Annotated in this window: 53 protein-coding genes, 1 other RNA gene and 1 riboswitch (1 of these 55 cut by a window edge); of the genes, 19 read left to right on the forward strand and 35 right to left on the reverse strand. The window is 57.7% G+C overall.

Features of this window, described 5'->3' with window-relative positions; all coding sequences use genetic code 11:
- The 4 genes from ACR0LF_RS21055 to rpsL form a co-directional block, all read right to left on the reverse strand.
- Nucleotides 1–91: GTP-binding protein (locus tag ACR0LF_RS21055; RefSeq protein WP_215675807.1), on the reverse strand; the 91-nt coding region annotated here is incomplete at its 3' end.
- 60 nt (nucleotides 92–151) lie between these two features.
- Nucleotides 152–2,269: an elongation factor G gene (fusA, locus tag ACR0LF_RS21060; RefSeq protein ID WP_170328783.1), complete on the reverse strand. Its 2,118-nt coding sequence runs from the start codon at nucleotides 2,267–2,269 to the stop codon at nucleotides 152–154.
- 18 nt (nucleotides 2,270–2,287) lie between these two features.
- Nucleotides 2,288–2,758, reverse strand: coding sequence for a 30S ribosomal protein S7 (gene rpsG, locus ACR0LF_RS21065; protein ID WP_010441203.1), 471 nt, complete (start codon nucleotides 2,756–2,758; stop codon nucleotides 2,288–2,290).
- A 15-nt stretch (nucleotides 2,759–2,773) separates the two neighbouring features.
- On the reverse strand, nucleotides 2,774–3,145 hold the full coding sequence (gene rpsL / locus ACR0LF_RS21070; protein ID WP_005621086.1) for a 30S ribosomal protein S12: 372 nt from the start codon (nucleotides 3,143–3,145) through the stop codon (nucleotides 2,774–2,776).
- 387 nt (nucleotides 3,146–3,532) lie between these two features.
- On the opposite strand from rpsL, the gene ACR0LF_RS21075 reads away from it, so the two are divergent.
- Entirely contained in the window at nucleotides 3,533–4,339 is an 807-nt protein-coding gene (locus ACR0LF_RS21075) for a putative rhamnosyl transferase (RefSeq protein ID WP_480583174.1), read from the forward strand.
- A gap of 4 nt (nucleotides 4,340–4,343) precedes the next feature.
- A complete protein-coding gene (locus ACR0LF_RS21080) occupies nucleotides 4,344–5,150 on the forward strand; it encodes a putative rhamnosyl transferase (protein WP_480583317.1) in 807 nt (268 codons plus the stop codon).
- Here ACR0LF_RS21080 and ACR0LF_RS21085 read toward each other — a convergent pair.
- Complete coding sequence (locus ACR0LF_RS21085; RefSeq protein WP_480583177.1) at nucleotides 5,135–6,004, reverse strand: DMT family transporter; 870 nt, start codon at nucleotides 6,002–6,004, stop codon at nucleotides 5,135–5,137. The genes ACR0LF_RS21080 and ACR0LF_RS21085 overlap by 16 nt on opposite strands.
- Nucleotides 6,005–6,094: 90 nt before the next feature.
- Nucleotides 6,095–6,577 (reverse strand): hypothetical protein, encoded by a 483-nt coding sequence (locus ACR0LF_RS21090; protein WP_480583180.1) that lies wholly within the window; start codon nucleotides 6,575–6,577, stop codon nucleotides 6,095–6,097.
- A gap of 300 nt (nucleotides 6,578–6,877) precedes the next feature.
- Here ACR0LF_RS21090 and ACR0LF_RS21095 point away from each other — a divergent pair, with 300 nt between their 5' ends.
- Entirely contained in the window at nucleotides 6,878–7,234 is a 357-nt protein-coding gene (locus tag ACR0LF_RS21095; protein ID WP_480583183.1) for a GFA family protein, read from the forward strand.
- A 99-nt stretch (nucleotides 7,235–7,333) separates the two neighbouring features.
- On the opposite strand, the gene rpoC is transcribed toward ACR0LF_RS21095, so the two are convergent.
- The 4 genes from rpoC to rplJ form a co-directional block, all read right to left on the reverse strand.
- A complete protein-coding gene (gene rpoC / locus ACR0LF_RS21100; RefSeq protein ID WP_480583185.1) occupies nucleotides 7,334–11,575 on the reverse strand; it encodes a DNA-directed RNA polymerase subunit beta' in 4,242 nt (1,413 codons plus the stop codon).
- Nucleotides 11,576–11,625: 50 nt separating this feature from the next.
- Nucleotides 11,626–15,762: a DNA-directed RNA polymerase subunit beta gene (rpoB, locus tag ACR0LF_RS21105; protein ID WP_480583188.1), complete on the reverse strand. Its 4,137-nt coding sequence runs from the start codon at nucleotides 15,760–15,762 to the stop codon at nucleotides 11,626–11,628.
- Between the two features lie 250 nt (nucleotides 15,763–16,012).
- Entirely contained in the window at nucleotides 16,013–16,387 is a 375-nt protein-coding gene (rplL, locus tag ACR0LF_RS21110; protein WP_480583190.1) for a 50S ribosomal protein L7/L12, read from the reverse strand.
- A gap of 79 nt (nucleotides 16,388–16,466) precedes the next feature.
- A complete protein-coding gene (gene rplJ, locus ACR0LF_RS21115; protein WP_480583193.1) occupies nucleotides 16,467–16,985 on the reverse strand; it encodes a 50S ribosomal protein L10 in 519 nt (172 codons plus the stop codon).
- A gap of 440 nt (nucleotides 16,986–17,425) precedes the next feature.
- Here rplJ and ACR0LF_RS21120 point away from each other — a divergent pair, with 440 nt between their 5' ends.
- Nucleotides 17,426–18,355: a phosphotransferase gene (locus ACR0LF_RS21120; protein ID WP_480856464.1), complete on the forward strand. Its 930-nt coding sequence runs from the start codon at nucleotides 17,426–17,428 to the stop codon at nucleotides 18,353–18,355.
- Between the two features lie 67 nt (nucleotides 18,356–18,422).
- Here the strand turns inward: ACR0LF_RS21120 and rplA are convergent, their stop codons facing one another.
- Both rplA and rplK read right to left on the reverse strand, forming a co-directional pair.
- The gene (gene rplA / locus ACR0LF_RS21125) at nucleotides 18,423–19,121 is read right to left on the reverse strand and encodes a 50S ribosomal protein L1 (protein ID WP_480583200.1); all 699 of its coding nucleotides are present in this window, start codon (nucleotides 19,119–19,121) and stop codon (nucleotides 18,423–18,425) included.
- A 1-nt stretch (nucleotide 19,122) separates the two neighbouring features.
- Nucleotides 19,123–19,572 (reverse strand): 50S ribosomal protein L11, encoded by a 450-nt coding sequence (gene rplK / locus ACR0LF_RS21130; protein ID WP_480583202.1) that lies wholly within the window; start codon nucleotides 19,570–19,572, stop codon nucleotides 19,123–19,125.
- A gap of 381 nt (nucleotides 19,573–19,953) precedes the next feature.
- On the opposite strand from rplK, the gene ACR0LF_RS21135 reads away from it, so the two are divergent.
- From ACR0LF_RS21135 to ACR0LF_RS21145, 3 genes are all read left to right on the forward strand, one after another.
- Nucleotides 19,954–21,183 (forward strand): peptidoglycan-binding domain-containing protein, encoded by a 1,230-nt coding sequence (locus ACR0LF_RS21135; protein WP_480583205.1) that lies wholly within the window; start codon nucleotides 19,954–19,956, stop codon nucleotides 21,181–21,183.
- A gap of 444 nt (nucleotides 21,184–21,627) precedes the next feature.
- Nucleotides 21,628–22,395: a hypothetical protein gene (locus ACR0LF_RS21140; RefSeq protein WP_480583208.1), complete on the forward strand. Its 768-nt coding sequence runs from the start codon at nucleotides 21,628–21,630 to the stop codon at nucleotides 22,393–22,395.
- A complete protein-coding gene (locus ACR0LF_RS21145) occupies nucleotides 22,392–23,156 on the forward strand; it encodes a hypothetical protein (RefSeq protein ID WP_480583211.1) in 765 nt (254 codons plus the stop codon). Before ACR0LF_RS21140 ends, ACR0LF_RS21145 begins: the two co-directional genes overlap by 4 nt.
- A gap of 110 nt (nucleotides 23,157–23,266) precedes the next feature.
- On the opposite strand, the gene nusG is transcribed toward ACR0LF_RS21145, so the two are convergent.
- The 10 genes from nusG to ccoN form a co-directional block, all read right to left on the reverse strand.
- On the reverse strand, nucleotides 23,267–23,800 hold the full coding sequence (gene nusG, locus ACR0LF_RS21150; RefSeq protein ID WP_039539910.1) for a transcription termination/antitermination protein NusG: 534 nt from the start codon (nucleotides 23,798–23,800) through the stop codon (nucleotides 23,267–23,269).
- A gap of 198 nt (nucleotides 23,801–23,998) precedes the next feature.
- The gene (secE, locus tag ACR0LF_RS21155; RefSeq protein ID WP_050605011.1) at nucleotides 23,999–24,196 is read right to left on the reverse strand and encodes a preprotein translocase subunit SecE; all 198 of its coding nucleotides are present in this window, start codon (nucleotides 24,194–24,196) and stop codon (nucleotides 23,999–24,001) included.
- Nucleotides 24,197–24,295: 99 nt separating this feature from the next.
- Nucleotides 24,296–24,454 (reverse strand): cbb3-type cytochrome oxidase assembly protein CcoS, encoded by a 159-nt coding sequence (gene ccoS / locus ACR0LF_RS21160; RefSeq protein ID WP_170455067.1) that lies wholly within the window; start codon nucleotides 24,452–24,454, stop codon nucleotides 24,296–24,298.
- Nucleotides 24,455–24,459: 5 nt separating this feature from the next.
- Nucleotides 24,460–26,637 carry a heavy metal translocating P-type ATPase gene (locus ACR0LF_RS21165; protein ID WP_480583215.1) on the reverse strand — a complete coding sequence of 726 codons (2,178 nt, stop codon included), beginning with the start codon at nucleotides 26,635–26,637 and terminating at the stop codon, nucleotides 24,460–24,462.
- 3 nt (nucleotides 26,638–26,640) lie between these two features.
- The gene (locus tag ACR0LF_RS21170) at nucleotides 26,641–27,099 is read right to left on the reverse strand and encodes a FixH family protein (protein WP_480583219.1); all 459 of its coding nucleotides are present in this window, start codon (nucleotides 27,097–27,099) and stop codon (nucleotides 26,641–26,643) included.
- Between the two features lie 2 nt (nucleotides 27,100–27,101).
- Nucleotides 27,102–28,529, reverse strand: a complete 1,428-nt coding sequence (gene ccoG / locus ACR0LF_RS21175) for a cytochrome c oxidase accessory protein CcoG (RefSeq protein WP_480583222.1) — start codon at nucleotides 28,527–28,529, stop codon at nucleotides 27,102–27,104.
- Nucleotides 28,530–28,946: 417 nt separating this feature from the next.
- Nucleotides 28,947–29,810, reverse strand: coding sequence for a cytochrome-c oxidase, cbb3-type subunit III (ccoP, locus tag ACR0LF_RS21180; protein WP_480583225.1), 864 nt, complete (start codon nucleotides 29,808–29,810; stop codon nucleotides 28,947–28,949).
- Entirely contained in the window at nucleotides 29,807–30,025 is a 219-nt protein-coding gene (locus ACR0LF_RS21185; RefSeq protein WP_480583228.1) for a cbb3-type cytochrome c oxidase subunit 3, read from the reverse strand. The genes ccoP and ACR0LF_RS21185 overlap by 4 nt, the downstream gene beginning before the upstream one ends.
- Nucleotides 30,026–30,035: 10 nt before the next feature.
- The gene (gene ccoO, locus ACR0LF_RS21190; protein WP_480583231.1) at nucleotides 30,036–30,764 is read right to left on the reverse strand and encodes a cytochrome-c oxidase, cbb3-type subunit II; all 729 of its coding nucleotides are present in this window, start codon (nucleotides 30,762–30,764) and stop codon (nucleotides 30,036–30,038) included.
- A gap of 16 nt (nucleotides 30,765–30,780) precedes the next feature.
- Nucleotides 30,781–32,388, reverse strand: a complete 1,608-nt coding sequence (gene ccoN, locus ACR0LF_RS21195; RefSeq protein ID WP_480583235.1) for a cytochrome-c oxidase, cbb3-type subunit I — start codon at nucleotides 32,386–32,388, stop codon at nucleotides 30,781–30,783.
- Between the two features lie 201 nt (nucleotides 32,389–32,589).
- On the opposite strand from ccoN, the gene ACR0LF_RS21200 reads away from it, so the two are divergent.
- A complete protein-coding gene (locus tag ACR0LF_RS21200; RefSeq protein ID WP_480583238.1) occupies nucleotides 32,590–33,429 on the forward strand; it encodes a universal stress protein in 840 nt (279 codons plus the stop codon).
- A gap of 43 nt (nucleotides 33,430–33,472) precedes the next feature.
- On the opposite strand, the gene ACR0LF_RS21205 is transcribed toward ACR0LF_RS21200, so the two are convergent.
- Both ACR0LF_RS21205 and fnrL read right to left on the reverse strand, forming a co-directional pair.
- Complete coding sequence (locus tag ACR0LF_RS21205) at nucleotides 33,473–33,727, reverse strand: GlsB/YeaQ/YmgE family stress response membrane protein (protein WP_480583242.1); 255 nt, start codon at nucleotides 33,725–33,727, stop codon at nucleotides 33,473–33,475.
- Between the two features lie 67 nt (nucleotides 33,728–33,794).
- Complete coding sequence (gene fnrL / locus ACR0LF_RS21210) at nucleotides 33,795–34,538, reverse strand: transcriptional regulator FnrL (RefSeq protein ID WP_480583244.1); 744 nt, start codon at nucleotides 34,536–34,538, stop codon at nucleotides 33,795–33,797.
- A 61-nt stretch (nucleotides 34,539–34,599) separates the two neighbouring features.
- Between fnrL and hemN the strand changes: the two genes are divergently transcribed.
- Both hemN and ACR0LF_RS21220 read left to right on the forward strand, forming a co-directional pair.
- Nucleotides 34,600–35,955 carry an oxygen-independent coproporphyrinogen III oxidase gene (gene hemN / locus ACR0LF_RS21215; RefSeq protein WP_480583247.1) on the forward strand — a complete coding sequence of 452 codons (1,356 nt, stop codon included), beginning with the start codon at nucleotides 34,600–34,602 and terminating at the stop codon, nucleotides 35,953–35,955.
- Nucleotides 35,956–36,166: 211 nt separating this feature from the next.
- Nucleotides 36,167–38,095, forward strand: coding sequence for an elongation factor G (locus ACR0LF_RS21220; RefSeq protein ID WP_480583250.1), 1,929 nt, complete (start codon nucleotides 36,167–36,169; stop codon nucleotides 38,093–38,095).
- A 24-nt stretch (nucleotides 38,096–38,119) separates the two neighbouring features.
- Here ACR0LF_RS21220 and ACR0LF_RS21225 read toward each other — a convergent pair whose 3' ends face one another.
- The 5 genes from ACR0LF_RS21225 to ACR0LF_RS21245 form a co-directional block, all read right to left on the reverse strand.
- Nucleotides 38,120–39,697, reverse strand: a complete 1,578-nt coding sequence (locus ACR0LF_RS21225) for an ABC transporter ATP-binding protein (protein WP_480583253.1) — start codon at nucleotides 39,695–39,697, stop codon at nucleotides 38,120–38,122.
- Nucleotides 39,694–40,800: an ABC transporter permease gene (locus ACR0LF_RS21230; protein WP_480583256.1), complete on the reverse strand. Its 1,107-nt coding sequence runs from the start codon at nucleotides 40,798–40,800 to the stop codon at nucleotides 39,694–39,696. The genes ACR0LF_RS21225 and ACR0LF_RS21230 overlap by 4 nt, the downstream gene beginning before the upstream one ends.
- Nucleotides 40,801–41,895, reverse strand: coding sequence for a microcin C ABC transporter permease YejB (locus ACR0LF_RS21235; RefSeq protein ID WP_480583259.1), 1,095 nt, complete (start codon nucleotides 41,893–41,895; stop codon nucleotides 40,801–40,803). It abuts the gene before it with no gap.
- Nucleotide 41,896: 1 nt separating this feature from the next.
- Nucleotides 41,897–43,789, reverse strand: coding sequence for an extracellular solute-binding protein (locus ACR0LF_RS21240; RefSeq protein ID WP_480856465.1), 1,893 nt, complete (start codon nucleotides 43,787–43,789; stop codon nucleotides 41,897–41,899).
- A 182-nt stretch (nucleotides 43,790–43,971) separates the two neighbouring features.
- Nucleotides 43,972–44,484, reverse strand: coding sequence for a c-type cytochrome (locus ACR0LF_RS21245; RefSeq protein ID WP_480583320.1), 513 nt, complete (start codon nucleotides 44,482–44,484; stop codon nucleotides 43,972–43,974).
- Between the two features lie 120 nt (nucleotides 44,485–44,604).
- Here ACR0LF_RS21245 and ACR0LF_RS21250 point away from each other — a divergent pair, with 120 nt between their 5' ends.
- Nucleotides 44,605–45,438 (forward strand): prephenate dehydratase, encoded by an 834-nt coding sequence (locus tag ACR0LF_RS21250; protein ID WP_480583266.1) that lies wholly within the window; start codon nucleotides 44,605–44,607, stop codon nucleotides 45,436–45,438.
- A gap of 4 nt (nucleotides 45,439–45,442) precedes the next feature.
- Here the strand turns inward: ACR0LF_RS21250 and ACR0LF_RS21255 are convergent, their stop codons facing one another.
- The 3 genes from ACR0LF_RS21255 to nudC are packed head-to-tail and all read right to left on the reverse strand — an operon-like array spanning nucleotide 45,443 to nucleotide 47,523.
- Nucleotides 45,443–45,985 (reverse strand): chloramphenicol phosphotransferase CPT family protein, encoded by a 543-nt coding sequence (locus ACR0LF_RS21255; protein WP_480583269.1) that lies wholly within the window; start codon nucleotides 45,983–45,985, stop codon nucleotides 45,443–45,445.
- Nucleotides 45,986–46,034: 49 nt separating this feature from the next.
- The gene (locus ACR0LF_RS21260) at nucleotides 46,035–46,502 is read right to left on the reverse strand and encodes an SRPBCC family protein (RefSeq protein ID WP_480583272.1); all 468 of its coding nucleotides are present in this window, start codon (nucleotides 46,500–46,502) and stop codon (nucleotides 46,035–46,037) included.
- A gap of 37 nt (nucleotides 46,503–46,539) precedes the next feature.
- Nucleotides 46,540–47,523, reverse strand: a complete 984-nt coding sequence (nudC, locus tag ACR0LF_RS21265) for an NAD(+) diphosphatase (RefSeq protein ID WP_480583275.1) — start codon at nucleotides 47,521–47,523, stop codon at nucleotides 46,540–46,542.
- A 181-nt stretch (nucleotides 47,524–47,704) separates the two neighbouring features.
- Here nudC and ACR0LF_RS21270 point away from each other — a divergent pair, with 181 nt between their 5' ends.
- The gene (locus tag ACR0LF_RS21270) at nucleotides 47,705–49,573 is read left to right on the forward strand and encodes a bifunctional 2',3'-cyclic-nucleotide 2'-phosphodiesterase/3'-nucleotidase (RefSeq protein ID WP_480583278.1); all 1,869 of its coding nucleotides are present in this window, start codon (nucleotides 47,705–47,707) and stop codon (nucleotides 49,571–49,573) included.
- 39 nt (nucleotides 49,574–49,612) lie between these two features.
- An RNA gene (gene ffs / locus ACR0LF_RS21275) (signal recognition particle sRNA small type) lies at nucleotides 49,613–49,711 on the forward strand.
- Between the two features lie 70 nt (nucleotides 49,712–49,781).
- Here ffs and ACR0LF_RS21280 read toward each other — a convergent pair.
- On the reverse strand, nucleotides 49,782–50,642 hold the full coding sequence (locus ACR0LF_RS21280) for an alpha/beta hydrolase family protein (RefSeq protein ID WP_480583281.1): 861 nt from the start codon (nucleotides 50,640–50,642) through the stop codon (nucleotides 49,782–49,784).
- Nucleotides 50,643–50,773: 131 nt separating this feature from the next.
- A riboswitch (cobalamin riboswitch) is annotated at nucleotides 50,774–50,994 on the forward strand.
- A 91-nt stretch (nucleotides 50,995–51,085) separates the two neighbouring features.
- Here ACR0LF_RS21280 and ACR0LF_RS21285 point away from each other — a divergent pair.
- Nucleotides 51,086–51,493, forward strand: coding sequence for a hypothetical protein (locus ACR0LF_RS21285; RefSeq protein ID WP_480583284.1), 408 nt, complete (start codon nucleotides 51,086–51,088; stop codon nucleotides 51,491–51,493).
- A 2-nt stretch (nucleotides 51,494–51,495) separates the two neighbouring features.
- On the opposite strand, the gene ACR0LF_RS21290 is transcribed toward ACR0LF_RS21285, so the two are convergent.
- Entirely contained in the window at nucleotides 51,496–51,996 is a 501-nt protein-coding gene (locus ACR0LF_RS21290; RefSeq protein WP_480583287.1) for a protein-tyrosine phosphatase family protein, read from the reverse strand.
- A gap of 171 nt (nucleotides 51,997–52,167) precedes the next feature.
- On the opposite strand from ACR0LF_RS21290, the gene ACR0LF_RS21295 reads away from it, so the two are divergent.
- The 4 genes from ACR0LF_RS21295 to recR all read left to right on the forward strand — a co-directional run bounded on the left by ACR0LF_RS21295 (nucleotide 52,168) and on the right by recR (nucleotide 56,013).
- The gene (locus ACR0LF_RS21295) at nucleotides 52,168–53,931 is read left to right on the forward strand and encodes a DNA polymerase III subunit gamma/tau (protein WP_480583291.1); all 1,764 of its coding nucleotides are present in this window, start codon (nucleotides 52,168–52,170) and stop codon (nucleotides 53,929–53,931) included.
- A gap of 87 nt (nucleotides 53,932–54,018) precedes the next feature.
- Complete coding sequence (locus ACR0LF_RS21300) at nucleotides 54,019–54,888, forward strand: TauD/TfdA dioxygenase family protein (protein ID WP_480583294.1); 870 nt, start codon at nucleotides 54,019–54,021, stop codon at nucleotides 54,886–54,888.
- A gap of 116 nt (nucleotides 54,889–55,004) precedes the next feature.
- Nucleotides 55,005–55,358, forward strand: a complete 354-nt coding sequence (locus ACR0LF_RS21305) for a YbaB/EbfC family nucleoid-associated protein (protein WP_480583296.1) — start codon at nucleotides 55,005–55,007, stop codon at nucleotides 55,356–55,358.
- Nucleotides 55,359–55,419: 61 nt separating this feature from the next.
- The gene (recR, locus tag ACR0LF_RS21310; protein WP_480583298.1) at nucleotides 55,420–56,013 is read left to right on the forward strand and encodes a recombination mediator RecR; all 594 of its coding nucleotides are present in this window, start codon (nucleotides 55,420–55,422) and stop codon (nucleotides 56,011–56,013) included.
- A 109-nt stretch (nucleotides 56,014–56,122) separates the two neighbouring features.
- Here recR and ACR0LF_RS21315 read toward each other — a convergent pair whose 3' ends face one another.
- Nucleotides 56,123–56,581, reverse strand: coding sequence for a hypothetical protein (locus ACR0LF_RS21315; protein ID WP_480583301.1), 459 nt, complete (start codon nucleotides 56,579–56,581; stop codon nucleotides 56,123–56,125).
- Between the two features lie 191 nt (nucleotides 56,582–56,772).
- On the opposite strand from ACR0LF_RS21315, the gene ACR0LF_RS21320 reads away from it, so the two are divergent.
- Nucleotides 56,773–57,118, forward strand: partial view of a hypothetical protein gene (locus ACR0LF_RS21320; RefSeq protein WP_480583303.1) — the 5' portion only. It continues 143 nt past the right edge of the window; the window shows 346 of its 489 coding nt (coding positions 1–346); it begins with the start codon at nucleotides 56,773–56,775; its stop codon lies off the right edge, out of view.

Consider the following 57,118-nt stretch of genomic DNA (forward strand, 5'->3'; position numbering starts at 1 on the left):
CTGCGGTCAGCGTCGTTTTACCATGGTCAACGTGGCCAATCGTGCCGATGTTGACGTGCGGTTTTGTACGCTCAAACTTTTCCTTTGCCATGATGGCCTCCTTTTTCGGTAATGAAGGGAGCCCCTGACCGGAGCTCCCTCAAATCTTCGCTTATGCGTATTTCGCCTGAATCTCGTCCGAGATGTTCTGCGGAACCGGATCGTAGTGGTCGAACTGCATGGTGAACTGGGCACGGCCCGACGACATCGAACGCAGAGTGTTGATGTAGCCGAACATGTTCGCCAGCGGAACAAACGCGTCGATCGCGATCGCGTTGCCGCGCGGTTCCTGACCAGACACCTGGCCACGACGCGAGGTCAGGTCGCCGATGATACCGCCGGTGTATTCTTCCGGGGTGATCACTTCGACCTTCATGATCGGTTCCAGCAGTTTCGCGCCAGCTTTGCGCATGCCTTCACGCATACACATCCGCGATGCGATTTCGAACGCCAGAACGCTCGAGTCAACGTCGTGGAACTTACCGTCCAGCAGGGCAACCTTGAAGTCGATCACGGGGAAGCCAGCCAGCGGGCCGCTGTCCATGACCGAGTTGATGCCTTTTTCAACACCGGGGATGTATTCCTTCGGAACGGCACCACCAACGATGCGGCTTTCGAACGAATAGCCTTCGCCCGCTTCGGTCGGCTGGATCTCCAGCTTGACTTCCGCGAACTGACCCGAACCACCCGACTGTTTCTTGTGGGTGTAGGTGTGCTCGACCGGCATCGAGATGGTTTCACGATAGGCCACCTGCGGCGCACCGATGTTCGCCTCAACCTTGAACTCACGCTTCAGACGGTCAACCAGGATGTCCAGGTGAAGTTCGCCCATGCCCTTCATGATGGTCTGACCCGATTCCAAGTCGGTTTCCACACGGAAGGACGGGTCTTCGGCGGCCAGACGGGCCAGACCCTGGGACATCTTCTCTTGGTCGCCCTTGGTTTTGGGCTCAACCGCGATCTCGATCACCGGATCGGGGAAGGTCATGGTTTCGAGAACCACCGGATCCTTCGCATCACACAGGGTGTCACCGGTGGTGGTGTCTTTCAGACCCGCCAGCGCGATGATGTCGCCTGCAAACGCTTCTTCGATTTCTTCCCGGTTGTTCGAGTGCATCATCATCATACGACCGATGCGCTCTTTCTTACCTTTGGTCGAGTTCAGGATCGAGTCACCCTTGTTCATGGTGCCCGAGTAGATCCGGGTGAAGGTCAGCGAGCCAACGAAGGGGTCGTTCATGATTTTGAACGCCAGACCCGAGAAGGCCATGTCGTCGTCTGCACGACGGGCGATGTCACGAACTTCTTCCTCGTCGCCGGGTTTGAAGCCCATGTAATCAACAACGTCCAGCGGGCTGGGCAGATAGTCGATCACAGCGTTGAGCAGCGGCTGAACGCCTTTGTTCTTGAACGCCGAACCACCCAGAACCGGAACGAACGCGATTTCCAGGGTACCTTTGCGCAGCAGGGCGCGCAGGGTCGGAACGTCAGGCTCATTGCCTTCCAGGTATTCCATCATCGCGTCGTCGTCCATTTCGACGGCCGCTTCGATCATCTTGCCGCGCCATTCGTCAGCCATGTCTTTCAGGCTGTCGCGGATCGGAGCTTTGATCCAGCTTGCGCCCAGATCTTCGCCCTGCCACAGCCACTCTTCCATGGTGACCAGGTCGATCAGGCCTTCCAGCTCGGACTCGGCGCCGATCGGAATACCAACCGGAACAGCGCGTGCGCCGGTGCGGTCTTCGATCATGTTGACGCAGTTGAAGAAGTCAGCGCCGATCTTGTCCATCTTGTTGACGAAAACCATACGCGGAACCTTGTAGCGGTCAGCCTGACGCCACACGGTTTCGGTCTGGGGCTCAACACCGGCGTTTGCGTCCAGAACGCAGACGGCACCGTCGAGAACCGCCAGCGAGCGTTCGACTTCGATGGTGAAGTCAACGTGGCCGGGGGTGTCGATGATGTTCAGGCGGTGCTTTGGAGTTTCTGCGGTCTGACCGTCCTCGGTGCGTTCCCAGAAAGTGGTGGTCGCAGCCGAAGTGATGGTGATGCCGCGTTCCTGCTCCTGCTCCATCCAGTCCATGGTGGCTGCACCATCGTGCACCTCACCGATGTTGTGGGATTTACCAGTGTAATACAGGATACGCTCCGAGCAGGTGGTCTTACCTGCGTCGATGTGCGCCATGATACCGAAGTTACGGTACAGTTCGAGCGGATATTCGCGTGCCATTGGTCTAAGCCTCTCGGATTACCAACGATAATGGCTGAAGGCTTTGTTCGCCTCGGCCATCTTGTGGGTGTCTTCGCGTTTCTTGACGGCAGTACCGCGGGACTGAACGGCGTCCAGCAGCTCGCCTGCAAGGCGCTCTTCCATGGTGTTTTCGTTACGGCCACGCGCAGCAGTAATCAGCCAGCGGATGGCCAGTGCTTCGCGGCGCTCGGGGCGCACTTCGACCGGAACCTGATAGGTTGCACCACCAACCCGACGCGAGCGAACCTCGACCGACGGTTTGATGTTGTCGAGCGCTTCGTGGAACACTTCGACAGGTGCGCGCTTTACCTTGTTCTCAACGCGGTCAAACGCGTTGTAAACGATGCGCTCTGCGACCGACTTCTTGCCGTCGATCATCAGGTTGTTCATGAATTTCGTCAGTACCTTGTCGCCAAATTTGGCGTCAGGCAGGACTTCGCGTTTTTCGGCGGCGTGACGACGTGACATATCAGCCTCTCCTTCTTACTTGGGACGCTTCGCGCCGTATTTCGAACGACGTTGCTTACGGTCTTTGACGCCCTGAGTATCCAGAACACCGCGCAGGATGTGGTAACGCACACCGGGAAGGTCTTTTACACGGCCGCCACGGATCAGAACAACCGAGTGTTCCTGCAGGTTGTGGCTTTCACCGGGGATGTACGAGATGACCTCGAACCCGTTGGTCAGGCGCACCTTGGCAACCTTACGCATAGCCGAGTTCGGCTTTTTCGGTGTGGTGGTGTACACGCGGGTGCAGACGCCGCGCTTCTGCGGGCACTGCTCCAGGTGCATGGACTTCGAGCGTTTTACTTTGGGCTGCCGCGGCTTGCGGATCAGCTGTTGAATAGTTGGCATTCCGGTTTCTTCCCCGTTTTGCAACACACATGACATGCACGCGCGCTGCGTGCGGTTAAACTTGCTGCACTTATGCGTCCACAAGCGCAAAACCCGCGAACGTTCCCATTCCGAGGTGAACGTCGCGGTTGGTTTTCAGAGGGCGCGAACTGCAAAATTGTCCGGGCCTTGACCAGCTCATTACTGGAATCGGTTACGGGGCGGCCCCCGATACCGAGATGTCGCGCGTAATAGGGGGAGTCGGCCCAAGTGTCAACAGCACTATACCGGGGGCCCTCGGCCTGAGCGGTTCGAGGCGTAGCAGATAGCCTCGCAACCCACCATCCCCGTTGCGACCAAAACGCGGCGGAGGCATAGTTGCGCTGAATACCTGCCTATGGACATCAAATGCAAGTGATTGGCCTGTGCCGCTTTTCCTATCCCGCGCTTGGCGGCTTTCGGCTGAACCACGAGACCATCGATGATCAGAGGCGATTTCTGTATTCCGCTGACCGGATGGAAAAACGCTTTCGCCTGTTCGAAGCCATCACCCTGCCCGGCTTTCGCGCCCAGACGGATGAGGCCTTTGAGATGTTGGTGTTAACAGGAACGTGCCTGCCCCAGACTTACGTGGATCGGTTAAGGGATTTGACCGCCGGGATCAAACAGGTCCGTATCATCGAAAGAAACCCTGCAAATCATAAACGAGTAATGCGAGAGGTTCTGAATTCTGCCCGCATGGACCCGGACAAACCCTGCCTGCAGTTTCGGCATGACGACGACGATGCCATATCGGTCGACTTCATAGAAAACCTGCGCTCTGCAGTTCATGAAAACGCGGGGCTGGCGCATCAAAGCGAAGCACTCGGAATAGATTTCAATCATGGCTACATTGCCCGATGCGATGCGCTTGGGCTTCAGGCGGCACCGGTTTACCGATCGCTGCTGGGGGTTGGGTTAGGAATCTATGTTCAGGGTGGCAGCAAGCGGACAATCTTTGACCGGATACACAACAGGCTGGCGCGGTTCATGCCCGTCGTCAGCTATCCGGACGCGCCGATGTGGGTTCGAATGCTGCATGGGTTCAACGACTCGGGCCACGCACGTAAGGACACCAGTGAATTATCGACACCTACGCCAGAACAGGAAACGGAATTGCTGACGCGGTTCGCCATCGACCCGGACACGGTCAAAACGATGTATGCAGAGGGATGAAAAGATGCAGGTCATCGGTCTTTGCCGGTTTTCTTACCCTGCCATCGGCGGCTTTCAGACCATGCATGCCTCTGTCGAAGAGCGTCGGCAATTCCTTTATCAGCCTGACAGGTTGGAAGAACGGTTTCGCTTGTTTGAATCCATCGCCCTGCCCGGCTTGAGAAAACAATCCGACGAAGATTTCCACCTGTTGATCGTGGTTGGCGATTGTCTGCCCAAACCTGCATTTGAACGTCTAAACGATCTGACCGCTGACCTGAAGCAGGTGCGCATTGTCGCAAAGGCGCCGCAACGACACCGAAAGGTCATGCAAGAGGTCCTGAATTCGGCGCGAACCGATCCGGATCAACCCTGCCTGCAGTTTCGCCATGACGACGATGACGCCGTGGCCGTGGATTTTGTCGAACGGTTACGCAGATGTGTCAGGGAAAGCGGTGGTTTGTTTCAAGCTCGTTCCATGGTCGCTGTTGATTTCAACTGCGGCTATCTGGCCCGTGCCAATACCGAGGGTATTCAGGCCACACGCGTACATCGCCCTTTGATGACAGCCGGGCTTGGAGTTTATGTGCAGGGTGGCAACCGGAAAACGGTCATGAACTTCACCCATAACCGGATCAATCGTGCCATGCCGGTCATAACCCGACCGGATGCGCCGATGTGGGTACGGGGGATGAACCGGTTCAATGACTCAACCCGAACCAGAAACATGAATGTCGACCTTGTCTCTTTGACCTCACAACAGGAGAGCGAGTTTCAGTCTCGTTTCGCTATTGACCAAGACACCGTCAGACGGGTTCACGCAACGCCCTGACGCGCGCGCTCCCGGAACAATGTAAACAATCCGGCACCCACGATCAGGACCACACCCAGCGTCGTCAGAGTGTCCGGCCATTCGTCGAATACTGCCCAGCCAAGTCCAAGTGCCCAGACGAGGCTGGAATATCGAAACGGGGCGATAAATCCGACATCCCCCTGGCGCATGACCATGACACTGAACAAATAGCCCAAAAGTACAAACACTGCCGCCGCGGTGACCAAAGAACCGGTCGCCGCCGAGACCGGAACCCATCCTTCAAATACCGAGACGATCGCTGCCGCCCCGGCGATGGATACCGACGTCGCCAGCGTAACAACCAATGACGGGACATCTGCAGACATGCGTCGGGTGACAAGATCGCGAACCGTAATCGAAGCCACTGCAATCAGGGCATAGATGGAATACAGGCTGAACCCGTCCGGTCCGGGTCTGACGATCAGCAACATCCCGACGAAACCGACGGCAATGGCAACAGCACGTCGCCAGCCAACCTGCTCTGAAAAGACCAAAACCGCGCCCAATGTCACCGTCAGAGGGAGTGCCTGTAAGACAGCCGTGACATTGGCAAGCGGCATATTCTTGAGCGCCGTGAGAAAAAAGAACGTTGCTGACAATTCGGCAAAGCATCGCAGAACAATCAGCCATCTATCATGGCTTGAAAAATTCAGATGCAACGTTCCCAAGGACCGGGCCAGGACATACACCAGAACAACTGCCAAAAACCCTCGCATGGCCACCAGCTGAAACAGGGGCAGGTCCTGCAAGGCGACCTTTACCAGCGTGTCATTCAGGGTAAATGCCGCCATGCTGCCCATCATCAGCAAAGCACCTTTGGTGTTTGGGGTCATACTGCGTTGGGCTCCGGGGTTAGAAAACACCCCGCATTGGCCAAGGAGAGGTGGTGGATGTCAATATCGCATTGACCGATACCCTGACCATCAGCCGAACGGGAGGATAGTGCCGAACAGATTCAGGCTGGAGGGTTCGGTCGTGTCTTTGACGAAATCCACCCAGTCTTTTCCGTACGCATGTTCGAAAAATACCGGGTATTTCCAGACGAGATTATGAAAGGTGAAAGTCGTCAGCAACGCTCCGACGGTAAGGGCACCTGCAAACTCTCGCAGCTTTCCTTTCAGAAAAAGCATCACCATCACACAGGCTCCGCCTGCAAGGCCAAGGCTGACAAAGTCCTGTGTGTCCACCTGCCTGGCCACCGGAATACCGACCGATTGATATTGGATAAAGCGGGTCAGAAAGACGGCAAAAATCCCTAATACAAAAGCACCGAGAAACGCGGCAGGATAACCCAGACGTTGCCAGACACTCTCGGTTCTGGGCGGAGGAGCCTTGCCTGCATTTTCTTCCGAGCGCTGTTTGATCCGCGCTACGCGGTCTTCGAAGGAATTGTTTTCAGTGCCCATAGGTCAGCCCAAAGTCATTTGAAAATCACCGAAAGAGCTAAACAACAGATAGAAGAACTGCAAGCATTTGACACCCAAGACGCCCACAGCTCGTCCGGGGTGCCGATTGTGGGATGTGGTCAGGTAAACTGATCGTAAAAAGGCGCGTGAATGACATAGTTGGGCCGTCAATCCGACGTTGCAATACCTCTGTTGGTATAGGACGGTTTTGACCAAAGCCGAGTTATGCATGTCGCGCCCGTTGCAGTGGCAAATCCGAAACACCAATACTCTGCAAGTGAGCAAATGATAGGTGTACAGATGATCAGACACGCAGGAAGCTGCCATTGCGGTGCTGTGCGGTTTACATTCTCAGCCCCTGAGATCAAGGAAGCCATGCGATGCGACTGTTCCATCTGCGCCCGCAAAGGCATTTCGATGTCGACCACTGTGATACCCCCGGAAGACATTGAGATTTTGGCGGGAGAAGGTTTTCTTTCAACATACCAATTCGGTTCGCTGACGGCCCGGCATCACTTCTGCAGCATATGTGGCATTCACACTTTCGTCGAAACCCGCCTGAATCCAGGCCACTATCGCATTAACCTTGGCTGCGTCGAAGGTCTCAATGCTCTGCGCCTTCCTGAGATCATCTACGATGGGCAGTCGCTCGACTGAGAACAATCGAAGCTAGCACTTTTCGCCCTTGACAGAAGTGCACATAAAAAAAAGGCCCCGCGAAATCGCAGGGCCTTTTTCAATTCCTAAAGACGAGGCTTATTCGCGGCTTTCCGGTGTTTCCACCAGAACGTCCAGCTCGTCTCCGACCAGATCGTCTTCCATGATCGGCGCGGCCAGGGCAGCGGCCGCTTCGGCCTCTTCCCGGCGGGCTTCGATCACCACGTTGTCACGCGACTGCGCGATGTGGCGGACGGCCTGAGTTGCACCACCGGTACCGGCGGGGATCAGACGACCGACGATGACGTTCTCTTTCAGGCCAACCAGCTTGTCTTTCTTGCCCTGAACCGAAGCTTCGGTCAGCACGCGGGTGGTTTCCTGGAACGACGCCGCCGAGATAAACGAACGCGTCTGCAGCGAGGCTTTGGTGATCCCCAAGAGGATCGGTTCGCCCTGAGCCGGACGGCCACCGCGGGCGATGGTCTTCTCGTTGGCCGCGTCGAACTCCTGCTTGTCGACATGCTCGCCTTTCAGCAGGGTGGTGTCGCCTGAATCCAGGATCTCCCACTTCTGCAGCATCTGGCGCACGATGACCTCGATGTGCTTGTCGTTGATCTTCACGCCCTGCAGGCGATAGACGTCCTGCACCTCGTCGATCATGTAATCCGCCAGCGCTTCGACACCCATGATGGACAGGATGTCATGCGGAGCCGGGTTGCCGTCCATCAGGTATTCACCCTTCTGGATGAAGTCCCCTTCGGCGACCGGGATGTGCTTGCCCTTGGGCACCATGTATTCGATGGTCTCCATGGACTCGTCAGCCGGTTCGATGCTGATGCGGCGCTTGTTCTTGTAGTCGCGGCCAAAGCGCACGTAACCATCGGCTTCTGCGATGATCGCGTGATCTTTCGGACGGCGGGCTTCGAACAGTTCGGCCACACGTGGCAGACCACCGGTGATGTCCTTGGTCTTGGCACCTTCGCGCGGGATACGTGCGACAACGTCACCGGCTTCGATGGTCTGGCCATCTTCGACCGACAGGATCGCATCCACCGACATCGGATAGTGAACCGGGTTGCCCGCATCGTTGCGGACCGGCTCGCCATCTTCGCCGACCAGAATGATCTCGGGCTTGAGGTCGCTGCCTTTCGGGGCCGCGCGCCAGTCGATCACGATCTTCTGGGTCATGCCGGTTGCTTCGTCGGTCTCGTCGCGGACAGCAAGGCCCGAAACAAGGTCGACGTATTTCGCGGTACCGGCTTTCTCGGCGATGATCGGCAGGGTGTAGGGGTCCCACTCGAACAGCTTGTCGCCACGGGCCACCTTGGTGCCATCCTTGACGAACAGCTTGGAGCCGTAGCCCAGCTTGTGGCTGGCACGCTCTTCGCCGTGTTCGTCCTTGATCACCAGCTTCATGTTCCGGCCCATGACCAGGCTTTCGCCTGCGGCATTGACCAGAATCTGCGGGTTCTCGAAGGAAACGACACCGTCCTGGCTGGCTTCCTGGAACGACTGCTGACCACCTTGCGCAACGCCACCAATGTGGAATGTACGCATCGTCAGCTGCGTACCGGGTTCACCGATGGACTGGGCGGCGATGATGCCGACAGCTTCACCTGTGTTCACCATGGTACCGCGTGCAAGGTCACGACCGTAGCAGGTGGCACAGACGCCTTCCTCGGATTCACAGGTCAGAGGCGAACGGATGCGCATCGACGCAACACCGGCTTCATCGATGGTGTCGGCCATACGCTCGTCGATCAGCTGACCAGCGGCAACGATCACCTCATCCGTGCCCGGACGCAGAACATCGTCAGCTGCCACGCGACCCAGCACACGTTCGGCCAGCGAGGCTACAACCTCACCGTCGTTCACGGCGGCTTCGGCAGTAATCGCACGCTCGGTGCCGCAGTCGATCTCGCGAACGATGCAGTCCTGCGCCACGTCCACCAGACGACGGGTCAGGTAACCCGAGTTCGCCGTCTTCAGAGCGGTATCCGACAGACCCTTACGGGCACCGTGGGTCGAGTTGAAGTACTCGAGAACGGTCAGACCTTCTTTAAAGTTCGAGATGATCGGCGTCTCGATGATGTCGCCGTTCGGCTTGGCCATAAGGCCACGCATCCCGCCCAGCTGTTTCATCTGAGTAACCGAGCCACGCGCGCCCGAGTGGGCCATCATGTAGACCGAGTTCGGTTCCTGCTCGGAGCCGTCCTCTGCCCGATCCGAAGATGAGATCGTGCTCATCATCGCTTCGGTCACGCGGTCGTTACACTTCGACCAGGCATCGACAACCTTGTTGTACTTTTCGCCCTGAGTGATCAGGCCGTCCATGTACTGCTGTTCAAAGTCCTTCACCTGACCGCGGGTGTCATCGACGATGCCCCACTTGTCATCCGGGATAACCATGTCGTCCTTGCCGAACGAGATGCCCGCCTTGAACGCTTCTTTGAAGCCCATCGACATGATCTGGTCACAGAAGATGACCGACTCTTTCTGACCGCAATAACGGTAGACGGTGTCGATCACCTGCTGCACTTCTTTCTTCCGCAGCAGGCGGTTGACCAGCTCGAACGGGGCTTTGTTGTTCATTGGCAGCAAGGCACCCAGACGCAGACGGCCCGGAGTAGTCTCGTAACGCTTCTGAACTTCGTTGCCTTCGTCGTCGATCTGCGTGATCCGCGCGGTGATCTTGGTGTGCAGGTGCACTTCGCCGGAATCCAGCGCGTGCTGAACTTCGTCGATCGAACCAAACACCTTGCCTTCGCCCGGCATGCCTTCGCGTTCCAGGGTCACGTAGTACAGACCCAGGATCATATCCTGCGACGGAACGATGATCGGCGCGCCGTTTGCAGGCGACAGAACGTTGTTCGTCGACATCATCAGAACACGGGCTTCCAGCTGCGCCTCAAGGCTCAGCGGGACGTGAACGGCCATCTGGTCACCGTCGAAGTCGGCGTTAAAGGCCGAACAGACGAGCGGGTGCAGCTGGATTGCTTTACCTTCGATCAGGACCGGCTCGAACGCCTGAATGCCAAGACGGTGCAGCGTCGGCGCACGGTTCAGCATGACAGGGTGTTCGCGGATCACCTCGTCGAGAATATCCCACACTTCGGGGCGCTCTTTCTCGACCAGTTTCTTCGCCTGTTTGACGGTCGAAGACAGACCCTTGGCTTCAAGGCGCGAGTAGATGAACGGCTTGAACAGCTCCAGCGCCATCTTCTTGGGCAGACCACACTGGTGCAGCTTGAGTTCCGGACCGGTCACGATGACCGAACGGCCCGAGAAGTCGACGCGCTTACCCAGAAGGTTCTGACGGAAGCGGCCCTGCTTGCCTTTCAGCATATCCGACAGCGATTTCAGCGGACGCTTGTTGGCGCCGGTGATCACGCGGCCACGACGGCCGTTGTCGAACAGAGCGTCCACGGATTCCTGCAGCATCCGCTTTTCGTTGCGGACGATGATGTCAGGTGCACGCAGCTCGATCAGACGCTTCAGACGGTTGTTCCGGTTGATGACGCGGCGATACAGATCGTTCAGATCCGAAGTCGCAAAACGGCCGCCATCCAGCGGAACCAGCGGACGCAGTTCCGGCGGAATGACCGGGATCACGGTCATCACCATCCATTCCGGCCGGTTGCCCGACTCAAGGAAGGATTCAACAACCTTCAGACGCTTGATGATCTTCTTAGGCTTCAGTTCGCCGGTCGCTTCGGCCAGATCAGCGCGCAGCTGCTCAGCTTCGGCTTCCAGATCGATCTGGGCCAGCATCTCACGGATAGCTTCGGCACCAATGTTCGCGGTGAACGCGTCCATGCCATAGGCATCCTGCGCGTCCATGTACTCTTCTTCGGTCAGCATCTGGCCGTAGGTCAGGTCGGTCAGACCGGGCTCGATGACGACATAGTTTTCAAAGTACAGAACGCGTTCCAGATCGCGCAGCGTCATGTCCAGCATCAGACCGATGCGGGACGGCAGCGATTTCAGGAACCAGATATGCGCAACGGGCGCGGCCAGTTCGATGTGGCCCATACGCTCACGGCGGACTTTCTGCAGGGTGACTTCCACACCGCATTTCTCGCAGACAACGCCGCGATATTTCATCCGCTTATATTTGCCGCACAGACATTCGTAATCTTTGATCGGGCCAAAGATACGCGCACAGAACAGACCGTCACGCTCGGGCTTGAACGTCCGGTAGTTGATGGTTTCGGGTTTCTTGATCTCACCATAGGACCAAGACAGAATCCGTTCGGGCGACGCCAGCGAGACCTTGATCTCGTCGAAAACCTTCGGGGGCGTCAGCGGGTTGAACGGGTTGTTGGTGATTTCCTGGTTCATTTGTTACCTCAAATCTTGCGGAAGGGGGGACGGGAGAAAGGGCAGCGCCCTTACTCCTCAACCTCCGCATCCAGGAGTTCCATATTCAGGCCGAGGCCACGGACTTCTTTAACCAGAACGTTGAACGATTCCGGTACGCCCGCTTCAAAGTTATCCTCGCCCTTGACGATCGACTCATAGACCTTGGTACGGCCGGCGACGTCATCCGATTTCACGGTGAGCATCTCCTGCAGGGTGTAGGCGGCGCCGTAAGCTTCCAGAGCCCAGACCTCCATCTCACCAAAGCGCTGACCACCGAACTGCGCCTTACCACCCAGCGGCTGCTGGGTAACCAGGCTGTACGGCCCGGTCGAACGCGCGTGGATCTTGTCGTCCACAAGGTGGTGCAGTTTCAGCAGGTACTTGATGCCCACGGTCACCGGACGTGCGAATTGCTCACCGGTACGACCGTCGAACAGAACCGACTGACCGCTTTCCGAGAAGCCCGCACGCACCAGCGCGTCGTTGACGTCAGCCTCTTTGGCACCGTCGAAGACCGGGGTTGCGATCGGAACACCGCGGGTCACGTTGCCCGCAGCCTCGATCAGGCCATCCTCGTCCAGACCAGTGATGCCTTCTTCGTAGACATTCTCGCCATAGGCCAGCTTCATCGCTTCGCGCACCGGGGTCAGGTCGCCGGAACGGCGGTATTCACCCAGAGCCTCATCGATGTTCAGACCCAGACCGCGCGCGGCCCAACCCATGTGGGTTTCAAGGATCTGACCAACGTTCATACGCGAAGGCACGCCCAGCGGGTTAAGACAGAAGTCAACCGGAGTACCATCGGCCAGGAACGGCATGTCTTCCATCGGAACAACCTTGGAGATCACACCTTTGTTCCCGTGACGACCGGCCATCTTGTCGCCCGGCTGCAGCTTACGCTTCACAGCGATGAAGACTTTGACCATCTTCATCACACCCGGCGGCAGGTCGTCGCCACGGCGGACCTTCTCGACCTTGTCCTCGAAACGAGCGTCCAGAGCGCGCTTCTGCACTTCGTACTGCTCGTTCAGAGCCTCTACGATCTGTGCGTCCTGCTCACCTTCCAGCGCCAGCTGCCACCACTGACCACGGGTCAGGGTTTCCAGCAGTTCCTCGGTGATCACCGAGCCAGGCTTTACGCCTTTCGGGCCTTTGACTGCGGTTTTACCAAGGATCAGGCCCTGCAGACGCGCATAGATGTTGCGGTCAAGGATCGCCAGCTCGTCGTCCCGGTCACGGGCCAGACGTTCGACTTCCTCACGCTCGATCTGCAGCGCACGCTCGTCTTTCTCGACGCCGTGACGGTTGAAGACGCGGACCTCAACGACCGTGCCGTAATCACCCGGCTTCACGCGCAGCGAGGTGTCGCGCACGTCAGATGCTTTTTCACCAAAGATGGCGCGCAGCAGCTTTTCTTCCGGGGTCATCGGGCTTTCGCCCTTCGGAGTGATCTTGCCGACCAGAATATCGCCCGGCTCAACATCCGCGCCGATGTAAACGATGCCCGCCTCGTCGAGGTTGCGCAGCGCTTCTTCACCGACGTTCGGGATGTCGCGGGTGATCTCTTCCGGGCCCAGCTTGGTGTCACGGGCGGCGACTTCGAATTCCTCGATATGGACCGAGGTAAAGACGTCATCACGCGCGATACGTTCCGAGATCAGGATCGAGTCTTCGTAGTTGTAACCATTCCACGGCATGAACGCGACGACCACGTTCTTACCAAGGGCCAGTTCACCCATATCGGTCGACGGACCGTCGGCAATGACTTCGCCCTTCTGGACGGTGTCACCCACCTTGATCAGCGGACGCTGGTTGATGCAGGTGTTCTGGTTCGAACGCTGGAACTTGCGCAGACGATAGATGTCAACGCCAGCGTCGCCCAGTTCCAGATCCTCGGTGGCGCGGATAACGATACGCTGGGCATCGACCTGGTCGATGATACCGGCGCGTTTCGCCTGAATCGCAGCGCCTGAGTCGATCGCAACCTTTTCTTCGATCCCGGTACCGACCAGCGGCGCTTCGGCGCGCAGCAGCGGAACCGCCTGACGTTGCATGTTCGAGCCCATCAGAGCGCGGTTGGCGTCGTCATTTTCAAGGAACGGGATCAGCGATGCAGCGACCGAGACCAACTGTTTCGGCGACACGTCGATCAGGTCCACATTCTCGCGCGGAGCCAGAGTGTAGTCACCGGCCTGACGGGTCGACACCAGATCGTTGATGAACTTGCCATCAGCGTCCAGAGTCGCGTTCGCCTGCGCCACAGTGTGACGCATTTCCTCGGTCGCGGACATGTAGTGAACCTCATCGGTCACCTCGGCGTCTTTGACAACGCGGTAGGGTGTTTCGATGAAGCCATACTTGTTCACACGGGCAAAAGTGGCCAGCGAGTTGATCAGACCGATGTTCGGACCTTCCGGCGTTTCAATCGGGCACATCCGGCCATAGTGGGTCGGGTGTACGTCGCGAACCTCAAAGCCCGCACGCTCACGTGTCAGACCACCGGGGCCAAGCGCCGAGAGGCGGCGTTTGTGGGTAACCTCGGACAGCGGGTTGGTCTGGTCCATGAACTGCGACAGCTGCGACGAGCCGAAGAATTCGCGGACAGCAGCCGCAGCCGGTTTCGCGTTGATCAGGTCTTGCGGCATGACGGTGTCGATTTCGACCGACGACATACGCTCTTTGATCGCGCGCTCCATGCGGAGCAGGCCAACGCGGTACTGGTTTTCCATCAGTTCGCCGACCGAACGGACACGACGGTTGCCGAGGTGGTCGATATCGTCCACGTCGCCTTTGCCGTCACGCAGCTCAACCAGTGCCTTGATGCAGGCCACGATGTCTTCGCGGCGCAGGGTGCGCAGGGTGTCCGGCGCGTCCAGAGCCAGACGCATGTTCATCTTCACACGGCCAACGGCGGACAGGTCATAACGCTCGCTGTCGAAGAACAGAGTGTCGAACAGGGCCGACGCAGCCTCGACGGTGGGCGGCTCGCCCGGACGCATGACGCGGTAGATGTCCATCAGCGCGCTTTCGCGGCCCATGTTCTTGTCCTGCGCCATGGTGTTGCGCATGTACGGACCAACATTGACGTTGTCGATGTCCAGAACCGGGATGTCGGTGATGTCGGCATCGATCAGTTCTTTCACGGTGCCGCCGATCAGGTCGCCGTCCTTGTCATATTCCAGGGTCAGTTCATCACCGGCTTCGACGTAAATCGCGCCGTTTTCTTCGTTGATGATATCTTTGGCGACGAACTTGCCGACGATATTGTCGAACGGTACCAGCAGGTCGGTGACGTTGCCTTCGTCGATCAGCTTCTTGACAGCGCGAGGGGTGACTTTCTTGCCGGCTTCCGCAATCACTTCACCGGATTTCGCGTCAATCAGGTCATAAGTCGGGCGGGTGCCGCGCACACGCTCGGGGAAGAACGGCGTGATCCAGCCTTTCTTCTTGTCCAGCTTGTAGGACACGGTGTTGTAATACGCGTCCATGATTGCTTCCTGGTCCAGACCCAGCGCGTACAGCAGGGTTGTCACAGGCAGCTTACGGCGACGGTCGATACGGGCATAAACGATGTCTTTGGCGTCGAACTCAAAGTCCAGCCAGCTGCCGCGGTACGGGATGATGCGGCAGGCAAACAGCAGTTTACCCGAAGAATGGGTTTTACCCTTGTCGTGGTCAAAGAACACGCCGGGTGAACGGTGCATCTGCGATACGATCACACGCTCGGTGCCATTCACGACGAATGTACCGTTCGGGGTCATCAAAGGCATGTCGCCCATGAAGACATCCTGTTCCTTGATGTCTTTGACCGATTTCGCGCCGGTGTCCTCATCGACATCAAACACGATCAGACGCAGGGTGACCTTAAGCGGCGCGCTGTAGGTCATGTCGCGCTGCATGCACTCTTCGACGTCGTATTTGGGTTTTTCCAGATCGTATTTCACGAACTCCAGAACGGAGGTTTCGTTGAAATCCTTGATCGGGAAAACCGACTGGAACACACCTTTGATGCCTTCGCCGTCGGTGGGCTGCTCTGCATCGCCGGAGCGCAGGAAAAGATCATAAGAAGATTTCTGCACCTCAATGAGGTTCGGCATTTCCAAAACTTCGCGGATTTTGCCGTAATATTTACGAAGACGTTTCTGGCCAAGGAACGTTTGAGCCATGTCAGATGTCACCTTTCGATGTTCTCAGCGGGCAAAGACACCGTCGGGCCCCGGCATCTTGCACAATCGAGACAACACGTCCGGATCAATTCATGGCCACCGTCCCGAAGGCAGCCTCCCGATCCGAAAACCGTGTCTTAGAAAACGCCCCCGTCGATGAGGCCCTTTCTAAGACAGGTTCGGCTGGACCCGGATTTCTCCGGACCCAGCCAAATTCTGCGGTGCATCAGAGACGCACCAGACAACGGGCTTAGGCCAGTTCGACCTCGGCGCCAGCTGCTTCCAGCTTGCCTTTGATCTCTTCGGCTTCGGCTTTGTCGATGCCTTCTTTGATCTTGCCGCCAGCTTCGACCAGCTCTTTGGCTTCTTTCAGGCCCAGACCGGTGATGCCGCGAACTTCTTTGATCACGTTGATTTTCGAAGCACCGGCGTTCTTCAGAACGACGTCGAATTCGGTTTTTTCTTCCTCAGCTGCGCCGCCGGCGTCGCCAGCTGCTGCAACCATTACGGCGCCGCCAGCTGCGGGCTCGATGCCGTATTCGTCTTTGAGGATGGTTTTCAGTTCTTGTGCTTCCAGCAGGGTCAGACCCACGATGCTTTCTGCGAGTGCTTTCAGATCAGCCATTTTATCAGCTCTTTCCGTTTACAGTGTGTGTTCCAACGTCAGGGTATTCACCCTACGCAGATCATTCAGTGCCAACCGCTTACGCAGCTTCCGCCTTCTCTTCGATGGTGGAAAGGATGCTTGCGATGTTGCTTGCAGGTGCGCCAATCGCGCCGGCGATGTTCGAAGCAGGTGCGCCAATGCAGCCCACGATCGAAGCAATAAGCTCCTCGCGAGACGGCATTTTCGAAACTGTTTCGACGCCATTGCGGTCCAGAGCGTTCTCACCCATTGCACCACCAAGAATTTCAAAATTCTTGTTTTCCTTGGCGAAGTCCTCGGCCACCTTGGCTGCTGCCACGGGGTCCTCGGAATAGGTCAGAACGGTCATCCCTGTCAGCAGGTCGGCCATGCTTGCACACGGCTTACCCTCAAGGGCGATTTTGGCGAGCCTGTTCTTGGCAACACGCACGGCACCACCCGCGTCACGAGCACGTGCGCGAAGGTCCTGCATCTCGGCAACTGTCAGACCGGCGTACTGAGCAACCACTACGACGCCAGAGCTTTCGAAGATTTGGCCGAGTTCCTCGACCACTTTCTCTTTCTGGGCTCTATCCACAGTTCTCTCCAAGTTTGGGATGTCGGACATCCCGGCTCATATTTGCCGCGGTCGAAACCCCGGCGTTCAGGTCCGTTGTTACGGGATTGGCCAAAATGCGCCCGAGGGTTGGACCCTCAGAATTCTTTGGTCTTACCCGTCTCGGGCAGGGAATTAAGGGGCCGGATGGCACCACCCACCGTCTTGGACGAAACAAAATAAAGCGCACGACGAATCGCACGCTTTATTCCGTAGCCCTACTTAGGGCAGATGGCACCGGTTTCCAAGGGGTAAATTGCACGCTAACAAGATCAATGTTTCACGCTGACGGACTGCATCTGCGCCGCCGTCCGAACCATTGACACAGCACCTATGCTCTTGTCTTGTCAGTCCCGCCATCGCAACGAAAAACCACGCAGTCCTGCAAAACAATGCCAGCTCTTACAATTTCAGAATACGAAATGGCAACCCGTTTTGCCAACGAGTTTGCGCGGCACGCGATGATCGAACGCATCAAGGGGCTTCACTGCGTCTACAGATCGCATGACTTCCCCGAAACCCGACTGGTTTTCAAAGTCGAAGCACCGTCACAGGATTTTGCACTGAAAATCGATACGCTTTCGCCTGAATCCGGGCGTCTGGCCAGTGAATTTCAAACTCTCAATCGGGTTTATGAGCATTTCAAACTGCACGAAGCGGCGCGGGTGGTGCGCCCTGTCTTTCTGTCACCCTGCGGAGCGGCGATGATCACCGAATATGTCGACCGTCCGACGGCCGTCGATATGATTTACAACGGCACGAACGACAAACAGGTCGCACAGGTGTATCGCCGCGCAGGGTCCTGGCTGCATCATCTTCACAGCATTCAGAAACCAACCAACTATGCGTTTCGGCCACGATGGATGACAGACAGCATCCGCGATCTGGTCACGTCGCTCCCGCCCCACATCGACCGGATGAGCCGCCCCATGGTCGAGGCATTTCTGGTCGAAGCCTCAAACCTCCGCGGCAGGCCGGATATACGCGTGTTTTCTCATGGGGATTTTCATGGCCTCAACCTGATCATGGGTCAGGGCACCACAATCGGTCTGGATTTTACCGAGGCCCGGGACAAGTTGGCCGTATACGACATCGTGGATTTCCTCAAAGCCGATATCTTCCGCGAGGGCAACGCCCATGATGTTGATCGAAGCGGCATTCTCAAAACAAACAAAGAGATGTTTTTTCGGCTCTACCGCCATCCGATAGACGTCGACATCCTCGACTGCTGTCTTCGCGGTCGCCTGTTGAAAGACTGGTTACGCCTTTGGCAGACGGATTTCACCTGCAGCCCGTTTGAAGAACGCAAACGCGACAGGCTGGAGACGCGTTTGAAGCAAGCGTTTCTGTAAGCTTCACAAAAAAGAACCCGGGTGGTTTGCACCACCCGGGTCAATTCCTAACGACATGCAGTCAGGCTTATTCGCCCGAAGCCTCTGCAACATCGACAGTTACGCCGGGGCCCATGGTCGAGCTCAGCGCGATTTTCTTCATGTAGGTGCCTTTGGCGCCCGACGGCTTGGCTTTGGCCACAGCCGAAACGAATGCACGAACGTTCTCGACCAGCTTGGCTTCGTCGAAGGACGCTTTGCCAACACCGGCGTGCACAACGCCGCCTTTTTCAGCTTTGAACTGAACTTCACCGCCCTTGGCTGCTTCCACGGCCGCTTTCACATCCATGGTCACAGTGCCGACTTTGGGGTTCGGCATCAGGTTGCGGGGGCCCAGAACCTTACCCAGACGACCGACGATCGGCATCATGTCCGGGGTGGCAATGCAGCGATCGAATTCGATGGTGCCGCCCTGGATGGTTGTCATCAGGTCCTCTGCGCCAACGATATCTGCGCCCGCTTCCTTTGCCTCGTCGGCTTTGGGGCCACGTGCAAATACAGCAACGCGCATAGTTTTACCGGTGCCGTTGGGCAGGCCGACAACGCCGCGAACCATCTGGTCTGCATGACGGGTGTCAACGCCCAGATTCATCGCGATTTCGATGGTCTCGTCGAATTTCGAGGTTGCGTTGGCTTTGACCAGGGCAACTGCTTCGTCCACCGACAGGTTTTCCTTGCCAGCGACAGCTTCGCGCGCAGCGCGGGTACGTTTACCGAGTTTTGCCATCTTACTTCACCTCGATGCCCATAGAGCGGGCCGAGCCCAGGATGATCTGCATTGCGCCTTCAACGTCGTTGGCGTTCAGATCTTTCATTTTGGCTTCGGCGATTTCACGAACCTGCTTCGAGGTCACGGTTGCCACGGTCTCACGACCGGGGTTTTCCGCGCCACGGGGGCGGTTACGCTTGCCGACTGGCTTCAGACCAGCTGCTTTTTTCAGGTAGTAAGACGCGGGCGGCGTCTTGATGTCCATGGTGAAGGACTTGTCCTGATAGTAGGTGATCACAGTCGGGCACGGAGCGCCGGGCTCCATGTCTGCGGTCTTGGCGTTGAACGCCTTGCAGAATTCCATGATGTTGATGCCGCGCTGACCCAGCGCCGGACCAACTGGCGGCGACGGGTTCGCCTGACCTGCAGGAACCTGCAGTTTCATCTTACCAGCAAGCTTCTTGGCCATTTGGTTTTCCTTTCAACTAAGGTGAAACGCGTTTCACCCAGACTATGTTGCGTGGTCCGATCCGGGATCGCGATCCCAGCAACCTCCCACGAGAGAATCTCGCCCGAAGACGATAGAGGCGGCGTTTATAGGGGAATGGTGGGGTTGGCAAGCGTTTGGTGCCCCAATCCGGAGATATCGAATCGAACTCCGGCAGGCTTATCGCCGACAAAAAGTATCCCGACCAAGATCGGTGCGGTGGAGCGCGGCTTTAACAATATAATAACGCAGCAGAATCCAGCGATACGCCGCTCATCAGGCAGATGTTTGCGCCTGTACGGCAACAAAATCCAAGGCTGTGCTATACTCAGTTAAAATAGTGATTTTTGGTGGAGGTTGATTATGATCATTCGTTTAATCTTGACTCTTGGCATCGCTGTTTCCCTTGCTTTGACAGCCCCCCAGACCGCGCGGGCTGACGCAGGTGATTTTCTCGGCGGTGCCGTTGTCGGCGGGGTTGTTGGTTACGCAATCGGCAAAGACCAACAAAGGAAAAAGTCGCGCTCAACGACCACAACAAATCGGACTTATCGGTCGGGCATTCCATCGACCACACAAGGCGCGCAAACCCAGACCGCGCTCAATTATTTCGGATACAATGCCGGACGGGTCGATGGCCAGGTCGGTCGCGGCACCCGGTCGGCGATCGAACGCTATCAGGCCTCGATGGGCTATCCTGTCAATGGCTATGATTTTCAGCCCTATCAGTACGACTTTCTGATGCAGGCCTATTATTGGGCGACAAGCGGTGGACAGACGGCCACCCAGCTTTCCGGCCAACCGCTATTGATGGCATATCGCCGCCAAGTACACACAGGGTCTGCCGTGGCTGTGGCCCCCCAAGCCCCGGCGCCAGCCGTACCTGTTGCTACGCCTCAGGAGGTCGAGCTGGAACCGGACGTTACTGAAACAATGTCTGCCAGCCTGCCCAGCCTGTTTTCCGGCGGTACCGGAGGTACCGGAGGTCCGTCGCTGGCCAATCGCTGCAGCGGTGTGATGCTGCAAACATCAACCAATGGCGGCTACACAACCCTGTCGAACATGTCCGATCCTGACTTTGCGCTCAGCGAGCAGTTCTGCCTTGCACGCAGTTACGCGATGGCGCGCGGCGAAGATCTGATGCAGGACATTCAGGGTCTGACGCCGGATCAGGTCAGTGCCCAATGCGACTCGTATGGTGAAATGTTGGCGCCACAGGTTGACGCCCTGTCGATCAGTTCGAAAACAGAGGCAGAAACTCAGATGCGCAAACTTGCGCTGGACTCCGGGCTAAGCCCCGAAGATCTTGCCGCAACAAGCAAGGTTTGCCTAGCGATTGGCTACCGTCAGGACAACATGGATTCCGCGGTTGGATCAGCTCTGATGTTGGTGGCAATGGGTGAACCCGCCTATGGTGAGTTGATTGGTCACCACCTGCGCGAAGGCTTCGGCGTGCAGGAGCGCCGCGATCTTGCGATGCAGTGGTATGACGCGAGCCTTTCGGCACTCGACGCCGGGTCGCAAGCTGTGTTCTTGCCGTCCCAGACCGACCGTCCGCAACTGCTGCGAGCTGCCATGGTTCAGGCGCAATAGTCCGATTGAGCAAAGACTTATAATCTGAAAGTCTGTATCAAAGAACGTCGCGAAGCCTGTAGCTTCGCGGCGTTTTGCATTTGCCCTTAGCTTGGCGCACTAAGCAGAGCTCAGGTTGATCCAAGCTTCTTTCTGCCAGAGAGGTTTTCTGACGGCCATGACATCGACAAAGATACCGGACCGGAGACGTTGGAAAGAGGTCGGTAAAACCAATGATCAACCTTTTTGCTCTGATCTGACGCAAACGCCTGTACTTGCCTTCGAAGAAAAAAGAAATTCAGATACTTATATTGATTAAGAACCGCTGACGGGTATCTTTAGGCAGTTTTGTTACAGAAGGGACGGTCTGGGATGGCACCATCTCGACTAAACAAGGGGCTATTTATTTGCGTTCTTTTTGCAATGTTGCCCGGATGCGGCAGCAAAGCGCAAGATCAGGGTGCAGTGTCCGAGACAGTTACCCAAACCGAAGTGTCCCAGAACGCCTCTTCGCTCAACACGGCAGGAATCGATCCCGCCACCTATGCCGGTCGCTTTCAAGTCAAATTGACCAAGGAAGTTCCACTTCGTGACATTCCCGTGCCCTTCACCGTCTACGGCGGCCTAGAGGAATCCAGCCCAACCCGTCTGCGATTGCGCGCATTCATGGATTTGCGTGGATTGCAGGAAAAGGCCCCCCAGATTCTGACTGGCCCGTTGGAAGAAACCTGCAAACGCCAGATCTACCTTGAGATCCGAGATGTCACCGCCATAGGTGAAACCGTAAAGGTTGAGGGTTCAGCCCGTGCCCAATTCACGCGGTGCAAACGGAATGAACAGCGCGGCTTTCAGTATTTCGGGGCTACCGTGGATGCGATTGCTGTCGCCAAGGCAGAAGTTAAGGGCCAATGCCTTACATTCAGCATCGAAAGCGCGGACCTCAGCCCGCGCGGTTTCATCGGAGCCGTTACCAACCTTTTCGGCCTGACCAACCACATCAACGAAGCGGTGCTTGAAAAGGGTGGCGCGTTTTTGGCGGACAATCCGGTTTGTCCGCCTCTACCTGAAGAGTTCTCTGTTCTTGATCCGATTTACGAGTCCGGTGGAACGCGCGAAATTGCGCCCGGAGGAATGGGGGCCGCTGTTGTCGGATCGGCCGATGTAAGTGCCGAGACAATAGTCAAAGTCCTTGCAGGGTTGAAAGAACTTGGCGTGCTGGAGTTTGCGGAATGAGACTTTGGTTTATTCTCCCGGCCGTTATGGCGGCAGTTCTGGGCGCCCGGGCACCCGGGGCACAACAGGTGGATTTTGTCATAGACGCGACACTACCCGTTCGCGATACAGAGTTGCCATACACGCTTGATCTGAACCTCACTGCTGCTGCTCCTACTCGGATCGGGGTTGGCGCCCTTCTCGATCTGCGCGAAATTCAGAAAATTGTGCCTGAGCAGTTGGCAGACAATGCGATCGTCGACAATTGCGGTCTACAAGTGCGGCTCGATGACTTGCGCTTTGAAGCCGAAAGGGATGTGATAGATCTGGATGGCGATGTAACTGTCACGATCTTCGAATGCAGCCGCACCACCGAGCGCGACTTTCAGCGCGGTGAACAAAAAAGAGCCATCTTGGCCAAGATGTCTACCGAAGCGACTGTAGAGCTTCGTGAAAACTGCGCCTATTTCAAGCTGATTGATCTGACACTCACGGCCCCCGAAGAACAACGCGAGCAATTGCTGCAAGACGACACTTTGGACTCTGTAAAAGAGTTGATGTTGGCTGCGGTGGATCTTGTCCTGAACGAAACCCCTTTATGCCCTGAACTCCCGCCAGAGCTCGCGTCACTTGATCCAGCCTACGACAAAGGCGGTCCGCGTGAGATCGGAGAGGGGGGTCTTGGCGTTTTTCTGGACGGTTCCGTCGATGTCAGCCCCTCCACAATTCTCGACATCCTGACTGTTCTTCAACAGCAGGAGCTTATTCCGGGTCGACCGTAGCAAAGGCTGTTCCCTGCACTTGAGCCGCAAGTTCGAAAATTGGTTTCGCCAAAACAAAAACGCCGCGTTGCATATGGCAACGCGGCGTTGAAAACAAATGGGAAAAACCCTTAGCTCTGCTTGGTCACCTGCGTAAAGTCCAGCTCGACCGGCGTCTCGCGGCCAAAGATCGAGACCGAAACCTTCAGCTTCTGGTTCTCGTCGTCCACGCCCTCGACCATGCCATCGAAATCCTCGAACGGGCCATCGTTGACCTTGACCTTCTCGCCAACTTCGAAGGTGATCATCAGCTTGGGCGCTTCTTCACCTTCCTGAACGCGGTTGAGGATCTGGTTCACCTCGGCGTCGCGCATCGGCATCGGGCGGCCTTGCGGGCCGAGGAATCCGGTGACGCGGTTGATCGAGTTGATCAGGTGATAGCCCTGATCCGACATTTCCATGTGTACCAGTACATAGCCGGGCATGAAGCGGCGTTCGGTCGTGACCTTCTTGCCGCGGCGCACTTCGATCACCTCTTCTGTGGGCACCAGTACTTCGTCGATATCGTCCTCAAGGCCCTGCTCGGCCACCGACGTGCGGATCTGCTCTGCGATCTTCTTTTCGAAATTCGAAAGAACGCTGACCGAGTACCACCGTTTCGCCATGAACCTGTCGTCCTTGTTTATCTTCGGGGCATCGCGCTTGCCGGACGCACCCGTCATTGAAATCCTGTCACGTCATCCGGAATAAAAAGCGGCGCGCAGCCCGAATCGCCACACGCCCATTCCGAATAGTCCCGTGTGAACTACTCTGACATTCCGCGCTGTGCAAGGGGGCAGCGGCGTTTCCGGAGCCTTGGCCGATTAGCTGAACGCACCAAGGATCAGTTGCAGCCCACCGCGAATACCCAGATCAACCAGTGCAAAGAACACAGCTGTCAGCGCCGCCATGATGAAAACCATAACCGTGGTCAACAGCACCTCGCGCCGGGTCGGCCAGACGACCTTGGAAACTTCGGCACGGACTTGCTGAATGAACTGGATCGGGTTGGTGGTGGCCATGAGGCTTGGTCTCTCTGCTAGCGGATGGGCCGGACATAGCCGGGCATTGCGGCAATTTCAAGGGCAGTTGGATCAACTCTGCCCATATCGGGCGTTTGATCAGGGTTTGGGTTTGTCATCCCATTCGTCACTCAGGATTCTGCGCGCATCGCCTTCGGGGTCTTCGTACTGGTTCGAACGAACGGTATAGACAAATGCGACCAGACCAACGCCCCCCAGAAACAGGGAAATCGGGATCAGATAGGCAAGCACTTCCATTTGGGTTACCTCAGCCGCAATGCGTTGAGTGATACGGTAATCGACGAGGTCGACATCGCCAAGGCCGCGATCAGCGGTGTCGCCAATCCTATAACCGCCAGGGGAACGGCAATCACGTTGTAAACCGTCGCGATCTGGAAATTCTCGCGGATGCGCCTGGTGGCTTTGACAGCCGTTTCGCAGGCATCTGCAATGGGTGACAGGTCATTGCCCAGCAGCACAATATCCGACGCCACCCGTGCCGCATCCAGCGCCGAAGCCGGTGAGATCGACACATGCGCTGCCGCCAAAGCAGCAGTATCATTCAGCCCATCGCCGACCATCAGAACATTGCGGCCCTGATCGCTAAGCTCCTGAATGCGCTTCGCCTTGTCCTGCGGTAAAGCCTCGGCGATCCAATCCGTGATCCCCAGCTTTTCCGCCAATGCGCGTACGGCACCCTGCGAATCTCCGGAAATCAGCAGCACATGCTTGCCGGAAGCGCGCAGAGCGTCGACGGCTTCTGCCGCGCCGGGGCGCAACGCGTCTGAAAACCGGAACGCCACGGGCGCGTCCTCGCCGATTGCCAGCCAGGCCGAGGTATCCTCGCCCTGATCCGCACAGACCCAGACCGCACGCCCTAAGCGCACGCGTTGTCCACGATATTCCCCTTCTGTGCCATATCCGGGCACTTCGGTAATACCTTGTACATTCGCTGGCTTGATCCCTGACTCGCGCGCTGCTTTGGCCAGTGACATGGATAAGGGGTGCGCAGAGGCCTCGGCCAACGCCAGTGCAACCTCAACCTTCGCCCGCGCGTGTTCCCCCAGATTAACCAGTTCCGGGGCACCGGATGTCAGGGTGCCAGTCTTGTCGAACACAACTGTATCGGCCTCGGACAGCCGCTCCAGCGCGGTTGCGTGTTTGATCAGCATACCTTTGCGGAACAATCGACCCGATGCGGCTGTCGTCACCGCCGGGACAGCCAATCCCAAAGCGCAGGGACAAGTGATGATCAGAACCGCCGCAGCGATGTTGAGCGCGGTACGCAAGTCGCCGGAATAGATGTACCACCCAACAAAGCTGAGCGCCGACAGGATATGGACACCGGGCGCATAAAGCTTGGCCGCCTTGTCCGCCAGCGAGGTATAGCGGGACCTGCCGGATTCAGCGATGGCCACCAGATCGGCCATGCGGTGCAAGGATGTGTCTTCGCCCACAGCCGTCGCCTGAATGGTCAAAGGCCCGGTCAGGTTCACTTCGCCCGCGCTGACAGCCTGTCCGGCTTCTGCAAAGACAGGCACTGTTTCACCAGTCAAAAGGGATCGGTCCAATTCTGACTGGCCGGACACGATCTGACCGTCCACGGGCATACGCCCACCCGGACGCACAAGGATCAAGTCTCCGACGCGCAACTCGGCAACGGCAATCTCTGCTTCTGCCCCATCCACAATCCGAATGGCGCGGGGAACTTCCAAAGCCGTCAACTCTTCGGCTGCCGATCTGGCCGCGGCACGGGTGCGGTAATCCAGATAGCGACCTGCCAGCAGGAAGAAGGTCAGTGTCAGAGCCGCATCGAAATAGGCGTGCTCACCGCTCAGCGCGGTTTCCCATAGGGATGTGATCAGCGCCAGCAGGATCGCCAGCACAATCGGCACATCCATGTTCAGCCGCCGCACACGCAGCGCGCTCCAAGCATTGGCAAAGAAGGGCTGGGCCGAAAACGCAATCGCTGGCAACGCAATCGCAGCTGATATCCAGTGGAACATGTCGCGCGTCGCATCGGTCGCACCCGACCAGACCGACACCGACAAAAGCATCACATTCATGGAGGCAAACCCGGCCACCGCCAACCGCATCAGCAGGTCGCGCCCTGCCTTGTCTGTCTGAGTGGCCGACAAAGCGCCGGGGTCAAGCTCATGCGCCTCGAAACCCGCCTTTTCAAGCACAAGGATCAGATCGACTGCTCGGGTTTCCGGAGCGGCTTTGATCATCGCGCGTTTCAGGGTCAGGTTCACCCGCGCGTCTTCCACGCCGGGATGCGCGTTCAATTCACGCTCGACCGTTGCGATACAGGCCGAACAATGAATGCCCGGCAGCGACAAGGCAATCTGCACGTCTTCCGGCATGGGCCGGGCCGGTTCCGCCGGGGCCGCAAGACAGCCCGAGCAGGCTGCCGTGCCGGAAGAAAGCTGCGCCGTCATGGCCTACCCCTTCACATACAGCGGGACACGCTGTGAAAACTCGGCGCCACTGCTGTCACGCGCGACCAGTCGGATATTCCAGTTGCCCTCTGCCAATGTTGCGGGCGCGGCATAGGCGATGCCATCGAACGTGAAATCCGGTGTAAAATCGTCGCGCACATGGGTCGCCCGGCCAACAACTGCCTGCAGCTCGCTGACTTGAACCGGCGCACCGCTTTCGTCCGTGATATGCAGGATCAACAGGCCGCCTTTGGTTTCCGCCCGAACGGTCCAGCCCAGAGCCTGATGTTCTTTCAGACGCTCATTAAACTCCTGACTGGCGACATAAGAGTTTTTGACCTCCAACCCGGGAAAGGTTTTCACCGCGTTGTAAGCCAGCACAAGGTTCACCGTGATGATCACGCCAAAGGCACCGACAAACACGGCCAGAGCGTGCTTTCCAGTGAATTTACGTTCAGCCATGATCAGTTTCCTCGTCCGTTAAACGTGGTGTCCTTATAGGCGCGCTCACCGCTATTGAGGTCTTCCACCCAAATCCGCACCGGTGTCGCGTCTGCTCCGGCCGGGCCCGAGTTGGGTGACGCAACAACATAAACACGGGTCAGTTGCGCGGTATCTGCCGGAACGTTCACAGTATGAAGGTTGGTTCCCTCGATTTCCAGCCGCATGGCCGGATCACCGGTCAGGGACAGTGTGAACAGGCGATCCTCACCATACTTGTTGCGCAGGCGCACGTCATATGTGTTGCGAATTGTACCGTCTGACAGTGTCACGAAGGTGGGGTTACGCACCGGCGCAACAGTCAGATCGATGTCGGACCGGATAAAAAGGGCGAACAGCAGCGCGAAACCCACCAGTGACCACATGGCGGTGTACATGATGGTGCGGGGCCGCAAGATGTGTTTCCAGACGCTCTTGGCTGGCAAACCAGAGCGTTCATGCGTTTCATCGCTGAGCGCCATGTAGTCGATCAACCCGCGCGGTTTGCCGATCTTGGCCATCATGTCGTCACAGGCGTCGATACACAGGGCGCAGGTGATACATTCCAGTTGCTGACCATCGCGGATGTCGATGCCGACAGGGCAGACGTTCACGCAAGCCATACAATCGATGCAATCCCCTAACTCGGACTCCGCCGTCCGCTTGCCCTTGCCGCGCGGCTCGCCCCGCCATTCGCGATAGCCAACGACCAGCGTGTCTTCGTCCATCATTGCGGCCTGAATGCGTGGCCAGGGGCAAGCGTAAATGCAAATCTGCTCTCGCGCGAACCCGCCAAAGAAGAACGTGGTGCCTGTCAGGATCAGCATGGTCGTATAGGCAACCGGGTGGGCATTGCCGGTCACAAGATCACGGGCCAGTGTCGGTGCGTCTGCGAAATAGAACACCCAGGCACCGCCCGTCGCCAAACCGATCAGAAACCAGGCGGCCCATTTGGTCACCCGCAAGCGGGCCTTGCGGAGATCCAGTTTTTCCTGACGATGCAGGCGCAATCGGGCGTTTCGGTCTCCTTCGATCCAGCGCTCGACCAGAATGAACAAGTCCGTCCAAACTGTTTGCGGACAGGCATACCCGCACCACACGCGCCCCAGAGCCGATGTAAACAAAAACAGACCCAAGCCCGCCATGATCAACAGACCCGCCACAAAGTAGAACTCATGCGGCCAGATCTCGATCCAGAAGAAATAGAAACGGCGGTTGGCCAGATCCAGCAGAACAGCCTGATCCGGCAAGCTGGGGCCGCGATCCCACCTGATCCAGGGCGTCACGTAGTAGATGCCCAGCGTAACGATGAGAATGATCCATTTCAGGTTACGAAACGGCCCGGAAACGCGTCTTGGAAAGATGGGTTCTCTCGGGGCGTAAAGGCTGGGGGCGGGATCGGAATCGCTCACTGGCTGGCTCCACAAATGGGTCTTCTGAAGGCGTCTTGTTCCAGATCATGCACGGATGAACTTTGACATGGGTCAAAACGCGCATCGAGCAATCATCTTTTGCGTTTCAGAGAGCTGGCGGTTGGAGAAATTCAAACGCCCAAGCCTCTGCCACACGGTTTTCGGCCCGGAAATAACGTGTTTTTCAAGCAGGCCAGTGTGATGAAGATAGTACAAACATCGGCTTCCGACCAATTGTCGCAGCGGGGCTAACTGCAAGGGAAACACTCAACTGAACCCGCAGCATCCCGAACCCGGTGGCAAAGCAGCCGGAAATTGGCTAAAAAAGCACCGGCTGTTCAGGAAACGCGCGAACAGATGGAACAGCCGGTGCCCAAACCTTCGGGCGGCGAACCGTCCGAAGGTATTCCTTGATACTTACTGACCACCACCCAACTGGTGGACATAGGCGGTCACAGCGCGGATTTGCGCGTCGGTCAGACGATTTTCCCATGCAGGCATCACGCCAAAGCGGCTGTAGGTAACCGTTTCAGTCAGTGCCTCTTCGCTGCCGCCGTATAGCCAGATGGCATCGGTCAGGTTCGGCGCGCCCTGAAAGACATCGCCTTTGCCGTCTTCGCCGTGGCAGGACGCGCAGTTGGTTTCAAAGACAACCTTGCCTGCCTGCGCTGCCGCGTCATCCGACTGCGCATTGGTCAGCGACATGACGTACTGAACCACCTGGGTAATCTCTTCCTTCTCAAGAATCTCACCAAAGGCCGGCATCTCGGAATAGCGCGCATCGTCGCTTTCCTCGTTTCGAATACCATAGGCAACGGTGAACTCGATATCTTCAAGCGTACCGCCCCACAGCCAGGCGTCGTCCAGCAGGTTCGGAAAACCCGGCGCACCCTGCGCACCCGAGCCGTGGCATTGCGCACACCAGGTGCGGAATACAGCGCCGCCGGAGTTTACCGCATATTGCTGCAGTTCCGCGTCTTTCGAGATATCCTCAAGCGACGTTTCCACCAGCTTGGCGTTCCAGGGCGCATTCGCTTCCTCAAACGCAACCATCTCTTGCTGCACCTCACCGCGCGAGGACCAGCCCGTCACGCCGGCGGTCGCCGACTGAACCAGAGGCCATGCCGGGTACATGATCGTATAGATCACGCCCCAGAAGATCGTGACATAGAAGGTCCACAGCCACCAGCGCGGCATCGGGTTGTCAAACTCTTCGATACCGTCCCAGCTGTGGCCCGTGGTGTTCGGATCGCCCGGCTGTTTTTCAGGTGTCTTGCTCATTGCCGCGCCTCCTTGGAATCAGATTTGGCGGGTTTGTCGTCGCCCCGCAGGGGCGCTGGTGCATCTGCGTGCCGGAAAGGGATGTTGGCGGTGTCCTTGTATTCCTTGCTGGCACCGGGGCGGAAAACCCAGATGATAATGCCAACAAAGAAGACAAACAGCACAAGCAGCATCCAGCTATCCGCGAATTGCCGTAAGAGAGTGTATTCTTCCATCACACCCTCCCTAGCGGCTCGCGTCCGGGGTGAAGGTCGAGAAATCGACCAGCGTTCCCAGCATCTGCAGGTAAGCGACCAGCGCATCAGCCTCGGTCAGCTCGGGCTGACCGTCGAAGTTGCGAACACTGACCTTGTCGCCATAGCGTTCCAGCAGACCGTCATAGTCGCTGTCCGGATCGGCCTGTGCCCGGAAATCCGCCTGCGCGTTTGCCAGCATCTCTTCGGTATAGGGCGTGCCCACGACCGCATTCGCCGCCATGATGTCACCAATATACTTGCCGTCGATCTTGCGGTGTTCGAGGAAACCATACTTCGGCATCACCGATTCCGGCACCACCGATTGCGGGTCCCGCAGGTGATCTACGTGCCACTGGTCCGAGTAGCGGCCACCAACACGTGCCAAATCAGGCCCGGTGCGTTTCGATCCCCACTGGAACGGGTGGTCATACATCGACTCGGCTGCCAGCGAATAGTGGCCATAACGTTCAACCTCATCCCGCATCGGGCGGATCATCTGGCTGTGGCAGGTGTAGCAGCCTTCGCGGATGTAGATTTCACGCCCGGCCATCTCCAGGGGGGTGTAAGGGCGCATGCCCTCCACCTTCTCGATGGTGTTCTCAAGATAGAACAGCGGGGTGATCTGCACGATGCCACCGATGGTCACGACCAGAAAGCTGAAGATCAGCAGGAGGGTCGCGTTGGTCTCGAGGATCTTATGTTTGTCGAGAATTGCCATTGCTCCGGCCCTCCCTCTATTCAGCCGGGACCGCGACGGTCAGGCTGGCCTCTTTGGCCGGCGCTTTCCGCACAGTCATCCACAGATTGTAGCACATGATCACAGCGCCAGCGACGAACATGACGCCACCCAAAGCACGCACCACATACATCGGGAACTTGGCCGCCACGGTGTCGGCGAACGAGTTCACCAGGAAGCCGTTGGCATCCACTTCGCGCCACATCAGGCCTTCCATGATACCGGTGACCCACATCGACGCGGCGTAGAGCACGATGCCGATGGTGGCGAGCCAGAAGTGCCAGCTGACCATCTGCAGCGAGTACAGGCGTTCACGCTTCCACAGGACAGGCACCAGGAAGTACAGCGCACCAAAGGTGATCATGCCGTTCCAGCCCAGCGCTCCCGAGTGCACGTGACCAATGGTCCAGTCTGTGTAGTGGCTGAGCGAGTTCACCGCACGGATCGACATCATCGGACCTTCAAAGGTGGACATGCCGTAGAAGCCGACCGAGATAACCATCATCCGGATCACGGGGTCAGTACGCAGCTTGTCCCATGCACCCGACAGGGTCATCAGACCGTTGATCATGCCACCCCAGGACGGCATCCACAGGATCACCGAGAACACCATGCCCAGCGTCGAAGCCCAGTCAGGCAGCGCGGTATAATGCAGGTGGTGCGGACCGGCCCAGATATACAGGAAGATCAGCGCCCAGAAGTGGATGATCGACAGTTTGTACGAGAAAACGGGACGTTCGGCCTGCTTTGGGATGAAGTAATACATCATGCCCAGGAAACCGGCGGTCAAGAAGAAGCCCACAGCGTTGTGGCCGTACCACCACTGGATCATGGCATCCTGAACACCTGACCAGACGATGACCGATTTGGAACCCCAGATGCTGACCGGGATGGTCATGTTGTTGACCAGGTGCAGCATGGCAACGGTGACGATGAAGGCCAGATAGAACCAGTTTGCCACGTAGATATGGGGCTCTTTCCGCTTGATGATCGTGCCCAGATAGACGGCCAGATAGGCCACCCAGACAATGGTCAGCCACAGGTCGACATACCATTCGGGTTCGGCATATTCCTTGGACTGCGTTCCACCCAGCACATAGCCGGTAGCGGCCAGCACGATGAACAGCTGATAGCCCCAGAATACGAACCACGCCAGATTGCCGCCCCACAGACGCGCGGCGCTGGTGCGCTGCACCACGTAGAACGAGGTCGCGATCAAGGCGTTACCACCAAAGGCAAAAATCACCGCCGAGGTGTGCAGCGGGCGCAAACGGCCGAAATTCAGATACCCCTGCGCCCATTCGAAATTCAGCACCGGAAAAGCCAGCTGAAAAGCGATAAAGGTTCCTGCCAGAAACCCGATAACGCCCCAGAACGCCGTTGCGATCACGCCATAGCGGATCACGTCATCCATGTATTCCGCCGAGCGATCTACAAGAATATCTGGCTCATCGGTGTTTCGAAGCGTCCAGATGAACAGGCCGCCGGCGATAAGCATCACCAGCAATGCATGTACCTGATACGCCAAATCGCGTGCATAATTGGTGCCGATCGCTGCGAACAGCGCGACCAGCCCAAGCACGATCAGCTTGATGTAATTCGACATATTGCGTCCCTTTGCCATGCCCCGCGCGTTTTTGATTCTTATGACGCGCGAAACCCATTTGACTGGCTGCCGTTCTGAAGCACGGCGACCACTACTGCTTTGATCTGTATCAAGACAGTTCTGCGTTTTCTGTGACACGCATTGTAGAGGAAATAGGCCAACTGGTCACATGAGACTAATTGCCCGAAACATGAGGTCGCAATGGCGTACAAAACTCTTCTCACTGTCATGACCGAAACGCAGACGGCTCCGGCTGCTCTGGCGCAGATGGTGGCGCTGGCAGAGGCTCAGGATGCCCATGCCGAAACACTTTGCCTTGGCGTCGACCGCAGTCAGACAGGCTACTATTATGCCGGTGCGAATGCGCTGATCGTTCAGGAAACACTCAACCGGGCCAATGCCGAAGCAGAAGAACTGTTGAGCTTTGCCAACGACTATCTTGGCAAGTCCGGGGTTCGGTGGTCCGCCGAACATGGCGTCGCCCAGATCGCCGATATCGGACGCCATGTCGCGCATCGGGCCCGGTTTTCAGACCTGGTGATTCTGCCGCATCCCTATGGCAAAGATCGCGGAGCCGAGGCCGAACCCATCATCGAAGCAGCCATGTTCGAAGGGCATTGCCCGGTTCTGGTTGTTCCGGACGAGACTGAGCCTCTGAAGGTCCCCAGCAACATCATGATTGCCTGGAATGAAAGCGTGGAAGCGATGTGCGCCATTCGACACGCCCTGCCCTTCCTGAAACAGGCTGAGCTGGTCCGGATCGTGGTCATCGACCCGCCCCGGCATGGGCCGGATCGGTCTGATCCGGGTGGGATGTTGTCGCAGATGCTGGCCCGTCACGGTGTGAAATGCGAGATTGATGTGCTCAGCAAAACCATGACGCGCGTGTCGGATATCCTGAACCGACACGCCTCCGATACGGAATCGGATATGATCGTGATGGGCGCTTATGGCCATTCCCGTTTTCGCGAAGCCATTCTGGGCGGCGCAACCCGCAATATGCTTGAACAATCCACGGTGCCCGTATTCCTGGCACACTGATCCGGTTAATAATGTCAGAAGCCGCCTGAACCGGCGGCTTTTGTCATCCTTTGCGAACAAGTCCGATCACGAACAGCAGAATTACCGCGCCGATTGTCGCAAAGAAGATCGACGACAGCAGGCCACCACCCACGGCGAACCCAAGCGCCGGGAAGATCATCCCTGACAGAAACGCGCCGACGATCCCGACGATTACGTTCCCCAACAGGCCGAACCCTCGGCCTTCCATGATCTTGCCGGACAGCCAACCGGCGATTGCGCCGATAAACAGCATCGCCAACACACTGCTGAATTCCATGCCATGCTCCTGAGTTAGAGTGTTCCGCAACCAATCGCTGCGGCAATTGTCACGCGTTAAACGCAGGTTAAATCAGAAAACCGCCATCCGAATCATCACCCGCCTCTTCCATCAGGCGGCCCAGATCGGGGATGGTTACGTGACGCTTGCCCTCCAGCGTAATAATGCCGTCCTTTTTAAGGGCCGAGATCTGGCGGCTGACGGTTTCCAGCGTCAGGCCGAGATAATCCGCCATGGCCTCTCGGGTCAGGGGCAGGTCGAACACCATGGGCCCCGACAGACCCTTTTGACTGATCGATGCGTCCCGACGGGCGATGATCGACAACAGGCTGGCAATCTTCTCACGCGCTGTCTTGCGCCCCAGGACCAGCATCCACTCACGCGCGGCGTCAAGCTCATCCAGCGTCATCTGCAAAAGGCGATGGGCGATATGCGGGGTGTGATCCATCAACTCTTCAAACGGCTTCTTGCGGAAGCAGCACATCACGACATCCGTGGTCGCCTGAACATCGTAGGGCGCAATCTCGCGCCCCGGGCGTCCCACGAAGTCGCTGGGCAGCAGCAGGCCGACCATTTGGGTCCGGCCATCTTCCATCGTCTGCGTCAAAGTCGCGATCCCAGCCACGACCGAGCCGACAAAATTCATCTGATCCCCAGACCAGATAATAGTCTGCCCCGCCTCAAAACTGCGGTAATATTTAATGCTTTCAAGCTCTTCCAGCTCATCAGCATCACAACTGGCACAGACAGCACGATGTCGAATCGGGCAGTCTGTGCAATTGGAATGGTCAAACTGTGCTTTTATCGTCATGCGCGTTTCCACTTGATCTCCATCAAAGCACCTAGGTCGCCTGCCCCTTAAGGGTATCGCTATGATAGTGAAACCACAATTGGCAAAGCTTGGACTTTTTGACGCGAAAGTTCCGCGTTACACCAGCTATCCCACAGCCCCTCATTTCAGCAATGATGTGGGGGCCGATCTGTTTGGCGACTGGATATCCGGCATCAAACCCGGCAGCGCCATTTCCCTGTACATACATGTCCCGTTCTGCCGCAGGCTGTGCTGGTTCTGCGCCTGTCGGACGCAGGGAACGCAAACCGACAACCCGGTGATCGCCTATGTGGATGTCTTGAAGGCCGAGCTGGACCTTCTGGCGCAAAGATTGCCCGAGGGCGTGGTGCTGTCGCGCCTGCACTGGGGTGGTGGGACACCGACCTTGCTGAATGCCCAGCTGATGCGCGATCTTGCGCGGCACATTCTGGGCATCGTCCCCCTGGGGCCCGATGCCGAATTCTCGGTCGAGATCGATCCGAACGAGGTTGACGAGGCTCGCCTGGATGCGCTGGCAGATGCCGGCATGAACCGCGCCTCGATCGGGGTACAGGATTTCGATGACGAAATTCAAAAAACCATCGGCCGCATTCAAAGCTACGACACCACCCGCGATGCCATCGACATGATCCGCGCCCGCGGCATCACCAGCCTGAACGCCGATATCCTTTTTGGCCTGCCCCATCAGACCAAGGCGCGCATGACCGAAAGTGTGCAGAAACTCCTGTCGCTCAGCCCGGATCGCGTGGCGCTTTACGGCTATGCTCATGTGCCGTGGATGGCCAAACGCCAGCAGTTGATTCCCTCGGACGCCCTGCCCACGCCGGAACAAAGGCTTGAGCTGTTCGATACGGCCCGGCGGCTGTTTTTGTGGGATAACTATGCCGAAATCGGCATCGACCATTTTGCCACGCAGGATGACGGGCTGACCCACGCTCTGCGTGCGGGCCGTCTGAAGCGCAACTTTCAGGGCTATACTGACGATCAGGCCGATGTGCTGATCGGTGTCGGGGCCAGTTCGATCTCGCGCTTTCCGCAGGGCTATGCGCAGAACGCACCAGCCACATCCGCCCATACCAAAGCCATCCGCAACGGGCAGTTTTCAACCTCTCGGGGGCATCTGTTTAAAGGTCAGGACGTCCTGCGCGCCCGCCTGATCGAGGCGCTTATGTGCGATTTTCAGATCAACTCGGCGGAAATTCTGCGTGACCACGATGTCTCGGCTGCCGCGCTGGACGAGATGTATCGCGCGGCAAATGCCTCTTTCGACGGGCTGTTGCAGATCACCGAGGATGGGCTTTACGTTCCGCCCGAGGCGCGCGCGCTGACCCGGATGATCGCCCGCAGCTTTGATGCCTATGACCTCAGCAAAGCCGGGCACAGTTCGGCGATCTGACCTTTTTCTGCGGGCAACATTTGGCCCGTGCAGCGGAAAACACATCAGGGGCTTGACGCACGCCTGCGGTTTTTCCCACACTTGTGTTGTGGGGTGATGTTTCACCCTGCTGTCTGAGGCGGGCAAAATACAGACACTCCTTGTCGGCGCGAATGCGTCGGTCGGTCCCTTTCGTGCAACCATTCTGCAACCTGAAAGAGGGACAACACTCATGCGCGTCTTCACCGTCCTAGGGCCCAGCCAATCGGGCAAATCTACTCTGGTCGAGGCCATCAGCCGCCTCGACGGGCGCCCCACCACATTCGATGTTTCCGGAACCGTGCATTTGCACGGTTTTTCTTACTTGGACGAGCCCTGGTGCGCGATTGACGTTGATGGGGGTGGCGATGCGCTGGCCTATGTCGGTCCCGCAATGGCCATCTCAGATGCGGCCGTCGTGGTCGTGCCCCCCGACCCAAATGCCGCCGTTCTGTGCGCGCCTTATCTGCGGTTGGTCGAAGAGGCCGGTATTCCCTGTTTTCTGTTCATCAACAGGATGGACAACCCCAACGGCCGAATTCGCGACATCATCGCAGCGCTGCAAACATACTGCACCAATCACATCGCGCTGCGGCAGGTGCCCATCCGCGAAGGCGACACGATCATCGGCGCGGTTGATCTGATTTCGGAACGGGCCTGGAAGTATCAGGAAGGCCAACCCTCGGCCCTGATCGAACTGCCTCAATCCGTGGAAGACCGCGAGCAGGAAGCCCGGACCGAGTTGCTGGAAACCCTATCCGATTTCGATGACAACCTGCTGGAGCAGTTGATCGAAGACAAGCAGCCGCCAAGTGACGAGGTTTATGACCTGGCCGCGCAGGTCCTGCAAAACCATCAGTTGATCCCAGCATGTCTGGGGGCCGCGAGCCACGGCAACGGGCTGACGCGACTGATGAAGGCCCTGCGGCACGAAGCACCTGAGTTTGATATCGCTGCCGGACGGGACGAGGCCGCGGACAGTGCCCGCGCCATTGCTGGTTTTGCAGATGTCAAAAAACACATCGGAAAGATCGTCGTTTTGCGCGGTCTTGGGGACGGTGTGCAAGCCCATGAGGCTTTGGGCGGTGAGACCGTCGGTAACCTGACAACGCTGGATGCCAAGACCCAAATCGCCACGCTGGACGCCGGGCAGATCGGGCTGGCGGTGAAATCCGATCACCTCAACCCCGGCTACATCTACGACAGCAATTCAGCGACGGAACTGCCGGAATGGGCAGCCTCGCATCCGGTCGCGCATCGCCAGATCGTCTCACCCGCGCATGAGCGGGACGATGTACGCCTGTCCAATGCCCTGAGCCGTCTCGTCGAAATCGACCCCGGTCTGCACGTGCATCAGGATGAGTTGAGCGGTCATTCGATCCTTGGATCGCAAGGACCGCAGCATATGCGTCGGGTGACTGCCAAGCTGGCCGAGGATTTCGGGATCGAGATTGAAGCGGACCAAGTCGAAACCGCCTATCGCGAGACCATCCGCTCGCCCGTCGAACATCGCCATCGCCATCGCAAACAGTCCGGCGGTGCCGGGCAATTTGCAGATGTGGTAATTTCCGTCGCGCCCCTGCCTCGCGGATCGGGCTTTCAGTTCGAAGAGGTGGTCAAGGGCGGCGCGGTGCCCAAGAACTACATCCCGTCCGTGGAACACGGTGCCAAGGATGCGCTGGAACAAGGCCCCGAGGGCTTTCCCGTGGTCGATGTCAAAGTGACCCTGAGCGACGGCAAACACCATGACGTGGACAGTTCAGACTATGCGTTTCGAACCGCAGGCAAGAATGCCGTGCGTGAGGCGTTGCCGCAGGCCAAGCCGGTGGTTCTACAACCGATCCTGACCGCTGAAATTCACCTGCCGTCCGATTTTGTTGGTGATCTCGTGCCAACGATCAGCACGCTGCAAGGGCAGGTTCTGGGATTTGAGGGCAACCCAAACGCCTCTGGGTGGGAGATCTTCAATGCTCAGATCCCCGCCGTGGCCGAGGATGAACTGCACCGTACCCTCGCCAGCGCCACACGTGGAACCGGGTGGGTCAAGCTGAGCTTTGACCATTACGAAGAGCTGCGCGGGCCTGTTCCCAAAGCGGCAGCCAAAGAAAAGGCCAGCGCTTGAACGACTGAAATAGGCGGGCTGATTTCAGCCCGCCGCCGCAATCAATTCGCGGGTATAGTCGGTCTGCGCGTTTTCGAACAAATCCTCGGCCGTGCCCATTTCAACCACGTCACCGTTACGCATGACGATGACGTTGTGAGACATGGCCCGCACAACTTTCAGGTCATGGCTGATGAACAGATAGGCCAGCCCGTACTTCTTCTGCAAATCGCGCAGCAGATCGACGATCTGAACCTGAACCGTCATGTCCAGTGCGCTGGTCGGTTCATCCAGCACCAGAAGCTTGGGGCGCAGAACCATTGCCCGCGCAATGGCGATGCGCTGGCGCTGACCGCCTGAAAACTCGTGCGGATACCGGTCCATCGCCGCAGGATCCAGACCCACTTCGGTCATCACCTCTGCCACCAGTTCGCGCGGGGCGCGATGAGGGTCAATTTTGTGAATCGCCAGACCTTCCGCGATGATCTGCTGACAGGTCATGCGCGGGCTGAGACTGCCGAACGGGTCCTGAAACACGATCTGCATATCCTTGCGCAGGCGGCGCAGCTCTCGCGTAGACCATCTTCGCACATCCTGGTCGCGGAAGGAGATGCCGCCCTCGGACGCAATTAACCGCATGATCGCCAGCGCCAGCGTCGTCTTGCCCGACCCGCTTTCACCCACGATCCCCAGAGTCTCACCCGCGCGCACGCTCAGGGTGGCGTCATTCACAGCTTTCACATAACCAACCGTGCGTTTCAGAAACCCGCGCTGGATCGGGAACCAGACCTTCAGATGGTCAGTGCGCGCGACCTCTTCCGCGTCTGATGCAACGGCTTCCGGCTGACCCGAAGGTTCTGCGGCAAGAAGTTTGCGGGTGTAGGGATGCTGTGGATTGTCGAAGATTTCTCGCGTCACACCGGTTTCGACGATTTCGCCGTCCTTCATCACACAGACCCTATCGGCAATCCGGCGCACGATGCCCAGATCATGGGTGATGAACAACATCCCCATGTTTTCGGATTTCTGTAACTCGGCCAACAGCTCGAGTATCTGCGCCTGAATGGTCACGTCCAGCGCCGTCGTCGGCTCATCAGCGATCAGGATGTCCGGCTTGTTGGCCAGCGCCATGGCGATCATAACGCGTTGCCGCTGCCCGCCCGACAACTGGTGCGGATAGCTGTCCAGACGGTCCTCGGGGTCGCGAATTCCAACCTTGGTCAGCAGCTCAAGGATACGATCCCGCGCCTCGTCACCCGTCACCCCCTGATGCAGGGCGAGCGATTCAGCCATTTGTTTCTGGATCGTGTGCAACGGGTTCAGCGATGTCATCGGCTCCTGAAAGATGAAGCTGATATCATTGCCCCGCACATCCATAAGATGCTGTTCCGAGGCGCCGATCATCTCTTGCCCCTCATACGTGACCGAGCCTTCAACCAGTGCGCTGTCGCCCAACAGTGAAACGGTCGACAAGGCGGTGACGGATTTACCCGATCCGGACTCGCCCACCAAGGCAACCGTCTCACCCCGATCCACGGTAAAGGACACGCCTTTGACCGCCGCACTGATCTGTCCGTCCTGCCGGAACGAGACCTTGAGGTTGTTCACATCCAGCAGGCTCATGAGAAGGTCTTTCTAGGATCAAACGCATCCCGCACGCCTTCGAAAATGAAGACCAGCAAAGACAGCATGATGGCAAAGGTGAAGAAGGCGGTAAAAGCCAGCCACGGGGCCTGCAGGTTCTGTTTGGCCTGCAAGGTCAACTCTCCCAACGAGGGGGCCGAGGACGGCAGGCCGAAACCCAGATAATCCAGCGAGGCCAGACCGCCGATGGTTCCGGTAACGATGAACGGCATGAACGTCAGGGTGGCCACCATCGCATTGGGCAGCATGTGGCGGAACATGATCGTCATGTTGCCCACACCCAGCGCCCGCGCAGCCCGCACATATTCCAGGTTCCGTGCCCGCAGGAATTCGGCGCGCACCACGCCCACCAGCCCGGTCCAACTGAACAGGATCATCAACGCTACCAGCAGCCAGAAACTTCGCCCCAGAACAGCGAACATGATGATGATGACATAAAGCGACGGGGTCGCTGACCATATCTCGATGATCCGTTGAAAGATCAGGTCCAGCCAACCGCCGAAGAAGCCCTGTATGGCCCCGGCAAAAATGCCGATCAGACTGGCGGCACCCGTAACAAGCAGTGTGAACAGGATCGACAGTCGGAAACCGTAGATCACCCGGGCCAGCACATCGCGTTTGGTGTCATCCGTGCCCAGCAGGTTCTGACCGTTGGGCGGCAAGGGCGCGGCCCCGGGGCGATCCACAGACGTATTGTAGGAATAGGGGATCAACGGCCAAAGCGACCAGCCACGCTCGAACCCTTCCGCCTGGAATGTACCGGCGTCGATCTGTTCGATGATGCCTTCGGGATCGTCGAAACACTCTTCCAATCCACCACTGTCAATCAGGCATTGAACCTCGGGGTCGCGATAGATCGCCTCTGTCTGGAAGTCGCCGCCAAATTCGGTTTCGGCGTAGAAGTTGAAGACCGGCGTGTAGAACTCACCGCGGTATTTCACGAGGATGGGTTTGTCGTTGGCGATGAACTCGGCAAACAGCGACAGGCCGAACAAAACCGCGAAGATGATCAGCGACCAGAAGGCGCGCTTGTTGCGGCGAAAGTTACTCCAGCGGCGCTGGTTCAGGGGGGACAATGCCATTTACCCCTCCCGCTTTTCGAAATCGATGCGCGGATCGACCAGCACATACATCAGATCGCTGATGATGCCGACAACCAGCCCCATCAGGCCAAAGATGAACAGGGTGCCGAAAATCACCGGATAATCCCGCGCCACGGCAGCCTCGAACCCAAGGCGGCCCAGACCGTCCAGCGAGAAGATGGTCTCGATAATGATCGACCCACCAAAGAACACGCCGATGAACACGGCCGGAAAGCCTGCGATGACGATCAGCATCGCGTTGCGGAACACGTGGCCATAGAGCACCTTGCTTTCACTCAGACCTTTGGCGCGGGCGGTCATGACATATTGCTTTTTGATCTCATCCAGAAACGAGTTCTTGGTCAGCAATGTCAGCGTCGCAAAGGCCGAGATCGTCAGCGCAATTGTCGGCAACGCAATATGCCAGAAATAATCCGCGATCTTGCCGAAAAGGCTCAAACTGTCCCAGTTGTCCGACGTCAGACCGCGTAGCGGGAAGATCTGCCAATACGATCCACCGGCGAACAGAACCAGAAGCAGAATGGCGAAAAGGAAGCCCGGGATCGCATACGCCACAATGATCGCACCGCTTGTCCAGGTATCGAATTGCGAGCCATCCTTGACCGCTTTGCGAATGCCCAGCGGGATCGACACCAGATAGGCGATCAGGGTCGACCACAGCCCCAGAGAGATGGAGACCGGCATCTTTTCCAGCACCAGGTCAATCACACTGATCGAACGGAAATAGCTCTCGCCGAAATCAAGCGTCAGATAGTTGCCCATCATGATCAGAAAACGTTCCAACGGCGGTTTGTCGAAGCCGAATTCCTTTTCAAGCTCGGCAATGAACTCAGGCGGCAGACCCCGCGCGCCGACATACTTGTCGTCGAAAACACCGCCGGCTGGTTCAGACCCCGCACCGGCATCGCCTCCGCCCGCAAATCCGGCGAACACGTCCCCCTGCCCTTCGATCTGCGCGATGATCTGCTCGACCGGCCCACCTGGCACGAATTGCACCAGCGTGAAGTTGACGACCATGATGCCCAAAAGGGTCGGAATGATCAGCAACAAGCGTCTTAGAATATAGGCGCCCATGTTATCGCAGTGCGCCTTTCGCTTTCAACGCGGCCTCTTTTTCCGGATTGATCCACCACAGGTCCAGATGACCCAGTGAATAGGGCGGCAGGTTTTCAGGGTATTCGTACATATCGTAATATGCCGTCCAGTAGTCAGGGATGTAGCCTACGGGGACTACGAAGAACTCATACCGCAGGGCGCGATCCAGCGCCATCAATGCCGCGTCCTGATCCGCCTGGTTGTCGGTATCAAAGGAAGCCTCGATAATCGCGTCGACCAAGGGGCTGGCCAATCCGGCCGGATTGAAGAGGCTGAATGCGGCCTCTTCCGATCCGTACATCTGGCTCAACCCACCACCGGTCGACAGGAATGATCCGTAGCGCGTGGAATAGACCATGTCGTAGTCGCGCTCGCGGCTGCGCAGAGTGTATTGCGCCGGATCAACCTTTTCCGCCGAAGCATCGACGCCGATGGCCTGAAGGTTCTGAACATAGGTTTCGATCATCGTGGCGGTCGATGTTGGCAGGTTCGAAGGATAGGGGATATTCACCTTCAGTGTCTGCCCTTCGGCATTGCGTCGCACATTGCCGTCACCTACGGGCCATCCAGCCTCATCCAGTATTTTTGCCGCTTTGCGCAGATTTCTCCGATCATTCAGGCGCGCGGGGTTGGACTCGTGGGCCAGCACAGCCGGTTCCGTCAGAAGGTCCGCGGGCACGACGTCACCCAGAGATTGCAGAAACGCCAGTTCCCCACCCTCGGGCAGGCCTTGTGCCTCAAGCGGAGTACCTTGGATAAAGGAATTGCGTGGCGAATTCAGGCCAAACAGCAAGGATTCATTTGCCCATTCGAAGTTGAAGGCCAAGGCAAGCGCCTTGCGGACGTTCTTGTCGGCGAATTGCGGTTTTCCGAGATTGAAAACGAAACCCGAGGGTGTCGGCGGGCTGCCATCCACGATCTCATCGCGAACCACGACACCTTCGTTCAGCTTGGGGAAGTCATACCCCGTTGCCCAAAGCTTGGGGTCATTTTCGATACGCAGGGTGTATTCACCCGCTTTGAACCCTTCGAACGCCGCCGTCTGGTCGGCAAAATACTCGACGCGGATTGTATCGAAATTGTTCCGACCAACGTTGAACGGCAGATCCTTGCCCCAATAGTCTTCACGGCGCTTGTAAACGATCCGGCGGTTGATGTCATAGCTATCGAGCTTATACGGCCCAGATCCAACCGCCACTTCCAGTCGCGGTTCATCCAGACGTCGGGATTCATCCGCTTCGAACCATGCTTTGGAGAAGACCGGTGTCGCGCCAACCGTTTCGATCAGGCTGCGGCGGGTCACTTCGGGGTTGAACGAGAACTTGACCGTGTGGTCATCCAGCGCCTCAGCCCCCGTCACCATGCGGCCAACAGCCTGCGCATAGGACGGCAAGCCCTGTTCGATGAACAGGCGGTGGCTATAAACCACGTCTTCCGCCGTTACCGGAGTGCCGTCCCAAAAGGTTGCCTCGGGCCGTAAGTGAAAGATGACGTAGTTGCGTCCTTCGTCATATTCCAGACTTTTCGCCACCACGCCGTAATACTGCCCGACACTGTCATCGGCACTTTCAATCAGGCGATCATATTGCAGCGTCGTCAATGCACCGGCGCGCCCCTTGCGGGAATAGGGATTGAGAGAATCGAACGTGCCCGAGGCCGCCAAAGACAGCTCACCACCCTTGGGCGCATCAGGGTTCACATAGTTCAGGTGGGTATAATCAGCGGGGTAATCCAGGTTGCCGAAATACGAATACCCATGACTGCTGGTGACACCCTCGTCCAATGCCCAAACGACTTGCGGGGCAACCAAAGCAGCGCAAAGCCCCAATATGCCAGCCCATGGCCTTATCTTAAGATCACGTGAAGCGGGCATCAGCGATATCATGTGGCTCGTCCTCTGGGTCATTGTCTTCGTCAATGTCGTAACCGCTAGCTAAAGTGCCAGCACTGACAGATTCAAGTTTAGAATGCGTGAGCGCTTTGTGAAGTTTCCTTCAGACAAAAAAAGCCGCTGCACAGGGCAGCGGCTTGGAAATTCTCTGATCTGTCAGGCAATCAGTTGCCGATTGTCTGCAGATAGGCGATCACGTCTGCGCGATCCTGCGGCTTTTTCAGACCGGCAAAGCTCATCGACGTGCCCGAGATGTATGCGCTTGGGCGTTCCAGGAAGGCATCCAGCGCCTCGGGTGTCCAGTTGCCGCCATGCGCCTGCATGCTGGCCGAATAACCGGTGAACCCTTTTGCCGAAGCGACCGGGCGATCAACAACGGCGTACAGGTAGGGGCCGGTTCCGTTTGCGCCATCTTCCAGCTTGTGGCACGCGGTGCACTTGCGGAACACTTTCGCGCCCTTCTCGACGTCTGCGGCGGCCAGCAGGTCTTCGAAGACCACTTCTTCGCCGTCGGCACTTTCGCCCGAGCTTTCGGTTTCGATAATGTAGGCGGCCTCAGCCGTGCCATGGCCACCGGAGTAATAGAGGACATCTGCCCCCCATTTGGCCAGAAGCAGCACCAGGAAAGTGCCGAACAGGCCTGCGGCGGCCTTGGTAACTGTCATCGTGTCGAACATTGATCGCGTGTCCATTTCAGCTGTCTGGGCAGGTGTCTAAGGCTTCCACTTGCGAGAGGCAAGGTATAGACACCGCGACGAAACGACCAAATCGCGAACTTGTTGCATGGAATCGACCAAATGACCAAACGCATTGCCTTTCAGGGCGAACCGGGCGCCTATAGTCACGAGGCCTGCCGCAACGCGCGGCCCGATATGGAGGCCCTGCCCTGCCGCACATTCGAAGATGTGATCGAATCGGTCCGCTCTGGCGCGGCCGATCTGGCGATGCTGCCGGTCGAAAACACAACCTATGGTCGGGTCGCTGATATTCACCGCCTGTTGCCGCACAGCGGTTTGCATATCATCGACGAAGCGTTTGTGCGTGTGCATATCAACCTGCTCGGCGTGCCGGGTGCAAAACTGGAAGACATCACCGAGGCGCATTCCCATCTGGTGTTGTTGCCGCAATGCGCCGGTTTCCTTAAGGAACATGGCATTCGCGGTCGCGTCAGCCCCGATAACGCCCGCGCCGCGCGCGAAGTCGCCGAGGTGGGTGATCTGCATTCCGCCGCTTTGGCCAGTGAATTGGCCGGTGAGATTTATGACCTGAACGTCCTGGCCCGCCATATCGAGGACAACGATGACAACACGACCCGTTTCCTGGTCATGTCACGCGAGTCGGATTTATCGCGCCGTGGCGAACACGGGATGATCACCAGCTTTGTGTTCCAAGTCCGCAACATCCCAGCCGCGCTCTACAAAGCCATGGGCGGGTTTGCCACCAACGGCATCAACATGACCAAGCTGGAAAGCTATATGGTCGACGGGTCTTTCACCGCGACGCAATTTTATGCGGATATCGTCGGTCATCCCGAAGACCGGAACGTTCAGTTGGCCATGGATGAGCTGGAGCATTTCACGACCAACGTAGAAGTTCTTGGCGTTTATCCGGCGGCCCAACCGCGCGGCTGACGTATCATTCGAATGGAAGACTGAATTCCGATTGACGCAGATCGCTGCGCCATGCCTGAAGGATTGTCTGAACGTTGGCATCGATGCCGTCCATCGAATCGATCTCGATGTCGTAGATTCTGCCTGCATGGATCACCGACTGGTCACATTCGGCACTACCGACAACGCGATCACCGCGCGATCGTTCGCGCGCGTTCAACTCGGGAACCGGGCAATGGACAGCTACGAACAGAACATCGAACGGGCGGAAGAGGTGGTGCAGGTCTTCGGCCCATTCCGGCGTATCCAGAATATGCTCCAAAATCAGATTGTTGCCAGACGTCGCATAGGCTGCCAGCGACTGATGAAACCCATCAATGAAGGCTGATCTGTCGGCGGACCAATCAAACTCACCACGGCGATAGCGATCCAGCGGCAGAACGCCGGAATCGCGCAAATGATCGATTGAGATATGCCAGAAAGGCTGTTCGATCTTCTGCTGCAATGCCTGCGCAATCGTCGTTTTTCCGCTGCTTGATGCACCATGCAGAAAAATAATGTGCGACATCTGAGGATTCTTCCGTATGCCTTGTTCCGATCAACCCAGCGGACGCCGTCTATGCCCCGTGTAGGTGACGCTGCTCCAACTCACGGGCAAATTCGCTGAGCCGCACCTGAAATCGCTTGCGAAAACGCGATTGCCCCAGTTTCATGGATTGCAGCAACAACCGTGCAGGCAAGGATTTGGCAGCCAATGACATCTCGACGCTCAGGCGCGTCCTGCGTGGGGACAAGGCTAAGAAATCAACCGTCGTCAGGCCGCTCATTCCCTTGCTGGAAGCTTCAAACCGCATTTGCGACGGCTTGTCGTAGTCTGTCATCACCACCGACATCTGGCGCGGCTTTCCGCGCAGTTTGAATTCCGTTTTCCACTCGGTGCCGGCAGTCACCATTGCGCCGCCACCTAAACGCCGCACGTCGATGCCACGGCGCATGGCCATACGCTCGAACCGTTCGAAATCCGAGACCATGTCGAACACCGAATTGATCGGGGCTTCGATATCTTCGCGCGCTGAAAACTGCATGCTGACCTTTGCTGTTTATGGCTTAACCAGTTTTCCCTCAGTCCAGCGTATCTGCAAGCCAGTTCTGAAGCAGAAAATGAGCGATAGCCCCCTTACGGGCTGGTAACAAGCTTGGATGTTCCCCCGCAAAAGCCTGCATCATTTCGGATTTGCTGACCCACATCGCCTCTTCGATCTCGACCGGGTCGATTTCGATCTCACGAGACAGCGCCTCGCCCGCGCATCCGAACATCAGAGACGCAGGAAAAGGCCAGGGCTGGCTGGACAGGTACGAAACCGCTCCAACAGGCACGCCAGCCTCTTCCATCACTTCGCGCCGCACTGCGGCCTCAAGCGTTTCTCCAGGCTCGACAAAGCCTGCCAGCAGCGAAAACATCCCCTCTGGCCAGCCCGGAGACCGACCCATGAGCACACTGTCCCCATGTGTAATCAGCATGATAACCACCGGATCTGTGCGCGGGAAATGCTGGCCGTCGCAGGACGGGCAACTGCGCTGCCATCCCCCTTGCGTCATTTCGCTGACGGCACCGCAGCGGGCGCAAAAACGATGGGTTTCATGCCATCCGATAACCGCTTTGGCTGTTGCGGCCAGTTCTGCATCGCGTGGCGACAGTCGTGTCATGATCCGGCGAAGCTCGGCGAACACATGTCCTTGCGGCAAATCCGGGTGCTGCTGTTCGGATTTGTCCACGAATTCTCCCAAACCGGTCAGGTCCAGCCCCTCTGCCGTCCAGGCCGAGATATCGGCGGCAAACAAAGGATCCCCCTCTGAGTTCAGGCCCAGAAACACAGGGGCTTCGATCACACCGCCGGGACCATCACTAACCAGTGGGTGCGCCATCGGAACCAAGGCAAGCTGATCCAGAGCCTCGCCGACCACCAGCAGTTTACCTCGCCACAGCATAATGCACCTTGCATCCGGGTTGCGCGCTGCTTCTGCCAGCTTGCCTGCATCTGCGCGAAGTTGTGCTGCCCGATCTAGGCCTGACCCCCCAAAGGTCACCTGCTCTGCGTTTTTCATCGGATTTCCTTCCAGTCCTGCGCACAGGGCTGCCATGCCTCAGGCCATGTTGCAACGCAATTCGAGGCGCAAAACCCACTGATATGCCGCTGAAAAGCCGCATGGTGGCCTCGGAAAAATCATCTAGAATGCATTTTGATAAACTTAATCAAAAGCAATACTCAAAAGTAGAATAAACAAAGTGAATAAATTCCCCCCGACGCAGGTTCAACCCACAGAAGATCGTGGGCGCGTTCGCATTCTGGCCACGACCGATTTGCATATGAACCTGACCGGTTTTGACTATTACACGGATACACCGGACCCGACGCTTGGATTGACCCGCACCGCCAGCCTGATCCGCAAAGCCCGGCAAGAAGCGAATGGCGCATTGGTGCTGATGTTCGACAACGGGGACTCGTTGCAAGGAACGCCACTAGGCGAATGGGCGGCGCAGGACAGCAGCCCACATCCGATGATGCTGGCGTTCAAAGCGCTGGACTATGACGCGATTGGTTTGGGAAACCACGATTTCGGATTTGGATTGCCAACGTTGGGCAACATCCTTGCACAAGCGCCCTGTCCGGTTCTTTGCAGCAACCTGCATCGCGACGGTGGAACACAGTCGTGGCAACGCTACACAATTCTGGACCGCAAAATCCATTTGGGCGGCAAAGAAGTACCTGTTCGCATCGGTGTCTTTTCGGTTCTGCCGCCCCAAACTGCGCGCTGGGAAGAGCATAATCTGGGCGGGGATGTCAGTGCAGACGACATTTTGGCTACGGCGCGCTCTTGTACAGACGCGTTGCACAACAAAGGTTGCGATCTGGTGGTGGCGCTGGCCCATTCCGGCCTCGGAAACCCGGAACCGGAGGCCGGTATGGAGAATGTTATTATTCCCCTCGCCGCCATCCCGGGCATCGATGCCATTGTTGCCGGGCACACACACCTGACGCTTCCCGGAAAGGTCCGTGACACTCACGCTCACGTCGATCACCTGACGGGGCAAGTGCACGGAACGCCTGTGGTGATGCCCGGACACGCTGGCTCATACCTTGGTGTCATCGATTTGGACGTCGCCAAGGGGGCCGATGGCAGATTGCAGGTCAATGATTGCCACGTCGAACTCCGAACCGTTTTCAGCAACGGTATTGCCACCGAGGAAGATCTTGAAATTGCACGATTATGTGCAGCAGCACACTGCGAAACCCGACGTGCCGTCGCCGAGCCTGTTGCGCAAATCTCGGACAATTTGCACAGTTACTTCAGTTTCTGCGCACCGGACCGCGGGCTTGCCTTGGTGGCGGCTGCACAAGCCGCCGCATTGCGTCCGTTCCTGCATGGTACGGCGCTTGCGGGTCTGCCGATTTTGTCAGTTGCTTCGCCCGCCAAATGCGGTGGACGAGCGGGCCCTCGGAATTACACCGAAGTTCCGGCGGGCGAGATTTGTCTTCGCCATGTTGCGGACCTGCATGTGTATCCGAACGAACTGCGCGCAATCCAGATCAGTGGCGCACACTTGCTGGACTGGCTGGAAATGTCAGCAAGTACGTTCAATCGATTGAAACCCGGCGCCGAGGTCGAACTGACCAACCCCGATCGGGCCGGGTACAATTTCGACATCATATTTGGACTGTCCTATCAAATCGACCCTTCGCAACCACCGCGTTTCGACGCGCAGGGGCAAAAGATCCATCCGGATCACAGGCGGATTCATGATCTGACATATGCAGGTCAGCCCGTGCGACCCGATCAAAGATTCGTCTTGGCCCTCAACAACTTTCGCGCCAGCGGAGGCGGGCACTTCCCGAACCTACCGTCCACGCGACCCATCAATCTGCCACCGCTCGAGATCAAAGGTTTATTGAAGGATTACCTGACCCAGCGGCTGCCACCTGATCCGCTGTCCAAGCAGCCCTATCCATTTTCGCTTAAGCCCCAGCCAGGCAAGACAACCATTCTGCGGACAGGTCCTGGTGCCCTGAAGCATCTGGACGAATTGAGCCTGTTCGATCCCAAAGCACTGGGACCCGATGACAAAGGTTTTGAACGCATTCGCCTGACACTCTGACGGGTTGTCTTTTCCCGAAGCCTTCCCTATATCCAGAGTCGAGAGGTTGGCGCGGGCGAGCGCCTCGCCAACCTGGTCAGGTCCGGAAGGAAGCAGCCACAACGAGCCCCGCTTGGGTCGATGTCCAACCTCTCACTTTCCCTACATTGTAACGCGAATGCGCCATGGGCGGCTTAGCGCTTTGGGGCGAACTGATCCTGAAACCTTATTAGGGTTCGATCAAACGTGGCCAGACGGCCGCATTGCGTCGGGCAAAGGCACCGATATGCCCGATCTCAGACAACCCGAAATCGTCAGGGCTCAGCAGATGCCGCTTGGCGTCAGGGCCGTAAAGGTCGGCAAGCCGCCAAACCGCTTTCGGCGGGACCATCTGGTCGTCCTCGAAAGTGAACAAATCCACTGGCGTCCCTGAACCGTCCCAACACGCATCGGGCAGGTTTTTCCCGATCTCAGGCACATAGTTTAACGGTGCCGTACACCATTTGCGCCATTGCCAATAAACCGAGGCAGGCAGATCCGACCCAAAGCCGATCGCCTTTCCCGGCAGGTATCCAAGCGCCCGCGCCAATAGTGGGGCGTGACCATACCAGAACAACCCGGCCAAACCTCGATAAGGCCAGGGATGGTCACTCAACGTCACCAAACCCGAACACACACAAATCATCCGGTCAATCAGATCGATATCCGGCTGCACTGGCCCCAGCATCGCGCCGACCGAATGGCCAATGGTCCAATGCTGCGCATCGGGAAACCGCCTGCGCATTTCCGCCCGGGCGGCGGGCATGTCGATCAATGCCCAATCCGCCATCGTGGCTCGGGACTCTTTCAGGTGGCCCGATAAAGAATGCCCGTAATCCCGATAATCATAAGTCAGGCAGGCCATACCCTGCTCGGCGGCCAGCCAACGCGCAAAATGACGATAGTAGTCACGCGGCACGCCCGTTGCACTGTTCAACACGACCGCGATTTCGGGCTGCGTCGCCGGTCGATACAACCGAGCCGACAGCGTCGCCGACCCAGACGGGAAGCGGAAATCTTCGGTCAATACCGTCTGCTCTGTGTCCAACATGATCTCTGGTTTTTCTCTGAAACATGGGTTTTCGAACGTCGCTGCCGTTGACACTAGGCAGGAACCAAAGGCGCTTCCAGCATGACCAGACGTCCGGACAAAAGATCGACTTGACTCGGCACCGGGTCAGACGCTAGCGGTTGTGCGATGGTTTCCGGCCCCCACAAGGGATCGGGATGAAAAGGGAACACGGTGCGGTTCTGTCTGGTCACTCAGACATCAACCAAATCCGCGACTGCCCCCGCAACTGTAAGCGGTAAGCAATGCCGAAACACCACTGGCCCAAAGGCTGGGAAGGTTGGCAAAGCGATGACCCGCAAGTCAGGAGACCTGCCATCAAAAACGAAACCGAAACTCGGGCGGGGTGTCCGGGCAGGCACTGACTGCAATACGCTGTCCCACCTGTCCCAAATATCCTGTCCACCACGCGCGGAGGGCGCAGGATGATCTGGAAGACAAAATCGCATGAGTACAGTGCAACTGTATGTCAGCGGACGGGCAAGACCTGCCCGGCTTTGGCACGGCTGGCACGCTCGATTGCAGAGGCCATGACGCAGGCCACATCTGCTACAAGTGACGATTTCGAGTTTGACGGCAGCAGCGAGCTTTCACATTGCACCGAAGGCTGCCATGCAAAATTCCGGGCGGGATCAGACGGCATTCGCATCTTTTGCGAAACGCAGCCCGAAGCGGCGATTGAGGATCTGTACACTTATGCAGATCTGATTTTCGGGAATACATTCAGCACCTTGCCATCCGGCGTCATCGCAAATCCGCCCTGCGCGATGATTGAGGTTGAAACGCTGCGGCCCCGCAAAGTCATGCACGCACCCGAGCAGCTTTCAGCCTGAGGCTATCCGACCTGCGCCTGAGTAAAGCGGGATGCCCAGGCCAATTGCGCGTCGGTCTCAACGGCACAGGGGCGCAGGGCCCGCAAACGCTCTAGCGCCTTGTCGGCTCTTTCGCCGCATTCGACCATCAGCCGCAGAACAACCATCCCGGAGCGGCCGCAGCCGCCCCGGCAATGCACCAGCACCCGGCCACCACCTGACAATGCGTGTCGGGCGGTGGCGCTGACCGATGACCATGCCTCCTGAACCGCCTGTGTCGGCGCGCCAAAATCTTCGATCGGCAAATGAACCCACCGGCTGGCGCGGCTTTGAATATCACTGCCAAAACTCTGCGCCCCGTCCTGAAGCATCTCGACATCCGTTGTCATCGACACAACAAGCCCCGGCTTCCACGCCGCGATCGTATCAAGATCAACGGCATAATCCCCACCACGTCCGGGCATCGAGGTCAGGGCAAGCGTTCCGCCTCCGACTTGCAGGGCATAGATAACCAGTTGCGACATGAACTGTGTCCTCCCCAAAGAACTCGTTACAAAATTGAGTCATTAAATCTGTTGATCCAGTTTAGTGCGAAACCGATCCGTTTCTAAAACAAAAATCATCACGCGCCGCTGTGGACGCGGGCAGCGGTGGCCACTACGCTGTGCCGAAGCCCCGAATCCGAACGAGAAGACATGACAGACACGCCCAGCCCCGCCTATCAGGTTCTCGCCCGCAAATATCGCCCAGAAACCTTTGCCGATCTGGTGGGTCAGGATGCCATGGTGCGCACCCTGAAAAACGCGTTCGAGGCCGATCGGATTGCGCAGGCCTTCATCATGACCGGTATTCGGGGCACCGGAAAAACCACAACCGCGCGGATCATCGCCAAAGGGATGAACTGCGTCGGTCCGGATGGTGAGGGCGGCCCCACGACCGAACCCTGCGGCCAGTGCGAACACTGCGTCGCCATCATGGAAGGCCGCCATGTCGACGTGATGGAGATGGACGCCGCCAGCCGCACCGGCGTCAACGACATTCGCGAAATCATTGACAGCGTTCGCTACCGGGCCGCCAGCGCGCGCTACAAGATCTACATTATCGATGAGGTTCACATGCTTTCGACCAGCGCCTTCAACGCGCTGCTCAAAACGCTGGAAGAGCCACCCGCACATGTAAAATTCATCTTCGCGACCACCGAAATTCGCAAAGTGCCCGTCACGGTCTTGTCCCGCTGCCAGCGCTTCGACCTGCGCCGGATCGAACCCGAGGACATGATCGGCCTGATGCGCAAGATCGCCGAGGCCGAAAGCGCCCAGATCGCCGACGACGCGCTGGCCCTGATCACTCGGGCTGCAGAAGGTTCGGCCCGCGATGCAACCTCGCTGCTGGATCAGGCGATTTCCCACGGGGCAGGTGAAACCACGGCGGATCAGGTCCGCGCAATGTTGGGTCTGGCAGACCGTGGTCGGGTTCTGGACCTGATGGACATGATCCTGCGCGGCGATGCTGCAAGCGCGTTGACCGAACTGAGCGGACAATATGCTGAAGGTGCCGACCCTTTGGCCGTGCTGCGCGATCTGGCCGAAATCACCCATTGGGTGTCAGTCGTTAAGATCACACCCGATGCAGCCGAAGATCCAACTGTTTCTCCGGACGAACGCACCCGAGGTCAACAAATGGCCGAAGCGCTGCCGATGCGGGTTCTGACCCGGATGTGGCAGATGCTGCTGAAGGCGCTGGAAGAAGTCTCTGCTGCGCCGAATGCTATGATGGCGGCGGAAATGGCCGTAATCCGCCTGACCCATGTCGCCGACCTGCCCAGCCCGGAAGAATTGATCAAGCGGTTGCAAGACACCCCGCCTCCTCCGCCCGGCGGACCCGGCGGCGGTGTGTCGATGCCCCGGCAGGGAACGATACCAGCGCAAGCCAGCGCAGCCGCACCACCAGCCTACACAGCCACCCCTCATGGAACCGGCGGCGCACCGGTTGCTGCATTGGCGCAGGATGTCCAAACGGCCTTGGCCCGATACCCGACCTTCGACCATGTGGTCGAGCTGATCCGCACCAACCGCGACGTGAAACTGCTGGTTGAGGTGGAAAACGGCGCACGGCTTGTGTCCTACCAACCCGGCCGGATCGAATTCACCCCGACCCCGCAAGCCCCTACAGACCTCGCGCCGCGATTAGGTTCTGCCCTGCAACGCTGGACCGGAAACCGGTGGGCGGTCTCGATTGTCTCGAACGGGGATGCGCCGACGATCGCGGAAGTGCGGGATGAGGCCGAGCTGGCCCTGAAAGCCGAAGCCGAACAACACCCTTTGGTTCAGGCCGTGCTTGCGCAGTTTCCCAAAGCGAAGATCACCAAGATCGAAACGCCGGAGCAACGCGCCGCTCAGGTCGAGACCGAGGCGCTTCCTGAAGTCGAAGATGAATGGGACCCGTTCGAGGAAGACTAACCCGAAATCGCTCGATCCCGTGTCGCAATTGAAGCAGATTGCCACGTCAATTGATTACACCCTTCCACGATGTGAGGGAGGGTTTTCATGCGAACATCACCGCTGCATCCGCGTTTTGGGCTGGTCGTTCACGACATAGATCTGCGCGACGTCACCAGTGAACACCTTTACCCGGACATCCGGCACGCTTTCGAAACCCACTCTGCCCTTCTCTTTCCTGCGCAATCGATTTCGGACGCGGATCACATCCGCCTGGCCCAACTGTTTGGACCGCTGGAAAACCGAGAAGCCATGGCAGCAGGTCGCGCCATTGAATTTCAGGTTCCCGAACTGACGAACAAAACCAAGGAGGGTCTCCGCGCGAAAGACGATCTGCGCCTGCTGGACTTGCAGGCCAACATGCTGTGGCACACGGACAGCACGTTCCTGCCGACGCCTGCGCTGATCAATATTTTGACCGCGAAAGTCGTCCCTCCATCCGGCGGTGAAACCGAACTCGCATCGACCCGCGCCGCATGGGCGGATATGCCGGATCATCTGAAAACCGCCCTAAGGGATGCCATCATCTGGCACCAGCTGTCGCATTCCCGATCAAAGGTTTCAGCCGATCTGGCCGCATTGCCGAAAATGACGCGCTGGCCGGATCGACCCTGGCGCGCGATCTGGCCAAATCCTGTGACAGGCGAAGAAGCCCTGTTCATCGCCTCGCACGCCTTTGCCATCGAAGGGATGGGGCATGAAGACAGCCAGACCCTGCTCGACGAAGCCATCGCGTTCTGCACGCGGCCCGAATATGTCTATTCGCACCAATGGTCCGTCGGCGACGTTCTGATCTGGGATGAACGCGCAACGATGCATCGTGGTCGCCCCTGGAATTATGACCACCCAAGAACCCTGAAATCCATTTGCAGCTCAGTAACCGAAACTGACGGTTTGAACGCCGTTCGCGTGGTTTAAAACCAACCGTCCCGCGCCCGCGATGGGTCATCGGCTGCGCCGATACTCCTGAGCGGTCTTGTGCCATGGGGCTGCGGCCCGTATCTAGAGGCCAAACTGAGACACAGGAGATTACAATGCTGAAAGGACTCGGCGGGCTTGGCGGTCTGGGCGACATGGCCAAGATGATGAAATCCGCGCAGGACTTGCAAACCAAGATGACCGAAATGCAGGAAGAGCTGAACAACCTGATGGTTGTCGGCGAATCCGGTGCAGGGCTGGTCAAGGCAACCGCAACCGCCAAAGGTGAGCTGAAAGGTCTGGACATCGACCCGTCCATCTTCAACGGCGACGACAAGGAAGTGGTCGAAGACCTGATCCTGGCCGCCATTAAGGACGCGCAGACCAAAGCCGCTGAACGCTCGCAGGCGGAAATGGCCAAGCTGACCGAAAGCATGGGGCTGCCCGCAGACATCAAGCTGCCGTTCTGATCTTCATCTTTTCCAAAATACTCCCGCCGGAGGCTCCCTCCGGCGCAAAACAGGACAGGCCATGAGTTCGAACAGCGACATCGACAACCTGATCGAGCTTATGGCCAAACTGCCCGGCCTCGGGCCCCGCTCGGCCCGCCGCGCGGTGCTGCACCTGATCCGCAAACGTGCCCTGCTGCTGACGCCCTTGTCTGACGCCATGCAGCAGGTCGCCGTCACCGCCCGCGAATGCCTGAACTGCGGCAACGTGGGCACCACCGACATCTGCGACATCTGCGAAAACGAGGCCCGCGCGACCGGCGAACTCTGCGTGGTTGAAGACGTTGCCGACCTCTGGGCGATGGAGCGTGCCGGTGTTTTCAAAGGCCGTTATCACGTTCTGGGCGGCACGCTGTCGGCTCTGGATGGTGTCGGCCCCGATGAGTTGCGCATACCCCGCCTCAAGGATCGGGTGGTGGCTGAGGGGATTACCGAGATCATCCTCGCCCTCAACGCCACCGTCGATGGCCAGACCACCGCCCATTACATCGCCGATCAGCTTGAGGGGCAGGTTCGCCTGACCTCACTGGCGCAAGGTGTGCCGATTGGCGGAGAACTGGATTATCTGGATGACGGGACGATCACGGCGGCGCTTAGGGCGCGGAAGGAGTTGTGATCCCGCTTTCTCCCATCGAAAATCAAAGTCTTTTTTTGTTTCTCAAACATAGAAAATAACGAAAACATCGCGCAAGTGACGTAGATGTTTCATGCGATTTTCTCAGTTTCTATTCAAACTTACATTGGACCTCGGTTGCTAACTTCTCGATTTCATTGAACTGCGTGTATTTTGCAAGGATACCGCTTTGCGTCGTGCAACCAGCTTTGTTGGCCGCTGCGCGCAGTAGACCAACTTTGGCGTCCTTTTGGGCACTCGCACTCAACGAAAATGGCCCTTTTATCTTCGCCAAAACGACGTATGTCGCACCGTTGACAGTGACTAGTCGAAACTTGCCGCTAGCTTTCCCCGATTTGATTTTCATCGCCCATGGGGCTCTCCATTTGGACGAGGCAATGCGCATGGCTGCTTCTGCTCCGGGATAATTCGAAGGGCGGTTCGCGACGTACCATGGAACACCAGTTGGTGTCGCTTGTAGACCCGACTTATCGTTGCCTGCAGACACATCGGCACCGACACAAATCAGCAGTGCAGACAGGGCTCCTGCAACATGTTTTATTATGTGCATTGTTGACGTCACTCCTAAACAGATACGCAACTCAATACCCGCAACTATGGCTCAATTAAGGCTTTGACCTTCAGCTAGTGTTTTACCTATGGGAGAGGGGTTTGCAGAATAATGGCATACTATTTGGTTTGTGCAGTCTACGTCCTCTTTAGTATATGATTTGGAAAACAAATCGCAGCCCGGAGTTGAATATGACCCGCCTTATCGCCTTCGCTTTCGCCACCCTCACCGCAACCGCTGCCCTCGCCCAAGACCTCATCGACAAGGGTTTCGTCGAAGGCTGGAACATCATGATGGACCCCGCGCTCGGCAATGGGTGTTTGATCCAGACAGTCTATCAGGACCTTTCGGTTGTGCGGTTGGGCTATGACGCGCTGGGCAATCGTGGGTATTTTGCCGTCTATAACAAGGCTTGGGGCGACATCGAACAGGGCAAAAGCTATCCGATCCGGTTCGAGCTGGACGGCAAAAGCTATGACGCGACCGCCATCGGGTTTAATGAACGAGACGTACCGGGCGCGACCGTATTCTTCACTG

Source organism: Ruegeria sp. E8 (assembly GCF_056533985.1).

Bases quoted from the DNA above. Each gene is read 5' to 3' on its own strand.
- fusA (WP_170328783.1), bottom strand. From the start codon at position 2,269: ATGGCACGCGAATATCCGCTCGAACTGTACCGTAACTTCGGTATCATG.
- rpsG (WP_010441203.1), bottom strand. From the start codon at position 2,758: ATGTCACGTCGTCACGCCGCCGAAAAACGCGAAGTCCTGCCTGACGCC.
- rpsL (WP_005621086.1), bottom strand. From the start codon at position 3,145: ATGCCAACTATTCAACAGCTGATCCGCAAGCCGCGGCAGCCCAAAGTA.
- ACR0LF_RS21075 (WP_480583174.1), top strand. From the start codon at position 3,533: ATGCAAGTGATTGGCCTGTGCCGCTTTTCCTATCCCGCGCTTGGCGGC.
- ACR0LF_RS21080 (WP_480583317.1), top strand. From the start codon at position 4,344: ATGCAGGTCATCGGTCTTTGCCGGTTTTCTTACCCTGCCATCGGCGGC.
- ACR0LF_RS21085 (WP_480583177.1), bottom strand. From the start codon at position 6,004: ATGACCCCAAACACCAAAGGTGCTTTGCTGATGATGGGCAGCATGGCG.
- ACR0LF_RS21090 (WP_480583180.1), bottom strand. From the start codon at position 6,577: ATGGGCACTGAAAACAATTCCTTCGAAGACCGCGTAGCGCGGATCAAA.
- ACR0LF_RS21095 (WP_480583183.1), top strand. From the start codon at position 6,878: ATGATCAGACACGCAGGAAGCTGCCATTGCGGTGCTGTGCGGTTTACA.
- rpoC (WP_480583185.1), bottom strand. From the start codon at position 11,575: ATGAACCAGGAAATCACCAACAACCCGTTCAACCCGCTGACGCCCCCG.
- rpoB (WP_480583188.1), bottom strand. From the start codon at position 15,762: ATGGCTCAAACGTTCCTTGGCCAGAAACGTCTTCGTAAATATTACGGC.
- rplL (WP_480583190.1), bottom strand. From the start codon at position 16,387: ATGGCTGATCTGAAAGCACTCGCAGAAAGCATCGTGGGTCTGACCCTG.
- ACR0LF_RS21120 (WP_480856464.1), top strand. From the start codon at position 17,426: ATGGCAACCCGTTTTGCCAACGAGTTTGCGCGGCACGCGATGATCGAA.
- rplA (WP_480583200.1), bottom strand. From the start codon at position 19,121: ATGGCAAAACTCGGTAAACGTACCCGCGCTGCGCGCGAAGCTGTCGCT.
- rplK (WP_480583202.1), bottom strand. From the start codon at position 19,572: ATGGCCAAGAAGCTTGCTGGTAAGATGAAACTGCAGGTTCCTGCAGGT.
- ACR0LF_RS21135 (WP_480583205.1), top strand. From the start codon at position 19,954: ATGATCATTCGTTTAATCTTGACTCTTGGCATCGCTGTTTCCCTTGCT.
- ACR0LF_RS21145 (WP_480583211.1), top strand. From the start codon at position 22,392: ATGAGACTTTGGTTTATTCTCCCGGCCGTTATGGCGGCAGTTCTGGGC.
- nusG (WP_039539910.1), bottom strand. From the start codon at position 23,800: ATGGCGAAACGGTGGTACTCGGTCAGCGTTCTTTCGAATTTCGAAAAG.
- secE (WP_050605011.1), bottom strand. From the start codon at position 24,196: ATGGCCACCACCAACCCGATCCAGTTCATTCAGCAAGTCCGTGCCGAA.
- ccoS (WP_170455067.1), bottom strand. From the start codon at position 24,454: ATGGAAGTGCTTGCCTATCTGATCCCGATTTCCCTGTTTCTGGGGGGC.
- ACR0LF_RS21165 (WP_480583215.1), bottom strand. From the start codon at position 26,637: ATGACGGCGCAGCTTTCTTCCGGCACGGCAGCCTGCTCGGGCTGTCTT.
- ACR0LF_RS21170 (WP_480583219.1), bottom strand. From the start codon at position 27,099: ATGGCTGAACGTAAATTCACTGGAAAGCACGCTCTGGCCGTGTTTGTC.
- ccoP (WP_480583225.1), bottom strand. From the start codon at position 29,810: ATGAGCAAGACACCTGAAAAACAGCCGGGCGATCCGAACACCACGGGC.
- ACR0LF_RS21185 (WP_480583228.1), bottom strand. From the start codon at position 30,025: ATGGAAGAATACACTCTCTTACGGCAATTCGCGGATAGCTGGATGCTG.
- ccoO (WP_480583231.1), bottom strand. From the start codon at position 30,764: ATGGCAATTCTCGACAAACATAAGATCCTCGAGACCAACGCGACCCTC.
- ccoN (WP_480583235.1), bottom strand. From the start codon at position 32,388: ATGTCGAATTACATCAAGCTGATCGTGCTTGGGCTGGTCGCGCTGTTC.
- ACR0LF_RS21200 (WP_480583238.1), top strand. From the start codon at position 32,590: ATGGCGTACAAAACTCTTCTCACTGTCATGACCGAAACGCAGACGGCT.
- ACR0LF_RS21205 (WP_480583242.1), bottom strand. From the start codon at position 33,727: ATGGAATTCAGCAGTGTGTTGGCGATGCTGTTTATCGGCGCAATCGCC.
- fnrL (WP_480583244.1), bottom strand. From the start codon at position 34,538: ATGACGATAAAAGCACAGTTTGACCATTCCAATTGCACAGACTGCCCG.
- hemN (WP_480583247.1), top strand. From the start codon at position 34,600: ATGATAGTGAAACCACAATTGGCAAAGCTTGGACTTTTTGACGCGAAA.
- ACR0LF_RS21220 (WP_480583250.1), top strand. From the start codon at position 36,167: ATGCGCGTCTTCACCGTCCTAGGGCCCAGCCAATCGGGCAAATCTACT.
- ACR0LF_RS21225 (WP_480583253.1), bottom strand. From the start codon at position 39,697: ATGAGCCTGCTGGATGTGAACAACCTCAAGGTCTCGTTCCGGCAGGAC.
- ACR0LF_RS21230 (WP_480583256.1), bottom strand. From the start codon at position 40,800: ATGGCATTGTCCCCCCTGAACCAGCGCCGCTGGAGTAACTTTCGCCGC.
- ACR0LF_RS21235 (WP_480583259.1), bottom strand. From the start codon at position 41,895: ATGGGCGCCTATATTCTAAGACGCTTGTTGCTGATCATTCCGACCCTT.
- ACR0LF_RS21240 (WP_480856465.1), bottom strand. From the start codon at position 43,789: ATGCCCGCTTCACGTGATCTTAAGATAAGGCCATGGGCTGGCATATTG.
- ACR0LF_RS21245 (WP_480583320.1), bottom strand. From the start codon at position 44,484: ATGTTCGACACGATGACAGTTACCAAGGCCGCCGCAGGCCTGTTCGGC.
- ACR0LF_RS21250 (WP_480583266.1), top strand. From the start codon at position 44,605: ATGACCAAACGCATTGCCTTTCAGGGCGAACCGGGCGCCTATAGTCAC.
- ACR0LF_RS21255 (WP_480583269.1), bottom strand. From the start codon at position 45,985: ATGTCGCACATTATTTTTCTGCATGGTGCATCAAGCAGCGGAAAAACG.
- ACR0LF_RS21260 (WP_480583272.1), bottom strand. From the start codon at position 46,502: ATGCAGTTTTCAGCGCGCGAAGATATCGAAGCCCCGATCAATTCGGTG.
- nudC (WP_480583275.1), bottom strand. From the start codon at position 47,523: ATGAAAAACGCAGAGCAGGTGACCTTTGGGGGGTCAGGCCTAGATCGG.
- ACR0LF_RS21280 (WP_480583281.1), bottom strand. From the start codon at position 50,642: ATGTTGGACACAGAGCAGACGGTATTGACCGAAGATTTCCGCTTCCCG.
- ACR0LF_RS21285 (WP_480583284.1), top strand. From the start codon at position 51,086: ATGATCTGGAAGACAAAATCGCATGAGTACAGTGCAACTGTATGTCAG.
- ACR0LF_RS21290 (WP_480583287.1), bottom strand. From the start codon at position 51,996: ATGTCGCAACTGGTTATCTATGCCCTGCAAGTCGGAGGCGGAACGCTT.
- ACR0LF_RS21295 (WP_480583291.1), top strand. From the start codon at position 52,168: ATGACAGACACGCCCAGCCCCGCCTATCAGGTTCTCGCCCGCAAATAT.
- ACR0LF_RS21300 (WP_480583294.1), top strand. From the start codon at position 54,019: ATGCGAACATCACCGCTGCATCCGCGTTTTGGGCTGGTCGTTCACGAC.
- ACR0LF_RS21305 (WP_480583296.1), top strand. From the start codon at position 55,005: ATGCTGAAAGGACTCGGCGGGCTTGGCGGTCTGGGCGACATGGCCAAG.
- recR (WP_480583298.1), top strand. From the start codon at position 55,420: ATGAGTTCGAACAGCGACATCGACAACCTGATCGAGCTTATGGCCAAA.
- ACR0LF_RS21315 (WP_480583301.1), bottom strand. From the start codon at position 56,581: ATGCACATAATAAAACATGTTGCAGGAGCCCTGTCTGCACTGCTGATT.